Here is a 42,003-nt window from a genome sequence, read left to right as displayed (position 1 = left end):
CTAAGAGAACTTAGTGATTCTTTTTCTTCATCAGTCACAAATTTTCTTGACGTACTTTCTTCGATCATTGATGCCGGATGTGTATTCGGATGAACGTAGTTATTCGCTCCTGCTGCAATTCCGTTTAACTTGGTACGTTCTGCATCAGTCATAAACCGATGTGTAGTATCTTCATTTATTTCTGACGCTCCGTGCTTATGCGAAGCTGGCGCATAATTGCCTGCCGGTTGATACTTGTCATCGTGGTTATGGTTTCCTGCTGCTTTTCCATTCCAATTTGTTTTATCAGAATCCGTTACAAATCGGTGGGTAACATCTTCGGTCACGTCTGTTGCTGCATGTTTATGTGAAGCAGGTGCATAACTGCCAGCCGGCTGATATTTGCCGTCATGGTTATGGTTTCCTGCTGCCTTACTATCCCATCCGGTTTTTTCCGCATCAGTCACAAACCGGTGTGTAGTATCTTCATTTACCTGCGTTGCCGGATGTGTATGTGAAGCGGGTGCATAACTGCCTACCGGTTGATATACTCCTGCATGGTTATGATTTCCTGCTGCCTTACCATTCCATTCGGCCTTTTCCGCATCAGTCACAAACCGGTGTGTAGCATCTTCGGTCACATCTGTTGCTCCGTGCTTATGTGAAGCTGGCGCATAACTGCCTACCGGTTGATATACCCCTGCATGGTTATGATCTCCTGCTGCCTTACCGTTCCATCCGGCCTTTTCTGCATCAGTCACAAACCGGTGTGTAGCATCTTCGGTCACATCAGTTGCTCCGTGCTTATGTGAAGCTGGCGCATAACTGCCTACCGGTTGATATACCCCTGCATGGTTATGATCTCCTGCTGCCTTACCATTCCATCCGGCCTTTTCTGCATCAGTCACAAACCGGTGTGTAGCATCTTCGGTCACATCAGTTGCTCCGTGCTTATGTGAAGCTGGCGCATAACTGCCTACCGGTTGATATACCCCTACATGGTTATGATCTCCTGCTGCCTTACCATTCCATCCGGTTTTTTCCGCATCAGTCACAAACCGGTGTGTAGCATCTTCGGTCACATCTGTTGCTCCGTGCTTATGTGAAGCTGGCGCATAACTGCCTACCGGTTGATATACTCCTGCATGGTTATGATCTCCTGCTGCCTTACCATTCCATCCGGCCTTTTCAGTGTCAGTTACGAATCGGTGTGTAGTATCTTCAGTAATCACACTTGCCGGATGATTGTTAGGATGAACATAATTGTTTGCTCCTGCTGCAATCCCGTTTAACTTGGTACGTTCTGCATCAGTCATAAACTTATGTGTAGCATCTTCAGTAATCATGCTGGCCGGATGACTGCCCGGATGAACATAGTTGTTTGCTCCTTCAGCAATCCCGTTTAATTTGGTACGTTCTACATCAGTCATAAATCGGTGTGCAGCATCTTCAGTAATCACACTTGCCGGATGATTGTTAGGATGAACATAGTTGTTCGCCCCTGCTGCAATCCCGTTTAACTTGGCACGTTCTACATCAGTCATAAATCGGTGTGCAGCATCTTCAGTAATCACACTTGCCGGATGATTGGTAGGATGAACATAGTTGTTCGCTCCTGCTGCAATCCCGTTTAACTTGGTACGTTCTGCATCAGTCATAAACCGGTGTGCAGCATCTTCAGTAATCATACTGGCCGGATGACTGCCAGGATGAACATACTTGTTTGCTCCTTCAGCAATCCCGTTCAATTTGGTACGTTCTGTATCTGTCATAAACCGGTGTGCCGTATCCTGCATCACATCCACAAAGCGCAATACCTTTTCAGATAATTCAAGATATGATACACTTTCCGGTTTGACAGCAGCAACCGCCGCTTTATATTCGTATGCTATCGGCTTTACCTTGTTATCCATGTATGCCCGTTCAATTATTGAGCATGTAAGTGTGAGATACACCGGTAATGTCGTTTTTCCCAGTGCGGCAAAGGGCACAACTTTAAATGTATCATTGCCATCAACATCTTTTCCTGATAATGCGGCCAAACCTGAAGAAACAGAAAATGTTCCGTTCCCGCTACTGGTTACATGCCCGCCCTGAATAATACAAGGCCCGTATTCTTTAAAAAATCCTTCAATGGCTTTTAACGGTTCGGATTGCAAATCAATAAAATCCTCACCGGCCCACTGTCTAATACCTGTTTTTTGTACATGTTCTTTCATTGCTGTACTATTTTGTAAGTCGTTAATACCTGTTTATATTTCTGAATCTCTGCATCAATGAGATTTATATTAATACCGGCGGGGATATATACAATGAAATCAACCCCGTCAAATTTATCCCGAATCTCATTTTCAAGGGGTACGGCCTTCATGCTTTCCGTCTCCAAACCGATTTCCGGCCACATGGTCTTACCTTCAATCCCCAGCCCAACGAGTAACAGCCCATTATTATAAGTTATAATTTTGATGCTTATAGGCTCATTGTATTTCTTTCTTAGGTATCCTTCAAATACTTTAATTTGTGAGTTCACATTAACCATCATCCGAGAATCACTACGCCATTGATCGAAAGTCTCAAAAAGGCTATGTAACGGGGCAAAGAATCCCTGTAATAATTTCATGCGCACCGGTTGTCTTTTGTGTGGTGGTAGTAGTTGCCGCGCAAGGTTCAGAAAGTTCATTTTGATGTTCATGTTTCCAAGTCTTTAAGTGTTTTAAGTGTGATTATACTATCGTCAGAATATTCAAAGTACCCGGATTCCAATTCAGAAAAGATTCCTACCTGTATGAAATTCGTATCCGTAGCCCCTTTTCTTTCAAGTGATATGAGATTGCACGTTATTACTCCCTGTGCCCCCATAACAGCATCAATAAAACGCTGCTTATAAATCATAGAATCGAACCCTAAAGAAGATTTAAAAGCATCCAACGCCTTAACAACATTCTCATTTACAAGCGTGGACGGGATAGAAGTTTCAAAAAAGACTTCAATGTTATACCGCAACTTATCTTCACTTGTAGATATGACATTTGTATCAACCCCGGCAAACTTAACGGCATCTATGTAAGAAGCAAAATTGTATTTTTCATCAACATCAAGCGGCACAATTTTTCCAGAGCTGTTTTTCTTCGCCGCTTTTATAGTCAGCATGTTTTTATTTTCCCGTATGGCAACAACTTTGATGATCTGTGCGTCCGGGTCGTTTGTCTGATAATAAAGCATTGCTGTATTTTCATCAAATAATAGCTCATGCCCGTTTTGAAAACGGTAACACATTTCAGCATACCAGCGTACAGTTCCCGGCGTGATCTTGTTTGTCAGCGTATCAATTTCCGATTTGAACACATCAAGAATCAGTTCAAAGGAATGTATTGCAACAGCGATAATGTAAGTCCATAACCGCCATTCTGCCACCTTACTGGTAGAAAGTGAAATATCTTTCTTCCCATTAAGAGAAGTAATAATCTCATTCTGTATTTCATTTATTGTCCGTGCCATAATTCTGTATATCAAATGTTGTAATTGGCTTATCCAGTTCTTTAACTATGTTCTTCTTTAAAACACTATCCATATCAATTAAAACCGTACTTCCCGGCAGTAACGGAAGGTCTAAATAAAGACCTTTATCATTAATCGGGTCAATACCGCATAGAACTTTAGAACTATCATCATTAGCCAAATCCGGATTGTCATTGATGATTTTAGCGACTGCTTCACATGTGCCATATTCTGACAGTACAATATCATATATAGTCTGATTTGGTTTAATCGTTACTTTCTTCATATCTTGCTATTGTATTATCCATGCTTACTTTTGTCACTTTCATGCCGTCACGGGTCAGTTCTTTGCGGACAGCACGGTAGAAGTTTTCCGGGTCGGTATCATTGATATAATTAACTGCACCTACACCCGTTTCAGGGCTTTCCTTATAATGGCCCTTATCGGCAAGCAATATATCTTTTTGGTGCTGGCTTGTAGATTCACTATAAAGAATATCACCTGACATTATATCTATATCTCCATCTTCGGTATGTTGTATATCTATCATGTTATAGTACAATTAAAAGTTCCTGTTACCGGGCCGCCCATTGCCGGGGCAACCAATCCGGCAGAATATGTTATCTGTGCACTTTTGATCGCATTAATAACGGCATCTGCAATCTTATCCGCCACTTTATCCAGTGCATCTTCCCGTCCTTCTTCCTGATTCATCACTTGTGTAAATGCTGATTTTATACCAGCTTTAACCGTTGCTTTTACCAATGCCATATTTTAACCCTCCAAATAATTAGATAAATCCTTTTGCACTTTTATAAAATCAGCCATATTAATAGGCGGCCCGCTTGGGCCTAAACTTGTCGTTACTGTCAATTTCTGAATGGCCGCTAAAAGGTCGTTCAGCGTTTTTTTAAGACCGGAAGAACCTTTCGTTAGTGTTAGTCCGCCGGTCGTGGTTTTTATTGTTGCTTGCCCGGCTTGTATAGTCATGCTTTCCGAATTGATAAGTATAGAAAATTTGCTACCCTTCAATACTTCAATCTTATCCGCATCAACTGTCAGGGAATTGTCCGCGCTGGTAAAAATAACCTTGTCTATTTCCGTGAACTGGCAGACAAACAACTCATTGCTTTTACCAATGCGGCAAACCAATACAGTACTTTGCATTTTAGGGATAAAGGCAAATCCTTGTAAATCTCCCTTTACCAGCCCGCGCAAACGTACATCGAAATAGTCCACTGCATCATCACGGCGCACTTCACAGGTGAAGTCACTTTCATCTACCTTTGTCACGATTGCAGGAAAAACCAAACTATCCCCGCTTTCGCCCATAATTTTACGCCGTATTTCTTCTATATCTTTACTCATGCCTTAATACCTAATTCAACCGTTCTGCGCGCTCCTTGCGTACTGAATGATACTTCTGTACTTTCGATAAAATAAGTCCCGTTACGTTCCTGATAAACCGGGTCGTCCAGCTCTGCCACCATGCCGGGCAGAGAGAACGGGAAAAGGAATGTTTCAATCTTTCCCCTATACCCGTCAAAAGAGTATCGTTTGAGTTCTTCCCCGGCCAGCGTTTTCAGTTCCTTTGCATCCTTTACGTCGTAATAGTATAATGTTTTTGTTTCACCGCCTTCTTCCCCGATTTCGCCTTCTATCTTTGTCCCGTCTTTATAATAGCAGATAGCCTTTACTTTCAGTTTCACATCATTAGCGAGTTGATATTTTAAATCATCATCCTTTACGACATTATACCGAAGCCGGTATTTAACAGTTTCCCCCTTTACATCATGCGCCTTTCCTGCATACAGATTTCCGTTTATATCAAAGAAAACCGTCAAACCATATTCTTTTTTCAGATAGCCGAGCACCCAGCTTCCGGGCTTGTTGTTAACCACAAAGTTCTTTAATGTAAGGTCTACACAGGAAGCCACTTTTATTCCCAGTAGAATGGCATTCAAACACTGTTTTAATGTCGTCTCTTTCTTTGAAAACACACAATTAACATAGCGCGTCATGTAATATTCATCCTCACATTCTATTTCTAAAGGAACTTTATAATTTAATCGTTTCACATACCCGACAAATTCCGTATTGAAACTGTTATCATATCCCAGGCGGATTTCTACCTTGTCACCGGCTTTTATTGTGCTGGCTGTCTCAATATGTGCCGGTGGTTCTCCGGTATGTTTAAGCACGGCAGTAACCGGTATTTTTATTATTGCCGTTGCCGCAAGGTTGTAAATGCTTCTTTTTATCTGTACTTCATGTACCGACTTAAAAGAAACGCTTCCTATCTTTATTTCACTGCAAAGTACAAACATGGTTATTCAATTATTAGCTCAAAATTTCGATCTGTGATTAACGACATTTTAATAATGACAAAACTGTCAGTACCTTTCATATCCGACACATCAAGGCCCTTTATAACTACTTTATCATCTTCTTCAAGAAATACGTTAGTTAATGCGCATTTTAGTATAACGGATTCATTGATATTATATAGTTCGTTGAGTGCAACCAGTTCCGCTTCAGGGAAATCATCTGATTGCGCAACGCCCTGAATACTGATTTCGTAATCATCTATATTTATAAGTTCTTTCACACTACCTTTGCGCCCGATCATTGCAGTTTCTACAATGTTCTTTTTCCCTGTGAAGCTGATAACAGAGTTCGGTATTTCATATTCCTTGCCCTTGTGTTCCAATACGACAGGCATAAAATAATATCGTCCCTGTGCGTCCTGTTTACGTAATACAGAACCTAAATCAGAATGTGTCTTAACATCTTTTTCCTGTCCTTCGTATTGGTATTCCGGTTCTTCGCCGGTGATTTTACCTGAAGGAAACCACACACCGGGATATGGTAAACCTTTATATCCCAATGCAGAAACTAAAACTTTTGCAATATTAAATTCCATATTACCTATACTTCGTAAATTTCATTAAATACCTTAATCACAGCATTACGGATTTCACTTTCACCTTTTTTGTCTGTATTTTCAACATGTATGACAATTTGGTCGCAAACCCTGTCTATCTGAATAGTCTTTCCCGTATCCCGCACTGTTTCTTTTTCACTGAATACACTTGTGCGTTCATTAACTCTTTCGTTTTTATCGTTGCCTATATTGTACACATTTGTATCAGGTACAGCCATTTCAGGAATAAGAATATCATTCTTGATTTGTGGTATCCTATTCATATAGTCAGCCCCTCTTTCCTGAATCATATTTGCCCCCAGTTGACCGACAGGAAATGCACTGGCTATCGGTGTAGCTTCGGAGAGTAACGATAAATTACGGACACTATCTGCCAACTCTTGAAAACCGTCTTTCTTTGTATTAACCGGCTCTTTAATATATATCCCCGGAACTTCAGTACTTTGTTCCGGCTGGATAGAAAACGAATTATCAGGAATTGTTTTTGCTTTCTCCTGTACCGGCGGAACATTAACGGCCAAAACCGGCGCGGGAATATCCGTTGTTATGGGCGGCAGAACAGGCTGTATTAAAGCCGGTGTTTCCTGTTTGTTTACCGGTTGTATTTTCTCCTGTACTGGTGACACATTAACGGCCAAAGCTGGCGCGGGAATATCCGTTGTTATGATCGGCGGAACAGGCTGTGTCAAAGCCGGTGTTTCCTGTTTGTTTACCGGTTGTATTTTCTCCTGTACTGGTGACACATTAACGGCCAAAGCTGGCGCGGGAATATCCATTGTTATGATCGGTGGAACAGGCTGTGTCAAAGCCGGTGTTTCCTGCTTGTTTACCGGTTGCATTTTCTCCTGTACCGGTGGTACATTAACGGCCAAAACCGGCGCGGGAATATCTGCTGTTATATCCGGTTGTACTAACTGCGTAAAGGCTAGTTTGTCATTCGCCTGTGCCGGTTGTGCTGGTGCAGCAATATTTACCGCCAAAGGAATAGCAGCCACGGCCGCGATCTTGCGAACATTGCGCATTATATCAGCCAGATAGTTTTCCTTTTCCGGTTCATACTGTTGCCGTGAATCATCCGCTTTTGCAAAACGTGATCGCCCGTCTATGACTTTACCGGAAGTGTCTGCCTTTGTCATCGTTTGGGATACGGGTGACAGGTTGACTTTCACCGATTCAAGTTTCTTTGTAACGGCCGTATAATCGGAAGTCTCTTTATAATCCTGTGCCGTTTTTGACGTTTCGTTCAGGTTTATAACCTTCTTCCCTTTGTTGCCGGCTTTTTTTGTTTTGGCTAGTTTCTTCATCAGGTCGTCATAATTGACGGCAGGTGTTTCAGGCTGAATGGCTGATGGAATAAGACTATCTATGCCATTATTCTTTTCATCCTTTTTATTTTGGGATGCCTGCCAGCTTTTTGCACCTTCCTGCTGTCCCTTTTCCCATGCTTCAGACCAGTTCCCATTCTTGACGACTTTTGCACCGACCATAACCGGGCTAGCATTTAACATGCCTTCCCCGATGTCTTTAAACCCTTCTTTGGCAGCGGCCGCCGCTTCTTTGAAATCTCCTTTAACAAGGGAAACCAATGCTGAACCAACTCCGCCAAGCCCTTTTAGAATCTGTTTAAATGGGGAAACAATGGCATCAAGTAACACGCGCCCAAACTCCTTTATAGTCTCCCACATACTCATTATAAATTTGCGGAAGCCTTCAAAATGATTCCAGCAATACACTACGGCCGCCGTGACTGCTCCGATTGCTAATGCAATCCAACCCAAAGGCGAAGCATAGAAAGCAGCGTTTAACGCCCATTGCGCAGTAGTTAGTAACCATGTAGCACCGGTTTGCAAGCCGTCCCAAATCAACTTTGCTTTAGTTGCCAGTAGAACGGCATTCATCCGTACACAATTTACAAGAAGTGCGGCAGATAATGCACTGGCAGCCCCGGTTATACCCCAAATAAGCGGATTCCCGGTTGCTAGTTGTTCCCACCACCAAGAAAACAGGTTATTGATAAGGTTGACAGCATACCCCAATCCGCTTAATACCGTGCTGGCTACATCAAGCCCCGCGTTAATAAGAGGAAGAATAAATGTACCGACTTCAACACCTACATTCTTGAATGATTCCCATACTTCCGTCGCCTTTTGCATTGAGTTTTTGGAATATTGCAACGCCTTATCCGTTTCCCCGCTAGAATTAGCAACATCATTCATTGAACCTTTCAGTTTATCAACGTCAGAGGAAAGAACGGCAAATGCGTTCTTTGCTTCCTTATCGACAATCCCGAATTTCTCAAGCAATGAGGACTTTTGTTCATCGTTAAGTTGTGACAATACACCTTGTAAGTCTCCGAATATATCAATGACAGAACGAATTTTTCCGGTGTCATCGAAAACACTGATACCAGCCTTTTCCATTTTGCCCCGCACATCAGCACGACCAAGTACGGAGAAAGCATTTTCCATGAGGACGGCCGCGCGTTCTGCACTTTGTCCCTTTCCTGTCATATAAGCAAATGTTCCGGCAACTTCTTTATAGCCGATTCCAAGATTTGAAGCACCGGCGATCAAATTCGGCATATAACGTGCAAAGTCAGCAAATTCGCCAGCACCTACACGTTTAGCGGCAAAGAATGTATCTAAAACTTCCTGTGCACTTGCATTTTCTTTACCAACAATAGAAAGTGTTTGGGCTAGTGCTCCGGACACAGTATCAAGTTCTGTAAATCCCCCTTTGCTACCTTTAAGGGAAGCATCAAGAATCGACATAGATAAATCCACGTCGTTGAGTTGGGAATTGATCTTCTCAAATCCGACAGGCGCAACAAGTATATCCGTCTTATTATCTTTTGCAATCTTTTTGAGTTTAGTTTTCAGATCGGCAAGGCCGGTTTCATCCAGTTGCGCGGTGATATTCACCTGTGCCATTCCTTCATCAAAGTTCATTGCAGATTTCCCGGAAAACCCCAATGCAGCAACACCGGCAACAAGCGGATTACTTATCAGGTTACTGCCCGGAATTGCTGCAAATGCTTCTTTACTCCACTTCTTAAATTTACCACCGTTCAGAGATTCCAATTTAGTGATCTCCTTTGTCAGTTTCTTCATTTCCCGGTTATATGCCCGGATACCTTCGATATTTTCAGCCGGTATCCATTCCCGTTCAGCCTGAAGGAGTGCTATTTTTTCACGTAAAGAACCCAACGTGCGCCCGGTTTCATTGAATGTCCGGTTTACAGATACCGTTTTCTTCTCTAAATCGGCAAATTTCTCCAACATCTTTTCGGAAGTTACGGTAATATTGCCTATCTTAGCAGAAACTTTATCTTGTAAACTAAATATATATTCAAGTGTATTAGCCATGTTAGGAATTATCTTTATTATTTATATTGTTGCATTCTTCAGCTATTGGGGTGTTCAGGTATTAAAAAACATTCCAACGTTTATCCGATGGGGACTGCTCATTTTATCGCTTCCGGTGCTTCTGCCTTATGGTGCTGTTACATCACTTCCGATGTATCTGAAGAAAGGCGGAAAGATGTACCGTTACCGTTATATAGTTTACTTTGCCCTTTTGATGATAATAGTTGATATTATCTTATTTTGCCTTCCTGAATAACCGATAAAGCCCATTCCGCCATGAAAGTTTGATGCGCCCATTCTTCATCGGTCAGTTCATCGGGATTCATGTGCAGGACTGCGCGGATAAGAGTATCAGCCATTGACAGCCAGCCTTTCTTATCCGCTATATTCGTCCCTGCTAGAGCTTTTTTAGTGTCGCCTCCTTGATTTCAATAATTTCGGCCAGTTGTGCAGAAACGCCCAAAAACATGGCATCATTAGTTCTGATTTCTTCGTCCCCTTCCAGCCAACAGTTATTCAAAATAACTTCATTGTATTTCATTGGGTCACTTTTGCCTGTAACGGCTGCTGCTCCAAGCACTTTTCTATCGGGTCTTTTCAGGTAGGCAACATGGCCATCAACTTCAACCTGAAACACATCTCCGTGTTTTGCTTTCCATTCACTAATTTTCTGTTCAATTGTTTTTTCTACTTTTGTTTCCATATTCATTTTTTCTAATTGGTTTGCACGTAATTCACAATATTCCGGTACATTCCTTGTATTCATATTCTGTTTTATAATACATTTGATTCAACATCCAGTGCAATAAACGGAAGGGCAACTTCCATTTGCAGATCACCTTCTTTCAAGTTTCTTGGTATTTCTGAAATGGATGCGTTGACTACTTTATCAGTAGTAATAACACCATTATCCGGCAGATAGCAGACAATGACATCAAAGTCAATATCTGTAATATCCTCATATCCCTTTTCTTGTGCAGCACGATCTAAAGCGATTATTTCACTTTGCAGAAGTGTGATAGTACCTTCATACTCTTTTTTGCCCTTTTGAATACCACGGGCTTTCTTTCCTGCTGCGTACAACGCTTCTTTTTGATGCTTTACTTTGTACTCAATGCCCCGTAAGCCTACGACTTCACGGCCAAGCATGACGACCTTCAGGTCTACCCATGCGTATTCATTTGAATTAAAATTTAGTAATCCCATTATGCAGTCGGATTTTTAAGTGATAGATTTACTTTTATATTTCTCAATACCCCGGTCGGTACAATATCACATTCAACGTCCATTTGTCCGCTTGAAAGAATATTTTGTGACGGGTTGATATAAGCGGTGAAAGAACTGATTTCACCTGCCATTTGTGTTGTGACAGCCCGGACAATGCTTGCTTCGAAGGATTTACATAAAGGTGTGGAAATTGCACCACTATCGGCATCTACTTCAATGTTGTCAAGTATATCGTCAATATACGTCTCATAAGCAATTACCACCGCTTTGTCAATAACACGCCCGTTGGCAAGAAAACAGTAATCGTCAGAAGTAGCCGTAGCAGTTGCATCACCGTTCAGATAGTACCCGTTTTTACCTATGAATGTGCGGTAAAAGATATACCCTGCATCATCAAGTATTCCCCATACGCTGTAATGTTCTTCCGGCGTTTTTCCGTCCATCAAATAACCTTTTGCAGCAATAGCCCCACTACGTACACGCCCAATATTCTGATTAACGGCTATTTTGGCAGCACGTCCAAGCACTTGACCGATAGCGGCAGAGTAAGAAGAGCTTTCACCAAACTTTCCATCAGAGGACATAACAACACATACACGGTTATAACTTCCTTCGCGGGGCTGGAACATATCACTTGTTTCACCCGTCCATCCCAAAGCAGGGATAAATAACCGGAAAGGGGCTATACTTTCGAGAAAGCCTTCCGCAACATTATGCGCTGACGTAATAGCTGTTATTACATCCGCATCCAAACACCTGTCTACGGTGGGACTGTATTCTTTCGGTGTATTCCGGTTTACACCTACCAAGCGGATACGGCCTGCTGCCGAATTAATCAGTTTTTTAAGCGGTGAACCTGCGTCAGATGCACATATCTGTGTGAGTGTAGTTGCTTCACTGACAACAAGCAAATGAAGTTCCGCGCCATCTCCTGACGTTTCATAGAAGGCTTTAACATCTTTATAGGCAAGCGGGTTTGTTTCCGGTTTAATGCCTAATTTATCAAGATCGGAAACTGCCCCCAATACATATACTTTATTGAGTTCCAGTTTCTCGGAAACGGCTGTACCTGTGAGAATCAGCCCGGCAACTCCATCATCGGAAGAAGAAACAATTCCCATGTTTCCGTTTCCGATTGATATTTTTACATTTGGTAAACTCATATTTTTAATTTTAATAGGTTTTTAATTCGCCTTTTCCTACCTTAGTTTGGTGGGATATGGCATTTTGATAGTCTTTGTCAAGAAAGACCAAATTATCACCGGTTACATGGAATTTCTTAACACCCGGATAACATGCCCGGTATTGCTTCAAAAACTCCGGTTCTGTTACTACCGGTTTCTCTTGTAGTTCTGTATCTTTATTTTTCATTTTAAATGCGTTTAAATCTTATTTAAACCTCTTTATAAGCAAACGTACAAGCAGGTACAAGGTAATACCGGAAGAAAGTGTCTTTCCTAATTTTATCCATAATTGTTGCCACCATGAAAGAACGTTCGTTTCAGGGCCCGGAACTTCAACAGGTACATAGATCAGTGAATCTTTACCGGGTATATAGAGCGTGTCATGTAAGAACACAACATGAAAATCCAATTTCCCATTATCCAACTTTAACGAACTACTAATACCTTTCCCTTTTTGTTCCTCAAAAGCCTGCATGATTACCTGATTATTACTGTCACATGCCAAATAAGCCCGTAACCAAGCCGAATCCGGTGGTATTTGTACCGGTATAAGTTTCGGTATCTCTATCGGTTTAGGAAGGAGAAGCCCGGTCGCGTTCCTCGGAGCTTTGCAACTCACGACGCACAGGACAATCAGCAGAATGGGGACAAACACTAACCTTTTCAACGGCTCTACGAAGCCGCGCCATTTCTTTTCTAATTGCATTGATTTCTTTTTTTAAAGGTTCTACAACTTCTTCCATCAGGATAGCCATTGCTTTTTTTACATTTTCAAGTTCATTACTCCGGGTATTTGTTTTTGCTGATTCAACCTCGGCGCGTAATTTTTCTACTTCCTGACGGTATTTCTTTGTATCAGTCCAGTTCTTGAAGCCCCCGGCCGCCACAACAGCAAGGATAATTTCTGCAACAAGCCGGAGAATTTCAAGAGTGCTCATTTTATTTATTTATACCTATTGATTTCAACCACTTTTGTACATCAAAACTAGGACAAGCCTTTGCCGCGATCTGATTGTGTCCTATGATCTTCACTTCAGGAAAACGGTTATGGAAGTCTTTTACATATTCTTCCAATGCTTTCAGTTGTCCGGGTGTCCGGGTGTCTTTCGGTGTTTTACCGTCCTTACCTACACCACCGGCATATACTATATGCCTGCTGATTCCATTATAACCGGTAGCACCGTTTGTAATCTCCCACGGGTCAACATTGGCATCTTCATTATTCTGTACCAGTCTTTCAACCGTCCCGTCCAATTTGAACAGGTCTGTATATCCTACCTGCTTCCAGCCACGCCCACCCTTTGCGGTCGGGTTCGTGTGCCACGCCTTAATATCGGCGGCTGTGACCTCACGACCTTCAGGCGTGGCGGTGCAGTGGATAACTAAATATTGTAGCTTTGCCATTTTTTTATTAATTGCCGTCTGTTTCGTTGATATGCTGTGTCACATCATCCGCCTTTGATTGCGTCTTGGGTGCTACTTTTGCCTTTGCAGGGGCAACAGGGGCGACAGGCTGGCTTAATGTGATAGTGGCTGTCTTTGTTATATCTTCGGCAAGGGTAAGCGTGATAGTCCCTTCTTTGGCTGCTTCACCGGTGGAATTATCCAACGCCGTAACCAATAGAACTTTACCCTGCTTTATGATCTTAAAGCCTTCCGGTTCTGTATAGGCATAATCAGAAGATGCACTGACCGCGATCTGTTTTGTACCGCCACCGGCCGGGAATGTAATTGTTTCCGGTGTTGCGGAAATTTCAGGTACATAAGATGCGCTGACTATTGCGCCTATTGCTTCCTGTTTTTTAGGTAGTACAATGTAATAATGGCGGAAATTGACTAGGTTCTCTTGTGTTTGAGGACTGGTCGCCGCTTCTGAATAGTACATCTTAGTAGAACCGGATGCCTTAAACATGCGTTTTGTGTAGAAAGCAACAGAAGCCTGATAAGTTCCTTCCGTGGCAGCTTCACCGAACTTCTTCTTTAACCCGTTTGTAGTGAAGAAAGGACAACTAACATATTCATATACTTCAAAACCGTATAAGTTTGCAATCTTGCCTGAAGTGTAGTTGTAATACTGTTCTTTGAATTTCTGATCTACCAGCAACAGATCATTCACATGATCGGTACACAATACCAGCCGGCGGCCATCGGTCGGAACTTCCATTTTATCAAATTTATCCTTCAGGGCAATAATATCTTTTAATGTAATTCTACGGCGACCGTTATCATTTTCACCAGTTGTCAGTATTACCGGTGTCAGCAATGTATGTTTTTGCGGTGCAAGCGCATGGATAGCCTTTTTGAACTTGTTTACAAGAATCGAATCTCCGTGACGTTCTTTATGACTTTCAATCTTATCGTATGAACATGCGTACAGTTCATCATCTTTCACACGGGTTGCCTTTGTCTGGTATTTATCCAAGCTAATCGCAATATCTTTATCATCTAAATCCTGAATAGGAATAGGATAAGTAGTGTTGTTAATTAGGACATCAGGGTCACCGCCTACGTCAATCAAATGGATAATATCGTTCTCGGCCTTATCAGAGTAATCGGGAATGCCATCCAGCCAAGTAGCCGTAATACCTGCCCGTAGTTTTTTTACCAGTTCGCCCGTCCAAATCTCTGTAAATACTCCGGCATAGGCAGAACCGACCGGCATAAAGTTCCCCGATAATACGGACACACCTACTACAGTGGCCGCGCCGACAGAAGCGGGAATACCCACTGCAACGGCAAGAATAAGACCCAGCATTGCATTAATCAGCAAGCGGGAAAATAGATTTAATCCTGTTTTCATTTGTTATTTGATTATTATTAGTATTTAGGACAATCAACGCCATATTCAGCCTTATATAGCTTCATATAGGTGGTCTTGTCGTTATTTCTTAGTTCTTCCATCTTGTCAACCGGAACATCTGACAACTTTTTCCAGTCCAATGACATAGAACTACCCCCGCCGGTGGTATTAATCAGATTCAACGGCTTTTGAATCGGTGTCATAGAATCAAAAGTAAGTTGTAGGCTTTCAATGCCTACCTTTTTCCCTAATTCAATAAAATGCGTTTCTTTTTCCGCTAGAATAAGATGCTTTGCGGTGGCTTCTTTGACCGTTTGTGTAATGGCGGATAACTGCAACTGTTCTTTTTCCTGTTGTAACTGCTGATTGGCCGTTTTATAGCCAAGAAGCAGGTCAATGGAAGAAAGAATCTCGTTTTCTCCGGCTGTTTCCAGCAGCCCCAATTTCAGGGCAATAGTTTTGTAATCCATTTTTTCTTCATTTTTTTGATTATTGTTATTATTGAGCAACGGCAGACTGTCATTTTCTTCGCCAACCGATAACTTTAATTCCTCGCCTTTAAAACTCAACATCAATGGCAGGGCATTATCATTCCCGCCAATGTCAACCATGCTGACTTCTATTAATTTGGAGCGTGTGGCAGTGGCGCGGTATTGACCCGGTTTTATCAGTTCTGCTGCATCGCTTGTTTCCAATACTTCAAAATGTGCGGAAGCCATTTTAAGCGTACCTTTTTCCCATTGTTGTTTTGCCAGTTTGCTTTCTTCACGTACTTCATCAAAGTAAGGTTCACCGGTGATCTTGTCACCTTCTTTGCGAACATCCTTTATACATCCGATTATTATGCCCCGCCAGTGCATCCACAGAAGAACCGGGTTTCTTTCGTACTGCGAAATATCCGCCCCTTCAGTTTTCACCCATGTACCATAACAGTTCACGGATTCATCACTTATTACTATTCGCTTTGCCATTTACTACATATTAATTGTTTTTTGTTTCTGCACTTTTGCGCCTTAATTCACTGCAAACATACCGACCGAAAATAGCCCCGGCAAAAAAGTGTGTAAGCCTTGCGCACTTGTATGAAAGCATTTCGCAATAGTTGGAAAGCGTTTCACACTTAATTGCCCCGCCCGGTTTTGCTTGACAATTTTGCCAAAAAGTAAAGCAGAATTATGTCTAAAAATGAAGTAGAAAAAAGCAAGGAATTGGCACGCATGTACTACCTGAATGGTGATACACAAAAACTCGTTGCGGAAAAGGTAGGTAAAAGCCGTGTCACAATTAATAAGTGGGTAGCTGAAGGCGGGTGGGATGCCATGAGAGTTGCAAAAACTATCACCCGAAAGGAGATTGTTACCAAAATGATGCAGGAAGCCAATAAAAAGTTGGAAGAAGGCAAACTGACATTTGATGAAATGTCAAAGCTGGCGGCATCAATAGACAAAATAGACAGGCAGACAAATGCGATCACAATATATGAAGTAATGACAGCCTACAATGAATGGCTGGTGGTACGTATGGGGGTAGACAAAGAACTGACGGCAGAACTGGTTAGGGCAATGAATTACTATCAGGATGTATTTCTTTCCGAACATGTGAGTAAAAACAGTTTTGTGTAATGGCTTCAATTACTCTTAAACAGGCACGGGAAAGGTGGAAACAGTTATCGGAAACGATACAAACAATGTCCGCCGTCAATGTGGCGGAAACGAAAGCCGCCCAAATTGAACGTATTGAACGTGTCCGGAAAGACTATGCCTATTTCGTTGAGTATTATTTCCCGCATTATTGTAAAGACAAGGTAACAGGCAAAGTTACACCGTCAGCTAAATTCCATATCGAAGCGGCTAAAAAGATACTTCAGAACCGCGATTTAATTGCGGTGTTTAAATGGGCGCGCGGACATGCGAAATCTACCCATATGGACGTAATGATTCCTATGTGGCTAATGTGCCAAAAACAGCGACAGATTAATGTCATGGCACTTATCGGCAAATCCGAAGATAACGCCAAAACACTGTTAGGGGACATTCAGGCGGAATTACAGTTTAACAAACGGTATATACATGATTTCGGGCCGCAATACAACGCCGGCAGTTGGGAAGAAGGCGAATTTGTCACAACTTCCGGTGTTGCCTTCTTTGCACGTGGACGCGGCCAGTCACCGCGTGGAATGCGATACCGTGACCGTCGGCCCGACTATATTGTGATCGACGACTTGGACGATGACGAACTATGTGAAAACGATGCCCGTGTACGCAAATTGACCGAATGGGTAAAAGAAGCCCTGTTCGGGTCTTTTGGGGCAGAAGGCGGACGTTTTATCATGGTGGGTAATCTTATAAGCAAATGTAGTGTACTGGCTAATATAGCGGCTGCAAAGGGCGTTTTTGTTAGTCAGGTGAATGTAGTAGATAAATACGGTAAACCTTCTTGGCCGGAATACTGGACACCTGAACGCATAAAGACAAAGCGCGAATTTATGGGATACCGGGCCTTTGAAAAAGAGTACATGAATAATCCGATTAAGGAAGGCACTGTGTACCGTAAAGATTGGATTCGCTGGAAAAAGATGCTACCCCTTGAACACTATGATAAGATTGTGGCCTATTGTGACCCTTCATTCAAAGGTAGTACACAAAACGACTATAAGGCAATAAAGGTGTGGGGTAAAATCGGAACTGAACTGCATCACTTGTCTGCATTTGTCCGCCAATGTTCAGTTAGTGAAATGGTACGCTGGTTCTATGATCTGCATGAACGAATCCCGGAAGGGGTGATATGCGAATACTACATGGAAGCGAATTTCTTACAGGACATCATACTGGATGAATTTACCACTGAAGGGAATTTACGTGGATACCAGTTACCCATTCAGGGAGACAAACGCAAAAAGCCGGAAAAGTTTGGCCGTATTGAAGCTGTTTCCCCACTTTGGGAACGTGGATTTGTCTACTACAATGAAAAACTGCAAAATGACCCTGATATGTTGACCGGTATAGAACAAACACTGTCAATCGAAAAAGGAAGCCGCACGCACGATGATGCGCCCGACGCCGACGAAGGAGCAATTTACATTTTACAAAAATATACAAGAGTACAAGAGTATCAACCTAGCTTCGGTATGCGCCGAAGCCCTAAAAATTCATGGTAATATGATTAAAATGATTAAAGAAATTATTCTGAATTACAGAATTAAAAGAGCTGTAAAAATGGCTCGTGAATTGTCGCTGACAAGTAAAAGAAAGTACATGGTTCTAATGGTGTCCGGTGTTCCGAAAGTCTATTCCAAACAGGAATTAAAAAGCCTTATTCAAAGGCATACTTTTAAAAAGGGCACTACTATTCAGGATTTGGAAAGACGTGCAATCATTGTAACGGGATGATTATGTTCTTAACAGAAAATGATTATATCGTAGCTTCAGCCGATTCTTTGAACATCTTCCAACAAAGTACATCACAAAAGCGTGAACAGGCTGAAAAAATGGCTATTGAAGAAATAGCCGGCTACTTGCGAAGCCGTTATGATACTGACCTTATTTTTTCTGCAACAGGTGATAACAGGAATGATATTATTGTCATGTACACCTGTGATATTGCCCTGTATCACCTTGTGTCATGGTTGCCTAATAAAATGGGTCGTGATATAAGGAAAGAACGGTATGACCGCGCGGTTAAATGGCTGGAAGAAGTACAGGCAGGCAAGGTTACACCCAACCTTCCGACCTGTACCGGCGAGAATGGAGAAGATGATGTGAACAACCCTATTAAATGGGGTTCAGGAAAAAGTAACACTTACATTTGGTAATAATGAGTAAAAGACAACGTACAACAATAACTAAAGACCTGAATATCGGCGGGTTTAACCTTGCAAGGGAAAGCGACCGGAAAAGGCTTCGTTCTATGATGGTAGAATTGAAGCAGCAAGCGGACGCCCTGACACAAAAGGATTTGAAAAACTGGCGGCAGGCGTGGCAAATGGCTTTAAACATAGATAATCCCCGGCGTGGCCCGCTATATGATATTTATTCCGACATCGACGCTGATTTACACCTGACTGGCTGTGTAGGTCAGCGCAAAGGTTTCGTGACGAAAAAAAGTTTCAAACTGGTAGATGTGAAAGGACAGGAAAACGAAGATGCTACACGATTGTTTGAAACAAGGTGGTTTAAAGATCTTATAGACTATATACTTGACAGTCGCTTTTGGGGGCATTCACTTATCCAGTTGGGTGATGTAGTAACCGTTGACGGGATAATGCGTTATCAGAATGTAGAATTAATCCCTAGAAAACATGTAATACCCGAATATGGCGTTATTGTCAGGGAACAGGCCGACGAATGGAAGCAAGGCTATGATTACAGGAATACCCCTTTATCGGATTGGGTGATTGAAGCCGGTAAACCTAAAGACCTCGGTTTATTCCTCAAAGCAGCGCATCAGGCAATCCCTAAAAAAAACATGCTGGCTTTTTGGGATCAGTTCGGGGAAATATTCGGTATGCCTATACGAATAGCAAAGTCAACGACCCGCGACCCTAAAGATCGTAATCAGATTGAAAATATGCTTTCAAGCATGGGCGCGGCTGCATGGGGCTTATTTCCTGAAGGTACTGAAATAGATATTAAAGAAACGACCAGAGGGGACGCATTTAATGTCTATGATAAGCGTGTTGATCGTGCTAACAGTGAAATAAGCAAGGGATTATTAAACCAAACAATGACTATTGACAACGGCAGTTCACTGTCACAGTCAGAAGTGCATCTTGAAGTCTTTGAAAATGTGATCGACAGTGACGCTGATCTAGTGAAAGACATTGTTAACGATCAGCTTATCCCGCGCATGATTAAGCATGGCTTTCCACTTAAAGGCTTGTACTACGTGTATGATGAAAGTATAGATTATACCCCGGAACAACAGGTCGCATTTGAAACGATGTTATTAGAGCACTTTGATTGTGATTCTAAATCATTTGAAGATAAATACCATATCAAAATACTTGGCCCTAAAAAAGTAACCCTGTCAAAACCTTTTTTCGATTAAGCCCCACTGATTACGTGGGGCTGCACAAAAGGGCGGCGGAGCTTTACGGAGACAGTGAACTGGTATTATCATCCGGGGACTATCCTGATACTTCAGGCATTGAAGCAGCGTTCGACGATGCAGTAAAGTGGCTGCATGGCAAACGTGTATTCGGTGCGGGTATGCTTCGGGAAAAAGTAATTGATTCTTTAGTGAAAGAAACTACCGCTTTCCTTTCTAAAGGTATCCAGCAAGGATTAGAAGAAAGTACAATATCCGACACTATGGTAGACAGCCTTCGCGAAAGTGTAGGTGTTTTTTCCGGTTTTAAGACCTTTCACGAAATGAAGGAAGCCGCTAGCATGTTATTGGATGAAGCCGGGAATATAAAGCCGTTTGAACAGTATTATAAAGACATTCAAACACTGAATGACACTTATAACAAATTCTACCTGAAAGCAGAATATGATTTCACCGTTTCAAGTAGCACAATGGCGGCACGGTGGGAAGAACAACAGGACGACGGAGACGGACGGTATCTGCTTCAATACAGGACAGCAGGAGACAATAAAGTCAGAAAGGCACACCGGGAACTGGAAGGCATTACGTTACCAAGCAGTGACCCGTTTTGGGATAAATACTACCCGCCGAATGGCTGGCGTTGTCGGTGTACTGTCGCTAAAGTCAGGGCCGCGAAATATCCGGCGACAGATAGCAAACAGGCTGTTGATGCGGCAGAAAAAGCAACGGCCGGAAAACATGCCGAAATGTTCCGATTTAACCCCGGAAAACAAAGGGCTGTTTATCCGGCTTATAACTCGTACACTATTTCAGAATGTAATGTGTGTCCTAAATCTGATTTAAAGCAGGCGAAGAAGCTAAATAACGAACTTTGTACTGCTTGTCAGATCATACGGAAACAGGCTAAAAAGAAAGACTAATTATTTATTTACATACTAATGGATGCAGATTTTAAAAAAGAAGTCATTGACCGTTCACTGGATGATATACAAGTCGAACTGGATGAAGAATTTGACCGTAATTTCCAAAGAAAATCCTTTTTTAATGAAAAGGCATGGCCGGAACGGCAGTTTGATGATGGCGGCGGAACGCTTATGCAGCGAACCGGCGGATTAAGGGGAAGTATCCGTTCCCGGAAACGTGGGCTTACACTTGCTTATACCTCAAATAAACCATACGGACGCATACACAATGAAGGTGGAGAAATCAAAGTGACACGGAAGATGAAAGGCTATTTCTATGCAAAATATAAAGAAGCATCTGGCGGGTATAGTTACAATAAGAATGGAGAAAAACGAAATAATAAACGTAACCGCCAGCTTTCGGATAAAGCAGAATTTTACCGGGCTATGTCATTAAAGAAAGTCGGTTCTACAATCACCATGCCGGAACGCCGGTTCATCGGACACGGAAAGACTACTGATAAGATAATCCGGCAGATTGTAGAAGAAAACATGAAAGATTATTTGGAAAAACTTAATATTATCAAACCATGAGAAAAGAAGCATATCAGATTCTCAAAAAACGCCTTCAGCAATTAATAATAGATGAACAGGAAAACATCTGTTTCATCACTGCCGAACAGTTGGAAGAAATCATCGAAAGCGGAATAATACCCAACTACGCAATAAAACATATAGGATTATGGAATAGACAAGTTGAGTTCATAGAAAGTGAATCCGCATTTTCTATGCCGGCAATATTTATAGAGTTTGGGAAAATCCTGTGGAGAAGCCAGGGAAAAGGAATACAGGATGCAGAACTTACAATCGGGTTGCATGTTCTTACAAATGCCATTCCTGAAGGATATGACGGAGAACTGTTTCACCTTGATTTACTAGATAAAATAAACTACTGTCTGCATGGTTTTAATAGTGGATGTTTGGGAACATTGGAACGTACAACATCAATTCCCTGCCACGATCACGAAGAAATACTGGATGAAACAGAAGTCTTCAGGTGTGTAATGAAGGATGATTCGGCAGTGAAAAAGCAAATCAAAATAAAAGCAAATCCGAATATTGCTGTCAGCTAAAAGAAGGATAGTTGCAAAGTTTCCTGTTTGGCAATAACCGAAGCATCTGCACCGGCATTTATGTAGTTGTAGAATGTCTTTTCCGAAATGCCATACACCGGCCAGATATAACGACGCCAAATAGCCCGGTTTGACAAGCCGGACTTTGAATATTCGTCATATATTTCGTTAACTTCTTTAACGCGTTTTATGTATGAGCAACCTTTTAAAGCCATTGATTAATCGGGATTTAGAACGAATACAAAAGTATCAAAAAAATACTTTGTTGCAAAGAAAAAGCGGGATAAATTTACTTATCCCGCTTTTTGTAAAGTAACCATTACTCAATATAATAAGTTTGTAGAACCTTATTGTTACGTTTGATGAATAACACAGTCTTACCGGTATCTGTGCGAATCTCTGTGCTTATTACGCTTCGGGAAATGGCTCTTGTTTTACTTAGATCGCTTATTGCAACATCTATGAAGTACTGCAAAGCGTCAAATTCACTTCTTTCGTTCCGAAGTGGTAGCCCTTTGTATTGCTGATTTATCCAATTTTGAATAGTTAATAACCAGTAAGGCTTATTATTGGGGATGATTGATTTATATTTCAGTTCTGCCATTACTATTGTTTTGGGGTTTTCATTAATTTCAGAATCCTGTTAAACTCTCTTTTACTCATGTTCACAGGCACAAAAGATTTTTCTACCTGTGCAAATGGTTGAAGTGAAGATTGCAAGGTTCTCACGGCTTCTTCTCTCGCTTTCCGGGCGCACATTTCAATATATTCTTCATCTGTCATGTTATAATCAGTAACAGTATCTGTTACCGTTGAGAATCGGCATAGAAGCCCATTGGGTTGTCTTGATATAAAACTCATAGCTGTTTTTAATGATGTGCATTAAGTTTGTTTATGCACGCAAGTTTGACATCTTTATATTAAACATATTAATAAAGTTCTCATTGTGATATATCATCTTTTCACTATATTTGCGGCAGATACCAAATAGGTATCATTGTACGTTCAATTTTTCCTTTGTAGAAAGCGGCAATTTTCAACAAAGTAAGGAAATAGATTGAGCGGTGAGCGTGTTTTGTTTTATCACAAATATGCGTGCCCGTTATATCTATGCTTCCTTACTTGGGTTGTTTGCCGCACCTCTACGAAGGGTATATTTATTTTCGGGCACGTTCTATTTAAACAATACAAAACATGAGCAACTTTAGAACTTTCAGAGATTTCTTCCATTCCAATAAAGAAGTAGTGTATTTAATCGCTTTGGGTTATATAGCACTTATCTTTATAATCATTGTATTAAGTATGACTATCAGTGAGCAAAACCGGACAATCAATCTTTTACAGAACGGAATAATCAGAAAACAAACGGATTCATACATTCGGAAACCGCGTATAAACGGGATATTAGAATGTGAGTACAGGATGATGATAAAAATAGATCATAGATAGACCTCATTATTCATTTTGGGGCTGATCTGCATTTTTGATAGGCTTCCTCTAGTTCAGCACAGTCATACACCGGTTCTTCGCTTTCTCCCATTACAATAGTCCAACACATAGACGAGTATCGCGTGTATGTGTTATCCTGTGTTTCAACCCTATGGGCTGTAAATTCTCGTATTTCTGTTATTTTAATCATATCTTTCTTTTCTTGTTTATATCCTAGAACCCGCAACTTAAAAAAACAATACTTGCATTATTGCTGATAATATGCTTTTTAAATGCGCTGAAGGAACGCCATAGGAAACTGTTCATTTCAAAATACTTTTGCTTGCTTTCCTTGCTTCTTTTCCCGTATAACTGCGCCCGTGTCGTTAACTCTTTAGGAGAATAAAGTGATCTCTTTATTCTCTGCCAAAAACGGTTTCCGATCTCGTTATCTGTATTTGAGTATTTACCGCATATCATTCCATCAATATAAACCATAACAGAAAGCGTCATTTTCTCTTTATCTGCATAATTATGAAGGCTGATTGAATAGCCGTCTATCTCCATGCTAACATGACCTAAACCAGTTCCCCACCATTCTTCTACTTGTTTCCATTCTTCTTTCGTCATATTGAATCATTTATTAAAGTTTCTACCGATTATAGCTAACTTCTTTAATGTGTCTGCTAATGCTTTATCTCTCACTTCTTGGGGCTTTTTTTCCCAACAAGCGGGGCAATAAACGCCGTTAGGAGTATTGTAAAAACCGCCTTTTATTTCTTTTTTACACTGTTTACAATGTATTACTTTCATAATATACCTTTCTGTTTTACGCCAAATCACTTTGATATTAGCTTGTTGTATTCAACATTGGTTATTTCCTCGCAATCTTTAGGTAATTTACATTTCCAACCACTTTCCACAATGAAAACATAGATATCAGGAATAGAAAAATCAAATCCAGCATGAGTAAAAACACCTTCGTTGCCTATAATTGAGTCCAATTCGTCACGTCTTATTGTATTCTTATTTATGTCGGTGAAGTCCTGCAATATCTCCTTATTTTTGCAACGAGCACGCGGATAATAGCCATTATGCACATCTTTTATTCTTTTCCAATTAGCCATGTCCGGTTCTTCTGTAAATTCAACGATATCCAAACTTCTGTAATAAAATGAAGAAGTCCATGTCTTACCAAATCCGTATTTTTTACGGAGAACTGCTACCTGCTTGTCAAACTCATCAGCCTTATCTAATAAAGCCTTAATCTTTAATCCAGTTTTGGAACTTCTGATTGTTTTATAATATCTTTCCATAATTCCTTTTTTGCTTGTTAGTAATACATTAACTCTTTATTTTTAGGTTCATAGTCTACGAACCGTGACAACCGGGGGGAAAACCATTTCTCCGTATAATTATTCACACACTCGTTTAGATCATGTAAAGCATTATATACAAAGTGTGTTCGTGGGGTTTTGGTGTCGTCACAATGCCGTAAAAATCCTTTAATTCCTTTCAAAGTGCGCATTGTTTCACGATGTTTAGGTAACGCTTTAAAGTCGGATTCCAAACCGTTTTCAAACATTTCTTTTAGTTCGTCGTCGCCAGCCATAGCCTTTTTAATGGCTTGCATAACTTCCTCTGTTAGTTGCTGATATTCTTCTTTTTTCATAATTATATTTTTGTTATTTACCTTCATCTGCCGACCAGTTTATTGTAACAGTGGCCTTCAGTTTTTTATATCCTTTACACACCGGACAATCTTTTCTAATAGTGTCACGGGTATCTTCTTCTATTCCTATAAACCAGCCATTGCCGTGGCAGTATTCGCAAGGAATCCCGCCAAACTCTTCCTCTTCTGTTCCTACCGAAGGGTAAGGCGGGGTTATTAATAACATCTGTTGCTTGTTACTCACGATTCAGTCATACCTAAAGGAATACAAACCCATTTCCCATTCTCATTTTTCATTTCAGCACGAACGAACTGTTTACTGATAGCTGGCTGGTAGGCTTCTTCAATGATCTGCACACCTTCCATGAAACGTTCGCTTTCGGTTTCTTCTGCAATTTTTCGTAGTTGAACTACCCGGCTGGCTTTTAATGTGCCTTTTGCGTCACGCGCCAACAGGCGAAGCACCATTTTTACAAGGGCCTTCGTTTTTTCATCACTGGCAAGCCCTTCGATGTATTCTTTCACAATTGCAATACCATCTTCCACGGTATCAAGATAGCCGTCTGTTGTATATACACCTACGGTAATACGTTTGTCTGATTTGGAATTGGTAAAAGTATCACTACGCTGCCCGTCCTTTTTGAGTTTAAGTACATCAGACTTCATTTCAATCGCATCTTTAAAGTTATCCAAAACGGCTTGTTTGGTTGCCTTGATACTTTTACTAAGACATACTAGGGCAGGGATTGTTTTTTCTATCGTTTCGTCCACTAAATCGCGGTAGGCTTCACGATCTTTTTTAGCTTGTTCTTTGGCATCCTTTTTTGCTTGTTCAGCCTTAAACGCATTGTACTGTTCGAGTTCTTCGCCAATCAATTCAATAACTTTCTTTTCTACATTTTCCATAATTGTTTTTTAATTTAAAAGTGATTTATCTGTATTATTATCTTTCCGAATTATCATTCTTAATTTGATGCACAACAGGTCTAGTTCATCAATAGTGAGTTTGCCAAAAGGCTTTCCAGCAATACGCGGATTTACGCAATATTGATTAATACGATTCCAGTCTGTTGTATCAATTCCATTCTTTTGCAGAAGGTGAAGGGCTGCCGACCGTCTACGCCTTAATTCTTCACGGGCTATTTCGCGGGCTTTGTAACCTTTATCCTGTTCCTGCATGGCGTCACACATTGCGTCATATTCCTTATTCGTCATTTCTTTAAGTGAATCTGTTCGCCCGTTAGTGTATTGGCTTACTAGATTTGCCTTTAGTTCTTCCCTGTCAGTTGTAGGTAAACGATTGAGAAGAACGTAAAAACGTGCGTATGTCCGTCTCATGGTTCGTCCTCCTCTTTCATTCCAAATTCCGCCATTATAGCATCGTGCGAAAGGCGTGTGAAGTGTTCCGATAGCTCGGTATAAACAAATGATTGTTCTGTAAGTGATAGCCTGTTAGCTTTCTTTGTTGCTTCACTCAAAATTGCTTCAATAATTTCATCCATGACTATAAATTTATTAGTGGTTATTTCTCATTCCAATATTGTATAGCACCTTCCGCCCAAATAGTGAAGTGATTGCCCGGTTTAGTTATAAAACGACCTTTGCAGATTGCCCGAAAACCTTGAACAAATATTTTCACGTCTGCATCATAAGCTACTTTTTTAGCTGCACGGCCTTCAGGTTTCACCCCTTCGGCGTGGCTGATAAAGATCAGTAGCTTGTTGCGATGCTTTTCTTTCATGGCTTTGTAGCTGGCGTATGTAAGACCGGAGTACTGGAAACTGTCTACAATAGCAATTCCGGGGCTTCTACGCTTCGAAAGTCTTTTAGATAACTCATCCATCGGCTCGCGATCAAGTATCTGAAAACGGCCGTTAACTTCGTCCATGCGGCAACGGTTAATACTGTTCTGAAGTGAAAGCCCTGTACTTTCTTCCAAACTGTCATAAATAACTTTATCAAACTGACATAAATACTTTGCCAACTGCATGACAAAACTACTTTTCCCGTTTCCGCTATCACCCCATACAATCCAAGTTCCTGTTCTGTCAGGTGTTCCGAAAGCCGCTTCCCATTCGTCGGTAAATGGGAAGCTAGGAATATTCATTGACTGTATTTCTTTAGGAGAATAGGCACGCTTCATTTCTTTTCAATTTTTCGATTTCAGTATATACACGGCGAAGGCTGCCGCCTGTCTGATTTACTACCTTCATCACTTCTGTACCTGCCGGGGCATTTAGTTTTATAACCATTGCTGCTTGTGCTTTCAGGAAGGCTTCACGTTCTTCGCCACTATCCGGTGTTACTTTACTATACTTATCACCATAGCGGGAAAACATTTCTGTATAACCTACCTTTTTACATTGGATAGATCGGTTCATTTTTTCTTTCAGCCCATCAGCACCCATCATGTACCAAGCACAACAGCGTTCCGTTGCGTTCCAAAGGGCTTTCAGTTCCAAAAAGGCTTCATATTGCAGATCACCCGCTTCATCAAGAATTATTAAAGGGTGTTCCAGCGTTTTAAGATAGAAACATAAGTCGTCATACACATCGCAATATCTACCATTGTAATTCACTCCAAATTCTTTCGCAATGAAGCGAATAAGGCGTTGTTTGCTTTTAACTTGTGAACAGTCTACATATATAGCGTTCTTATGATTCTTCACATAAATACGGGCTGTGAACGTCTTACCGATATTTGCAAGGTCACACAAAACAGCAGAAATACCACTTTCTTGACACATGGCTAACTGCTCCGTTATATATGTAAATGTAGGGGTTTGGGCTGCCTGCCACTGAGTTTCATTTGCTAAAGAGACGTTTAAACGGCGGGCAATGCAAATCCAGTTTGTATCACTAACCTGTTTGTCTGTCTTTCCCTTCTTCAGTACATTATAGACACTTGGAGAAATACCAAGTGCAACCGCATGTTTGTTATCTGATGTATAGTTTTCCCGATTTGCCTTTATAGCTTCAAGAATACGCTGTTTAATTTCATTCGTTACTTCCATGTTATAATGATGTTTTAATGTTATTCTAATGCTGTTATGTATCTGCCAGTCCCCGGCCTTTGTAGTTGCTGAATCGTGATATTAATGTATCGGCATCCATTTCTGTACTTTTTACCTGTACAGGCTTCGCCACTGCTGCTTCAACTTTCTTCACGGTTTCAGTTTTCATCACTACGACAGGCGGAATCGCTTGTTTTTTAGTCATTGAATCAAACTGGCTTATCTTTTTTAATTGTTCGGTCATAATTTGTTCATCTACTTCGGTCTGCTCGGCATCGGCTGTATTGTAAGTTCCGACATTGCTTAACTTATCAAGTAGTATCCCATTTTGGTAGATATACACATCACCCATGTTGCCTTCATCATCAGGCAAATAATAGGCATCCACCGTTCTGTTATTTGGTGCTAATCGGTCAAGAACTTCCGGGCTACTTAACCAAAGATTTGTGTAGTTTACACGGCAGTAACTGTTACGGCGGATACTTGTTTCTACATGTTCACCGATGTAGCGGTATAAAATAGCCTTGTCAACCTGTTGCAGTGTAGGATTCATATTGCTTTCAAGAACCTGCCAGCGCGTCATTTTAGGGTATTTCTTTTGATTGGGATGCAATGAGTTGTTAAACTCCATAACGTCCGCTACATCGTCCGCAATCAGTTCTTCCCACGTGTAATATTGCTTATCTTCATAGTTGTCGTTATATTGGTCACTAATCTTCTTGCTTTCAGCCCTGTATTTCTCATTCTTTGCATAGAAACGCCCGATGCCTAAATGGTTTTTGTGTTCAATACTACGTTTCTTTGCGCCATTTAAAGGTTCAGCATATTTTTCCTGTGAGTTTAAAGGAGCACAAAAACGGACGAAAGGAAACATCGTTCCGGCTTTCAGAAAACTGTCTTTCCACTGGCTCATTAAGTGGTTTTCTACTTCAACCTGTGCCGGGCAGTTCCATCCGTTGCGCTCTATACGCTGAAACATGTCACGGAAACAGTCAACAACCAAATCCACATTCTTATTGCGGTTATAGGCAAAACCAACAACGCACTGACTTGTCACGTCATAAGCGTAATAAGCCTTTGGCCGTTGTTTGGTGTCTTTCAGTTTGCGCGGGAGATCGCGGTCGTCAAATGAAATCTTACTGAAAGAAAATTCCGGGGCGTGGCGGTGTACATGCGGACGTTCATTGTGCATGAACGTGCTCCATGTCATAAGTTTACTGTTTATTAAAACTTGATTCTTCGGCTGGTTCAGGTAGCTGTTTATTGTAGACTGACTAAGTTTGATCGGATTGCCTTTTTTATCTACAAAGTCCGAAGCGTTAAAGATTTCACCAGTTTCAGGGTCGCACACTTGTAATTCTCCGTCAATGAACTTGTTATACATGTCACCTACGTTAGTGTTCCACGGCTTATTCGGAAGCGTTGCCAAACCTAGTACAAGACGTTCAATGTTTACATCAACCTTTCTTGTGTTCTGATTGCCAAATTTCTTGCTTATCAAACTGTCGTATCCATTTTCCTGAAAGTCTTTAACCTTCTTCTTGAAACGGTTCACAGAAAGCGGCAGATTGTGCCCGAACTCTTCCTGAAAGAAGCTGATAGCACCGGTCATTTCTTCCCAGCGAATTTTGTTATTCTGCATAACCGCCCGTTTCATCTTAACATCATTCATCAAACGAATAACAGACTGCAAGGCAGAAGCATTTAATGTGTATTCCTGCTGTTGTTCCGGTTCTAAAGGTTTACCGGATGCAAGACGATAACGAGAATAAAAACTGCGCGCGTTGGCATCAACTTCCCAATGAGAAGCAAACCAATTTCTTAATATTTCGACATCCATACTACCGTATTTTTGTTCAACTAACTTTTTATATTTGTCTGGCAGACTATCCACGGAAACCAAAGCAGTGACCCCACGGCCTACGCCTTTACGAACAACCTTCATTTTTTTGCGGAAAACTAACTGGTCGTAACAGCTAACAGTCATTATCGGGGCTTTCTCTATATCAATTTTATATGTCCCCAAAAGTGCCCGATCATCGCGTGTCAGATCGTCTTTTGATATACATAATATTTTTCCGTAGTACTCCATAATTTAAAGTTGAAGTTCAGAAGCTATTCTAGCCACTTCTTTTTGAAGGTTCATAAATTCAGGGATTGATAAATCGCTCACTGTTTGCTTAACTTCTCCGTCAATCAATACGGCAGTCTTATTTATATTCTTGTATGCAATAATTTTAACACGGTTACTGAAGGTCTGTGTCATTGTCGTTGTATCATGTATGGTTTCAAAGCCTGAATAAACACCGTCACCCATTAATACACCGCCGAACTCCTTCGTAGCTGTATAACGTATTTTGCGAGCTAAATCACTGTCGCTTTCAAATGTCAAAGCCTTCCACACCATTACATCAGTACATCCAAATACTTGACGTAATTTACCTTTTCCGGCTTTATCTAAATAAATATGCTTTTTCATCACTATATCGTTTTATTGTTAATAATCTGTTTAAATTATCTTCCGCTATTCTCACGAACTACGGAAGATTTGCTACATTTGTAGCATGTCTAACTAAAAAAAATAATTATTATGACACAATCAGAAAAAATTAGCCAATTAGAAAAGGCTGTAGACTTCTTGCGCCTTTATATTGAGATACTTAGCTCCAAACAATCAGCTATAAATTATTCGATCTTGGATACATTGGAAAAGAAATATCCGGAAATCTATTCAGAATTTTATTCCAAGTATGTAGATGCGCTTGAACTTTCATTTAATGATAAAATGGATGGCATTGAAAATCAGCTGTTCAATATGTCTAATCCACTTGTATCTGAACTCCAATCCAAAATGGCTAAAGAATTGAAGGGCATGAAGAAATCAAATTCCTATCGTCAATCCGAAGTTTAGAGAAATTATAATCGGGAAACTTTCTTCTTCGAATGTCAGCCAGTTTACAATTATGTACACTGGCTTTTCTTTTACTTTTGCTTTGCATAACCTTTAGGTTTTTAAAATTTGTTCTCATTCCTATGTCTGTTATTTGTAAGTAAATTCACCGTGGCTGCCTTCAGGCGGGTAGAAATATTCTTTCTTATACAATAGAATGCCGAAAAAGCGGTATTCTATTGTTGAACTGATAATGTAGCCGTTACATTTGACTTCACACTTTAATGTTTTCTTAATCATGGCTGTTTCTCCTTATTTTTAGATTAGTATTATATTCTTTTCGGGTACGCCTATCATAGTCCAAACTTTACCGTCCTTCAGATAGTCAATGGCATATTCCTTTTCAAACGTACAGTAATTGTAATCCCAGTCTTTTACAGTACCTTCAATACTTTTACCGCTTTTGGTTGTTACTTTCACTTTCTGTCCTTTTTCAAACCTAGCTTCCATAATTCACTGCTTTAATTGTTGAACTTTCAGGCGTTTTTCTTATATTTACCGCCCGTTAATATCTTTAACACGGTGCAAATATAAACAATTTGAGAATTAAACACCAAACAAAATGAGTATTATTTTCTCATTTTGTTTAATTATGTAGTAATATGGATAAAAAAGAAATGCTAAATGCCCTCATTAATCATTATGAAAGGGGCAATAAATCACAGTTTGCAAAGCGTTTAGGCGTCTCTGCACAAGGATTAAGCACATGGTTAAGCAGAAACACATTCGATACAGAATTAATATACTCAAAATGCGAAAACATAAATCCGGAATGGCTTTTAACAGGTAAAGGAAATATGTTAAAGGAACAGGAACGGCAAAATTCTTCTATTTATTCTTCATCTATAAATACAGAAAGAACACCAACTATAAAACAGCTTCCAATAGGTGAAATACCACACACACCTGAAGCAATACCATTTGCAGAAGCCGCACGTAATGGCTTAAATCCTATTCCTTTAGTGACTACAAGGGTAGCGGCAGGATTCGGATGTGCTGATTTTACCATAGAAGAAGCCGATATAAAGGATTATTATGTAATACCTAAGTTCAAAAATTGCCATGTTGATTTTATGATCGAAATTACTGGATTATCTATGTATCCGCATTTTAATTCAGGTGATGTTATAGCTTGTTCCATACTTCGAAACACACAGTTTCTACAATGGAATAAATGCCATGTAATCGCTACTCGTGAACAAGGTATGTTAGTGAAACGTATCATGCCGGGTGATGATAAAGAACATTTGCGCGCTATATCTGATAATAAAGACTATCCACCCTTTGAAATACCAGTTGACGAAATCACCGGTATTGCTGTTGTTATTGGTGCGGTATGCCTTGAATAGCCCCAAATTGGATACACGCACGCAATTATAAGGCAATTAAAGAAATAAATTAGACTTAATATTCTGAATAACAATCTACTAAGTTAGTATTGAGAACTATAATAGACGTCTCTTAAATGGCATTTTCTACCCATTTAAGAGACTTTTTTTGCCAAAATAGGCGTTTTTATGCTGATTTGTATGTTTGTTCATAGCTTCCCAAACATATTTTTGTAAGTCTTTTGTAAGTGTTTTAACTTCTTTTTACGTAAGTGTTTTACGTAAGTGTTTTTGTAAGTAGAAAGATATAAAAAAGCCGTTAGAATACTAAACTACAAGTATTCTAACGGCTTTTAAAATGCTATATATCTGACACTTACCTTCTATTTCTTATAAGAGGTAATTGTTGAATGATGGCCCGTGAAGTAGCTCTAGGGTTTCCGTCAGATAGTCCGGCGTGCAATAGTGTGTTTTTTGTTATACCTATTGTCTTTTCGTCCAATCCTTCCGGGCTATCAAAGATCGCGGAAATACTTCCGAAGGTATAATTGCGCTTTTCAAAAATCAGGTGAACAAGTATCACTTTTGTATCAGTTTTCTTCATGCTTTTTAGAATTTTTATTTATGCAAAAGTACCAAATAATAAGTATATGGAAGTATTTACAGTGTTAAACTACTAAAATAGGTGCGACAAAAAGAGGAAATAAATAAGACTGTTTAACTGCCCCATTTGGGGACGCTCTAGCAGCCTTATATATATTCAAAGGTAAATGATAAGCAAAGTAAAGAGAAAAGCAAAGGGCGGGCCGCATTTGCTTATATCGAACCGTTATTTGATTAAAGCAATAGTAAAGCAAGTGTAAAGCAAAAAACCTTTCGTTTTAAATCGGCGTCCGTGCCATATCCTTCTGAAACGCCCATCAATAAAGAGTTTGCGCCCAGTTTATCAATATTCAAAGTTTAACCGGTTCGTTCTGTGCCCCCTATAACAACTAATTAGTTACAAATCTTCTCCATCTATTGCAGTTACTTTCTGTACCGTAATTTCTGCAATGGCCCCCAAATGGGATGCTCCATGTCCGCTAGTACATATAATCTTTAAATAGCGTCCTTTCACCTGTTTTTCCAAAGTACTGGTTATGACTTCACTCCATTGCATTCCATTTTGTTTTAACAGTTCAATCTCACCAATATAGGTCCAATGGTTTCCGTCCGGATTTCCAGCAGTAAACTCGTCATCGTCAGAGATATAATAACTGATACCTTTCGTATAATAATTATTCTCACGAGACATGGCACCCAATTTTCCTACCATAAGTTCGTCCTTCATGTCTATAACAAAGGTGAAAGGATAGGGCTTCTGCTGGCCGTCTCGATAATTAGAATGCCAATATGAAGAAGGATTATTATCCAAAATATACTCGGGCTTTCCTTCTTCCGGGTCCGTATTATCATAGTACAACAGTTCCCAATTTTGCCTATCGGCTTCTTCCATTGTATAGACATGCGGAAATATCATTCCCAACTCATCCGAACGTACCCATGCGGTATAAAAAGTATCCACACATGCTTCCTCCGGTATATATGCCGAACGAAACTCCACAAATCCACCAGGTTTTGCGCCTGGACAGAGAAGCGAGCTTTTCTCCGCATCCATTTTCAGAAATACTTCCTCCCCGTCTGCATTGGTATATTTTATTTCATTACGTACCAGATCTTCTGATGCGATATTCCATTCGATAATGCCTCCATCATCACTCGTCGTCATCCTGCTAATGCGTCGCTCGGACAAACTTGCCTGATAATTGTCGCCATAAGAAGAACCGATACCAGTTGTTTTCAACGACTTATGTCCATAAGAGTCCTGCAATTCCACAGTAAAAGTGTATGATTTCTCTTCCAGGTTATTTATGTAAATCTTTCCTTTCTCCGTACCGGATGAGAGTTCCAAAGGTTCAATCAAAGAACCATTGCCATTATTCCAATACACATTAATAAACTTCACATTCGGAGCTTTCGAAATCTCATAATTCAATTCGATCCGATTTTTACCGGCCACAAAAAAGATAGTATCCGGCTTAGGAGCATATATAATTTCTCCTCCTTCTATAAAGGCTTTATGTGTATCCATTACATCATCACAAGCCGAAAAGCCGGACAAACATATCAGCAACAGCAAAAAATTATTATATATTCGTTTCATATTATCAGCTATATTTTATTCTACATTAGGATCTCCATAAAATGTAAGTTCGGCAGGATGACAGAAAGTCGAACTAGTCCACACTTTCGTGAATTTAAACCTGAGGTATCGTAAAGGTTTCTGGTCGATATCAAAACTAAAATCATGTCCTTCTTTGGCGGCTTCAATATCTTCGTCCGTATTTGTTCCGGAAGGCATTCCCGAAGGTTTTATTACTTCACAATCCAACAACTTAGACCATTGCCCCCAGTCTCCACTTCGATCCGGCTCATTCTCCGAATAATAAACTTCAAATGTCCGGGGATTTCCCCAACCGTAATATTCATTATTACGCTGATGAATGACTACACGACTCAATTTCACATACTCTCCCAAATCAATAGTAACCGAGGCTGGCATCGTACCATTACTGCTATGTCCAAAAGTATCCAAGTTATCATCTATCAGATTCTCATTGTTGGCACCAAAGTCATTGAAAGCTGCATCGTTATTCAGTATCACTACTCTCATTGGCGACTTGTCCAGTTTTTGTTCGTACAGAGGAACTATCTGAATCTTCTCCCCTAACTCATTACGCGGATAAATAGTATCGGAAACATTCCCATAATTATCACGTACTACAGCTGCAAACCAACGCGGATTGACATTATAACCCCTCAAAGCATAAGTACCCGTTTTGGAAGCTGTTGTCATAATTTTCATGGCTTCCATATTACCCAATTCGTTATTAGTCAGCATTTCCATGGTGATTGACTCCCGATCTTCATTGTTCCAACTGTATTGAGCCCCACCGAAGTCACGAACAATTCTCATACTTTTCGATACCTTACTGATAGAAGATTCCAAAGGAGTAAACTCTACTGTTACGGGATCTGATAGTTCCATTGCACGGTTCACAGTATATAACACCGCTTTATGCTCTTCCATGTCATCATATCCCACAATCCGAACCCGGTCATTATAATATGACGAAATCACTTCACGCTGTTTTCCGTCAGCCAAGGAATACATTGCCTTTACCCCTAAAATATCCTCAACATCAGGAACGCGATACGATATGATCACTCCTCCGGAAATCGGTTCGACACTAATTTCTGTCGGCACAGTCGGTTTCCCCAAACTTTCCGTTATTGGCTCCAACTGCTTCTCTCCGCAAGACGCCAATATTATTAAAGAACAAATGATTAATATATATACCTTTTTCATAATATTCATAGTTTAATAATTACCATTCCGGATTCTGTACTAATTGCGGATTTCTGATAATATCAGCATCCGGTATCGGAGCAAAATAATCTCTAAGAGTAAATTGTTGATTGTATAAGTTAGTAGGAATATAATATTCCTCCGCCGTTTCTCCATTCAAGACATTCCAACCTTGCACTATCCGGTTCAGCTCCTTCTCGGCTGTTTTCCAGCGGCGGCTATCCCAGTAATAAGATCCTTCACATGAAAGTTCTATCTGGCGCTCACGATGAATAATTTCCCGCATTCGAGACTTATTCGAAGGATAATCCTTATACTGGACACTCGCATACTTGGTATATGTTTCTTTTATTCCTTCCAGCCCTGCACGGTTTCTCACCTGGTTCAAATAACCATATACTTTTTCATTAGGAGATTCTTCCGCTTCATTCCATGCTTCTGCTGCCATTAACAATAAGTCTGCATAACGCATATCCGGGAAAGGAATAGAATAATAAGACACATTATCGCTTCCCGTAAAATTAGAGCGTAAAGCAACCAGCTTCTTCGGCCAATAACCGGTAGCATTATACCAAGTCGAGTTCCAAACCGACGAAAATTCTCCAAAACGATTCTTCGGATATCGGTAAGCAGCCTGAGTCGTACCTTGGTCACCGGCAGGATCACTATATGAATTGCCATACCAGACTCCTCTATCAAAGCCTACCGAAGCATAAAAACGGGGTTCACGGTCAAAATTCATACCAGCAGTAGTTTCATTCTCAATTACATAACGATAGTTATAGTCGAAATCATAATGCTCTGTAAATTCTGAATTGTCCTTAGAATATTTCACCGGAAAATACATTCCATCTTTATAATAGCTTGCATCCTGTTCAATAGGCAAACCATTTTTGGTGTAAAACGCATTGACCGTGCTAAACGGAAGACTGATAGTGGCTACCGTTACAGCCGTGCCGCCATTCTCCAGTCTGGGAAGGCAAGAACTTTGAAAACCGGGATCAAGCATTGAACGGGTACATCCCCAAATCAACTCGCAATTCCACGGCTCAAGAACCGAATTTCTGATCGCATTAACCATTTGAGTTTCATCTGTCAGCAAATGTGATGTTACATAATCTTCCCTCTGATAAAGACGAATGCCTGCTTGTGCACAAGCATTGATCGCATCCTCACAAGCTTCCGCAGCCAATTTCCAACGTCCCTTATCCTCAACCTGATTAAAGAAAGGCGTTTGATTGTGATCTAAAAAATCATTGTAGTCTGTATTTCCGTTAAATAAAGGACTCGCCCAATACAACAAAACTTTAGCTTTCAATGTATATGCTGCCGCTTGAGTGAAACGCCCCAATTCGGTCGCCCTATTAGTAATAATCACCGGAAGAGCCTGACTATCAATCACCTCTTGCAATAGTTCAAGTACGTAAGCAAAACAGTCATCGACCTTCTCACGATATACACGTGATCCTTGAGTAGACTCGTTCACCGCAACATTTGTACGCATTGGACATATAGGTCCATAAAACTTGATCAGGAAAAAATGTAAATAGGCTTTTATCAACTTAACTTCCGCCTTCATTCTTTCACGCTGATATTGTTGCAAATCAGTCACCTGATCAATGCCTTCTAAAAAGTCGTTACAAACACGAATGGAGGAATAACAACCATCGGTTCCCTGCCAATATTCAATAACATTAGCCGAAGCACTATTCTGTCCTAACGCTAACTTCATACAACCATTATTTAGCATATCAGTTGTCTTATTATAGACCATTTCCATAGCACCTACCAATCCCGGATTCCGGTTAGTCTCTCCTAAACGCGGTAATCCTCGATAACAAGTTGCCAAATAACGTTCAGCAGTATAACGATCGGCAAACATACTGTTTACAGTCACAACATCATCAGGCATTATATCCAGATAATTACATGAAGAGACGGATAATGCCATACATATACCGGCTATATATTTATAAAGTGATTTCATTTCTATAGTACTTTTTAATTAAAACCCAAGATTCAATCCAACATTAAATACTCTTTGGAGAGGATAGTTTAATCCACTACCAGCCAACTCCGGATCCCACAATTTGAATTTGCTCCAACACAACAGATTAGTACCGCTGACATACAACCGCAAATTACTCATTCCTAACTTTTTCAGCACTTTCTGAGGAAGGGTATAACCTATTTCCACTGATTTCAAACGTAGGAAACTTGCATCTTGCAACCACCATGTACTTGGCTGATTATTGTTTTCATTAACCCCATTCTGTAAACGAGGCCAGAAAGCATACGGATTGGGATTGGTTTCCGACCAATAACTATTAGCAATATCCTGAAGCACAACATTCGCACCAATCAATCCATCACCACGGATATTGTGGAACGGGGTTATTTCCGGAATATTGAGCAAAAACGACTGACGTGCCGATCCCTGAAAGAAACAGGAAACATCTACTCCCTTATACCCTGCCGACACACCAAAACCGTAATTTATCTGCGGAGTATTAGGAAAACCGATCGTTACCTTATCCAACTCATTAATCTTACCATCATTATTCACATCCCGATATTTGATATCACCAGCCGTATAATTACCAAATTGTGTCGGTGAGTTTTTAACTTCATCTTCGTCAATAAAAAGACGTTCCGCAATATAACCTCCGATTCGGCCAATCGACTGACCTACCGCAGACACCCAAGGAGTATCAGTATAATCCGGTTCCTCCCATACCCGAACTTCACTGGCAGCATATGTGAACGTACCACGGGCTTGTATCCACAAGTCTTTATTAAAGATCTTCTCATAGTTTATCTCCATATCAACACCACTACCTCTGGCTTCACCAAGATTGGCCTTTACTTCCTGCGTAATACCTGTCGTTGACGGAATTGTACGACCTAATAATATATTTTCACGTTTTTCACGGAAATATTCCACAGTACCTCCCAACCCGAATGTTGTGACAAATTCAATACCTGCATTTAGTTTATAAGATTTTTCCCAACCAATCTGATCGTTAGCATAACGATTTACATAAAATCCGCCACCCAGATTATAGTCTAACCTTTCTCCCCAATTTACTGTGTTATCGGCCCCGTTATTCACATCCGACATATAATAAAAGCGGTCTTTATTGTCACCGATTTGATCATTTCCAGCCATACCATAAGTCGCTTTTATTTTAAATTGATCGAACACGCCGCGCAAAGGCTCAAAGAACTTCTCGTTAGACAGCATCCAACCGGCACCGACAGAAGGGAAAAATCCCCAACGGTTGTTCTCCGCAAAACGTTCCGAACCATTATAACCAAAATTTAGTTCCACCATATAACGATAATCATAGTTATAAGCCATACGTCCTGCGAAACCGATATTGCGATTAGGTAAAGATAGCTGCAAATTAGTAATATAAGGATTGGATTGCTTTGATTCACGCATCGTATAAACAAATAATCCATTTACATTATGCTTGTCTTTGAACTGACGTGAATACTCTAATGCACCCTCCAAATAAAAAGCTGTATTAATATATCTATCTCCTGATGAATAATTCAAACCGTCACTTCCACTCTTTAATCTTTTCAACGTGTAGCTTCCGTCCAACAATTTATAATTTGAAATACCATAATAGAATGGAGTCCATTCACGCTTTGCCGAGAATTCAGCGTAACGATCTATATTCACAAATGCCCGTGCCGAGAGCCCCTCTGTTATCATATCCAACTTTTGTTTAAAACCTAACTGCGCAAGCATCGTATTCTTACTGTACTCACGATACCCTCTCTGCACTTGTGCATATGGATTTACATAATTGCCGTCTCCGTAATTACCATATAATATATGTCTTACGTTCGAATACTGCTCATCGGCCTCATAATAAGGTTGAAATAGCACGGGATTGGCTTGCATAGCCATGCGATACACTTCCGTACCTCCGTCAATCGGACCGTTATAATCATCGAATGAAGCGCTTAATTTCAAATATAATTCCGTTGATTTAGTCAGATTCAGATTGATATTTGAACGGAAAGCATATTTTATCAGACTAATATTATTATTGTAGTTATTCCTCTTATCCACTTTTATATTACCATTGTCATGAGATATATTAGCTGCAACATAATAGCGTGCCAATGGACCACCACCACTCAAACTGACGTTTGCACGTTGATTAGAGGTCACATCCTTCAACATTGTATCGTACCAGTTGATAGCAGGAAACAAATGAGGATAACGTCCGGCAGCAGTCATACCTATTTTTTCTTCCGAATACATAGCTAATCCCATTGGATCACGAGTCTTAATAGCTTCATTTTGCATACGCATATAAGTGACCGGATCTGCAATCTTCACACGTTCTGTCGGAGATGAAAAAGAAGTCTCTACACGAGCATTGACGGAAACCTTTCCTTCTTTTCCCTCTTTAGTGGTCACTAAAATAACTCCATTTGCTCCACGTGCTCCGTAAAGAGCTGTTGCCGTCGCATCCTTCATTATAGAAAAAGATGCAATATCATCTGTATTCAAACGTGCCAAATCATCTGTAGTTAGTTCTATTCCATCAATTAAAATTAAAGGATCTTTTTTGGCATCTGCTCCGAAAGTTGTAATACCGCGAATAAAGAAATTTGCATTATCCTGTCCAGGCTCTCCACTAGGCTGAAAAGATATTAAACCTGCAACACGACCGGCAAGAGCAGTAGTAAGATTACTACTTGGAACCCTTAACTCCGCAGGTTTTATCGTAGTGATAGAAGCTACCACACTTTCCTTTTTTTGCTTTGCAAAAGCAACGACAGTAACTTCGTCCAACTCGTCTGTTTTAGGTTTCAATGTAATTTTCAGAAAGTCCTCTCCATTGTATTTAACCTCCTTCGTCTCCATTCCAACAAAAGACACAATTAAAATACTACCTACCGAACAATTACTGAATTCAAAATTACCGTCCATATCAGATATTACTCCTTTAGTACTACCTTTTAACTGAACTGTAGCTCCTGGAAGTGGTTCTCCCATTGCATCAACAATTTTACCCTTTAAGTTCTGTAATGTAGCCTGAACAACACTTTTAGGCATTTTTGCATTTGCAAAAGCAACAGAATGCGGTAATGTAGAGATTAAGATTAACAGGAGAACGCCGACTATTCGCAGAAATAGAAACTTCTTCTCCTTCATTTGTTGTTTTTCATGAGACAATCCATTGTATTTATTGCCTCGTTTCATTTGTAAATTTACCATTGCATTAGTTTTAAGAAACGTTATTTCATTCATATTAAATTATGGTCTCTTACTAGAGTAATGGCAAATGTATAGAGTTTATTTATCGCAAGCCTTCTATGGATAAAGAAAAAAATAAGACTTTTACACCAAAAAGATTGTAGCAATACGTAAAAGACACAAATATTTCATTTTTTGGCGCATTTACGCTAAAACAGAGAAATGCCATCATCACTTACAACGAATAGCGTTAGCAATATAGAACTTTAACTCACCATAAGAAGTAGCTATCCATGCAGCCTAAGGCACAATTAAAAAGAAGTTTGCCATCACCCATATAAATTAAAGTGATTGCAAACTTCTTTTTAATAATCAAACACTAGTTTTATTAAGTATTGTTTATCAGTTTAACGTAAAGGTCTGTGAACCAATCAGATTTCCGCCTTCAAAAATATCCACCCGGTAATTTCCGGCATATAAAAACTCTTCTACATCCCAAAACACATTGATGTTCTGTTCTTCTCCGTTATATTCAATATACTTCTTAATTGAATAAACCAATGTACGGTTTTCATAAAGGAAAGTATTGGATGCACTCTTGGTCAGTACATCATTATCCGGTTTGGTTATACGTATATAGATGGTACGTTCACCGTTTTCAGCGGTTATATTCTTCACGACCGTGAAACTGATAGCCAGCTTCACCACGTCTTTCACTTTCTTTGCAGCTTTACCACGTTTATTGCGTGGTTCGATACGAATATTAGTTGCATCGAGTTGTGCGGCTAACGTCACCTTCTTATTCAGATTCTTCTTTTCTTCAGAAAGGTTATCGATCTGTCGTGAAGCCTGATTATACTTTTGAGTCACTTCAGCTATGACCTGTTTCTGCTGTTTAT

Annotated in this window: 50 protein-coding genes and 2 pseudogenes (1 of these 52 cut by a window edge); 10 read left to right on the top strand and 42 right to left on the bottom strand. The window is 40.3% G+C overall.

Going from position 1 to position 42,003, the window contains the following annotated elements:
* The 20 genes and pseudogenes from DXB58_RS28235 to DXB58_RS20105 form a co-directional block, all read right to left on the bottom strand.
* Positions 1–2,198, bottom strand: a pseudogene (locus tag DXB58_RS28235) (hypothetical protein); the annotation flags it as partial.
* Positions 2,195–2,671: a hypothetical protein gene (locus DXB58_RS20195; RefSeq protein ID WP_122138057.1), complete on the bottom strand. Its 477-nt coding sequence runs from the start codon at positions 2,669–2,671 to the stop codon at positions 2,195–2,197. The gene DXB58_RS20195 and the pseudogene DXB58_RS28235, both read right to left, overlap by 4 nt.
* Entirely contained in the window at positions 2,668–3,477 is an 810-nt protein-coding gene (locus DXB58_RS20190) for a hypothetical protein (protein ID WP_122138056.1), read from the bottom strand. The genes DXB58_RS20195 and DXB58_RS20190 overlap by 4 nt, the downstream gene beginning before the upstream one ends.
* Positions 3,458–3,763, bottom strand: a complete 306-nt coding sequence (locus tag DXB58_RS20185; RefSeq protein ID WP_122138055.1) for a hypothetical protein — start codon at positions 3,761–3,763, stop codon at positions 3,458–3,460. Before DXB58_RS20185 ends, DXB58_RS20190 begins: the two co-directional genes overlap by 20 nt.
* Positions 3,744–4,028, bottom strand: a complete 285-nt coding sequence (locus DXB58_RS20180) for a hypothetical protein (protein WP_122138054.1) — start codon at positions 4,026–4,028, stop codon at positions 3,744–3,746. Before DXB58_RS20180 ends, DXB58_RS20185 begins: the two co-directional genes overlap by 20 nt.
* On the bottom strand, positions 4,025–4,249 hold the full coding sequence (locus DXB58_RS20175) for a hypothetical protein (RefSeq protein WP_122138053.1): 225 nt from the start codon (positions 4,247–4,249) through the stop codon (positions 4,025–4,027). The genes DXB58_RS20180 and DXB58_RS20175 overlap by 4 nt, the downstream gene beginning before the upstream one ends.
* Positions 4,250–4,252: 3 nt before the next feature.
* The gene (locus tag DXB58_RS20170; protein ID WP_122138052.1) at positions 4,253–4,846 is read right to left on the bottom strand and encodes a hypothetical protein; all 594 of its coding nucleotides are present in this window, start codon (positions 4,844–4,846) and stop codon (positions 4,253–4,255) included.
* Positions 4,843–5,805, bottom strand: coding sequence for a hypothetical protein (locus DXB58_RS20165; protein WP_122138051.1), 963 nt, complete (start codon positions 5,803–5,805; stop codon positions 4,843–4,845). The genes DXB58_RS20170 and DXB58_RS20165 overlap by 4 nt, the downstream gene beginning before the upstream one ends.
* 2 nt (positions 5,806–5,807) lie before the next feature.
* A complete protein-coding gene (locus DXB58_RS20160; protein WP_233527333.1) occupies positions 5,808–6,401 on the bottom strand; it encodes a DUF6046 domain-containing protein in 594 nt (197 codons plus the stop codon).
* Between the two features lie 5 nt (positions 6,402–6,406).
* Positions 6,407–9,787 (bottom strand): phage tail tape measure protein, encoded by a 3,381-nt coding sequence (locus DXB58_RS20155; RefSeq protein ID WP_233527332.1) that lies wholly within the window; start codon positions 9,785–9,787, stop codon positions 6,407–6,409.
* A 230-nt stretch (positions 9,788–10,017) separates the two neighbouring features.
* On the bottom strand, positions 10,018–10,146 hold the full coding sequence (locus DXB58_RS28375) for a hypothetical protein (RefSeq protein WP_255421183.1): 129 nt from the start codon (positions 10,144–10,146) through the stop codon (positions 10,018–10,020).
* Positions 10,147–10,184: 38 nt separating this feature from the next.
* A complete protein-coding gene (locus tag DXB58_RS20145; RefSeq protein ID WP_233527331.1) occupies positions 10,185–10,553 on the bottom strand; it encodes a hypothetical protein in 369 nt (122 codons plus the stop codon).
* An 8-nt stretch (positions 10,554–10,561) separates the two neighbouring features.
* A complete protein-coding gene (locus tag DXB58_RS20140; protein WP_122138048.1) occupies positions 10,562–10,993 on the bottom strand; it encodes a hypothetical protein in 432 nt (143 codons plus the stop codon).
* Complete coding sequence (locus DXB58_RS20135) at positions 10,993–12,177, bottom strand: DUF2586 family protein (protein ID WP_122138047.1); 1,185 nt, start codon at positions 12,175–12,177, stop codon at positions 10,993–10,995. The genes DXB58_RS20140 and DXB58_RS20135 overlap by 1 nt, the downstream gene beginning before the upstream one ends.
* 10 nt (positions 12,178–12,187) lie before the next feature.
* The gene (locus DXB58_RS20130; RefSeq protein WP_109114660.1) at positions 12,188–12,385 is read right to left on the bottom strand and encodes a hypothetical protein; all 198 of its coding nucleotides are present in this window, start codon (positions 12,383–12,385) and stop codon (positions 12,188–12,190) included.
* Between the two features lie 18 nt (positions 12,386–12,403).
* The gene (locus tag DXB58_RS20125; RefSeq protein ID WP_147338741.1) at positions 12,404–12,817 is read right to left on the bottom strand and encodes a hypothetical protein; all 414 of its coding nucleotides are present in this window, start codon (positions 12,815–12,817) and stop codon (positions 12,404–12,406) included.
* Entirely contained in the window at positions 12,771–13,136 is a 366-nt protein-coding gene (locus DXB58_RS20120; RefSeq protein ID WP_122138045.1) for a hypothetical protein, read from the bottom strand. The genes DXB58_RS20125 and DXB58_RS20120 overlap by 47 nt, the downstream gene beginning before the upstream one ends.
* Before the next feature lies 1 nt (position 13,137).
* Entirely contained in the window at positions 13,138–13,602 is a 465-nt protein-coding gene (locus DXB58_RS20115) for an N-acetylmuramoyl-L-alanine amidase (RefSeq protein ID WP_122138044.1), read from the bottom strand.
* Between the two features lie 358 nt (positions 13,603–13,960).
* A pseudogene (locus DXB58_RS20110) lies at positions 13,961–14,998 on the bottom strand (hypothetical protein); the annotation flags it as partial.
* A gap of 17 nt (positions 14,999–15,015) precedes the next feature.
* Positions 15,016–15,969, bottom strand: a complete 954-nt coding sequence (locus tag DXB58_RS20105; protein WP_122138043.1) for a hypothetical protein — start codon at positions 15,967–15,969, stop codon at positions 15,016–15,018.
* Between the two features lie 204 nt (positions 15,970–16,173).
* Between DXB58_RS20105 and DXB58_RS20100 the strand changes: the two genes are divergently transcribed.
* From DXB58_RS20100 to DXB58_RS20065, 8 genes are read left to right on the top strand one after another with little or no spacing between them, the layout of a single operon-like run.
* The gene (locus DXB58_RS20100; RefSeq protein WP_122138042.1) at positions 16,174–16,620 is read left to right on the top strand and encodes a terminase; all 447 of its coding nucleotides are present in this window, start codon (positions 16,174–16,176) and stop codon (positions 16,618–16,620) included.
* A complete protein-coding gene (locus DXB58_RS20095; RefSeq protein WP_122138041.1) occupies positions 16,620–18,155 on the top strand; it encodes a hypothetical protein in 1,536 nt (511 codons plus the stop codon). Before DXB58_RS20100 ends, DXB58_RS20095 begins: the two co-directional genes overlap by 1 nt.
* A 1-nt stretch (position 18,156) precedes the next feature.
* On the top strand, positions 18,157–18,387 hold the full coding sequence (locus DXB58_RS20090; protein ID WP_122138040.1) for a hypothetical protein: 231 nt from the start codon (positions 18,157–18,159) through the stop codon (positions 18,385–18,387).
* A 2-nt stretch (positions 18,388–18,389) separates the two neighbouring features.
* On the top strand, positions 18,390–18,809 hold the full coding sequence (locus DXB58_RS20085; RefSeq protein WP_122138065.1) for a phage protein Gp36 family protein: 420 nt from the start codon (positions 18,390–18,392) through the stop codon (positions 18,807–18,809).
* A gap of 2 nt (positions 18,810–18,811) precedes the next feature.
* On the top strand, positions 18,812–20,044 hold the full coding sequence (locus tag DXB58_RS20080; protein ID WP_122138039.1) for a DUF935 family protein: 1,233 nt from the start codon (positions 18,812–18,814) through the stop codon (positions 20,042–20,044).
* A gap of 14 nt (positions 20,045–20,058) precedes the next feature.
* Positions 20,059–20,964, top strand: coding sequence for a phage minor head protein (locus DXB58_RS20075; RefSeq protein WP_122138038.1), 906 nt, complete (start codon positions 20,059–20,061; stop codon positions 20,962–20,964).
* 18 nt (positions 20,965–20,982) lie between these two features.
* On the top strand, positions 20,983–21,540 hold the full coding sequence (locus DXB58_RS20070) for a phage virion morphogenesis protein (RefSeq protein ID WP_122138037.1): 558 nt from the start codon (positions 20,983–20,985) through the stop codon (positions 21,538–21,540).
* Positions 21,537–22,079 carry a hypothetical protein gene (locus DXB58_RS20065; RefSeq protein WP_122138036.1) on the top strand — a complete coding sequence of 181 codons (543 nt, stop codon included), beginning with the start codon at positions 21,537–21,539 and terminating at the stop codon, positions 22,077–22,079. The genes DXB58_RS20070 and DXB58_RS20065 overlap by 4 nt, the downstream gene beginning before the upstream one ends.
* Here DXB58_RS20065 and DXB58_RS20060 read toward each other — a convergent pair.
* From DXB58_RS20060 to DXB58_RS19990, 15 genes are all read right to left on the bottom strand, one after another.
* A complete protein-coding gene (locus DXB58_RS20060) occupies positions 22,076–22,294 on the bottom strand; it encodes a hypothetical protein (RefSeq protein WP_122138035.1) in 219 nt (72 codons plus the stop codon). The two genes, DXB58_RS20065 and DXB58_RS20060, sit on opposite strands and share 4 nt — an antisense overlap.
* 104 nt (positions 22,295–22,398) lie before the next feature.
* The gene (locus tag DXB58_RS20055; protein ID WP_122138034.1) at positions 22,399–22,683 is read right to left on the bottom strand and encodes a hypothetical protein; all 285 of its coding nucleotides are present in this window, start codon (positions 22,681–22,683) and stop codon (positions 22,399–22,401) included.
* Between the two features lie 2 nt (positions 22,684–22,685).
* Positions 22,686–22,940: a hypothetical protein gene (locus DXB58_RS20050; RefSeq protein ID WP_122138033.1), complete on the bottom strand. Its 255-nt coding sequence runs from the start codon at positions 22,938–22,940 to the stop codon at positions 22,686–22,688.
* Positions 22,941–23,741: 801 nt separating this feature from the next.
* Entirely contained in the window at positions 23,742–24,137 is a 396-nt protein-coding gene (locus DXB58_RS20035; RefSeq protein WP_122138030.1) for a hypothetical protein, read from the bottom strand.
* 6 nt (positions 24,138–24,143) lie between these two features.
* Positions 24,144–24,320 carry a hypothetical protein gene (locus DXB58_RS27735; RefSeq protein WP_158571574.1) on the bottom strand — a complete coding sequence of 59 codons (177 nt, stop codon included), beginning with the start codon at positions 24,318–24,320 and terminating at the stop codon, positions 24,144–24,146.
* 26 nt (positions 24,321–24,346) lie between these two features.
* Positions 24,347–24,823 (bottom strand): hypothetical protein, encoded by a 477-nt coding sequence (locus DXB58_RS20030; protein ID WP_122138029.1) that lies wholly within the window; start codon positions 24,821–24,823, stop codon positions 24,347–24,349.
* A 17-nt stretch (positions 24,824–24,840) separates the two neighbouring features.
* Entirely contained in the window at positions 24,841–25,179 is a 339-nt protein-coding gene (locus DXB58_RS20025; RefSeq protein ID WP_147338740.1) for a hypothetical protein, read from the bottom strand.
* A 13-nt stretch (positions 25,180–25,192) separates the two neighbouring features.
* Positions 25,193–25,405: a hypothetical protein gene (locus tag DXB58_RS20020; RefSeq protein WP_233527330.1), complete on the bottom strand. Its 213-nt coding sequence runs from the start codon at positions 25,403–25,405 to the stop codon at positions 25,193–25,195.
* A 14-nt stretch (positions 25,406–25,419) separates the two neighbouring features.
* A complete protein-coding gene (locus tag DXB58_RS20015) occupies positions 25,420–26,085 on the bottom strand; it encodes a DUF3164 family protein (RefSeq protein WP_122138026.1) in 666 nt (221 codons plus the stop codon).
* Positions 26,086–26,094: 9 nt separating this feature from the next.
* Complete coding sequence (locus tag DXB58_RS20010) at positions 26,095–26,517, bottom strand: hypothetical protein (RefSeq protein WP_109115673.1); 423 nt, start codon at positions 26,515–26,517, stop codon at positions 26,095–26,097.
* Complete coding sequence (locus DXB58_RS27980) at positions 26,514–26,681, bottom strand: hypothetical protein (protein ID WP_199487993.1); 168 nt, start codon at positions 26,679–26,681, stop codon at positions 26,514–26,516. Before DXB58_RS27980 ends, DXB58_RS20010 begins: the two co-directional genes overlap by 4 nt.
* A gap of 20 nt (positions 26,682–26,701) precedes the next feature.
* Positions 26,702–27,286: an ATP-binding protein gene (locus DXB58_RS20005; protein WP_199487994.1), complete on the bottom strand. Its 585-nt coding sequence runs from the start codon at positions 27,284–27,286 to the stop codon at positions 26,702–26,704.
* A 13-nt stretch (positions 27,287–27,299) separates the two neighbouring features.
* On the bottom strand, positions 27,300–28,193 hold the full coding sequence (locus DXB58_RS20000) for an AAA family ATPase (protein WP_122138024.1): 894 nt from the start codon (positions 28,191–28,193) through the stop codon (positions 27,300–27,302).
* 34 nt (positions 28,194–28,227) lie between these two features.
* Positions 28,228–30,285: a hypothetical protein gene (locus DXB58_RS19995; RefSeq protein ID WP_122138023.1), complete on the bottom strand. Its 2,058-nt coding sequence runs from the start codon at positions 30,283–30,285 to the stop codon at positions 28,228–28,230.
* A gap of 3 nt (positions 30,286–30,288) precedes the next feature.
* The gene (locus tag DXB58_RS19990) at positions 30,289–30,672 is read right to left on the bottom strand and encodes a hypothetical protein (RefSeq protein ID WP_122138022.1); all 384 of its coding nucleotides are present in this window, start codon (positions 30,670–30,672) and stop codon (positions 30,289–30,291) included.
* Positions 30,673–30,783: 111 nt separating this feature from the next.
* On the opposite strand from DXB58_RS19990, the gene DXB58_RS19985 reads away from it, so the two are divergent.
* Entirely contained in the window at positions 30,784–31,104 is a 321-nt protein-coding gene (locus DXB58_RS19985) for a hypothetical protein (RefSeq protein WP_122138021.1), read from the top strand.
* Between the two features lie 297 nt (positions 31,105–31,401).
* Here the strand turns inward: DXB58_RS19985 and DXB58_RS19980 are convergent, their stop codons facing one another.
* Positions 31,402–31,593, bottom strand: coding sequence for a hypothetical protein (locus tag DXB58_RS19980; RefSeq protein WP_122138020.1), 192 nt, complete (start codon positions 31,591–31,593; stop codon positions 31,402–31,404).
* 152 nt (positions 31,594–31,745) lie between these two features.
* Here DXB58_RS19980 and DXB58_RS19975 point away from each other — a divergent pair, with 152 nt between their 5' ends.
* On the top strand, positions 31,746–32,492 hold the full coding sequence (locus DXB58_RS19975; protein ID WP_233527329.1) for a LexA family transcriptional regulator: 747 nt from the start codon (positions 31,746–31,748) through the stop codon (positions 32,490–32,492).
* A 355-nt stretch (positions 32,493–32,847) separates the two neighbouring features.
* On the opposite strand, the gene DXB58_RS19970 is transcribed toward DXB58_RS19975, so the two are convergent.
* From DXB58_RS19970 to DXB58_RS19945, 6 genes are all read right to left on the bottom strand, one after another.
* Positions 32,848–33,075 carry a hypothetical protein gene (locus tag DXB58_RS19970; protein WP_122138018.1) on the bottom strand — a complete coding sequence of 76 codons (228 nt, stop codon included), beginning with the start codon at positions 33,073–33,075 and terminating at the stop codon, positions 32,848–32,850.
* A 396-nt stretch (positions 33,076–33,471) separates the two neighbouring features.
* Positions 33,472–34,674, bottom strand: a complete 1,203-nt coding sequence (locus DXB58_RS19965; RefSeq protein WP_122138017.1) for a DUF4998 domain-containing protein — start codon at positions 34,672–34,674, stop codon at positions 33,472–33,474.
* A 15-nt stretch (positions 34,675–34,689) separates the two neighbouring features.
* The gene (locus DXB58_RS19960) at positions 34,690–35,880 is read right to left on the bottom strand and encodes a DUF5000 domain-containing lipoprotein (RefSeq protein ID WP_122138064.1); all 1,191 of its coding nucleotides are present in this window, start codon (positions 35,878–35,880) and stop codon (positions 34,690–34,692) included.
* Between the two features lie 19 nt (positions 35,881–35,899).
* On the bottom strand, positions 35,900–37,867 hold the full coding sequence (locus tag DXB58_RS19955) for a RagB/SusD family nutrient uptake outer membrane protein (protein WP_122138016.1): 1,968 nt from the start codon (positions 37,865–37,867) through the stop codon (positions 35,900–35,902).
* An 18-nt stretch (positions 37,868–37,885) separates the two neighbouring features.
* The gene (locus DXB58_RS19950) at positions 37,886–40,963 is read right to left on the bottom strand and encodes a SusC/RagA family TonB-linked outer membrane protein (protein WP_369907183.1); all 3,078 of its coding nucleotides are present in this window, start codon (positions 40,961–40,963) and stop codon (positions 37,886–37,888) included.
* Positions 40,964–41,506: 543 nt separating this feature from the next.
* Positions 41,507–42,003, bottom strand: the 3' portion of a protein-coding gene (locus DXB58_RS19945; RefSeq protein ID WP_122138015.1) for a hypothetical protein. 376 nt of this gene lie beyond the right edge of the window; the window shows 497 of its 873 coding nt (coding positions 377–873); the start codon falls outside the window, past its right edge; it ends in the stop codon at positions 41,507–41,509.

The organism is Bacteroides sp. OM05-10AA, from assembly GCF_003439055.1.
In the GTDB taxonomy this organism is placed as follows: Bacteria; Bacteroidota; Bacteroidia; order Bacteroidales; family Bacteroidaceae; genus Bacteroides; species Bacteroides intestinigallinarum.
This window is presented reverse-complemented; position numbering and strand designations above follow the sequence as displayed.

Bases quoted from the DNA above. Each gene is read 5' to 3' on its own strand.
- DXB58_RS20195 (WP_122138057.1), bottom strand. From the start codon at position 2,671: ATGAACATCAAAATGAACTTTCTGAACCTTGCGCGGCAACTACTACCA.
- DXB58_RS20190 (WP_122138056.1), bottom strand. From the start codon at position 3,477: ATGGCACGGACAATAAATGAAATACAGAATGAGATTATTACTTCTCTT.
- DXB58_RS20185 (WP_122138055.1), bottom strand. From the start codon at position 3,763: ATGAAGAAAGTAACGATTAAACCAAATCAGACTATATATGATATTGTA.
- DXB58_RS20180 (WP_122138054.1), bottom strand. From the start codon at position 4,028: ATGATAGATATACAACATACCGAAGATGGAGATATAGATATAATGTCA.
- DXB58_RS20175 (WP_122138053.1), bottom strand. From the start codon at position 4,249: ATGGCATTGGTAAAAGCAACGGTTAAAGCTGGTATAAAATCAGCATTT.
- DXB58_RS20170 (WP_122138052.1), bottom strand. From the start codon at position 4,846: ATGAGTAAAGATATAGAAGAAATACGGCGTAAAATTATGGGCGAAAGC.
- DXB58_RS20165 (WP_122138051.1), bottom strand. From the start codon at position 5,805: ATGTTTGTACTTTGCAGTGAAATAAAGATAGGAAGCGTTTCTTTTAAG.
- DXB58_RS20160 (WP_233527333.1), bottom strand. From the start codon at position 6,401: ATGGAATTTAATATTGCAAAAGTTTTAGTTTCTGCATTGGGATATAAA.
- DXB58_RS20155 (WP_233527332.1), bottom strand. From the start codon at position 9,787: ATGGCTAATACACTTGAATATATATTTAGTTTACAAGATAAAGTTTCT.
- DXB58_RS28375 (WP_255421183.1), bottom strand. From the start codon at position 10,146: ATGGCTGATACTCTTATCCGCGCAGTCCTGCACATGAATCCCGATGAA.
- DXB58_RS20145 (WP_233527331.1), bottom strand. From the start codon at position 10,553: ATGAATACAAGGAATGTACCGGAATATTGTGAATTACGTGCAAACCAA.
- DXB58_RS20140 (WP_122138048.1), bottom strand. From the start codon at position 10,993: ATGGGATTACTAAATTTTAATTCAAATGAATACGCATGGGTAGACCTG.
- DXB58_RS20135 (WP_122138047.1), bottom strand. From the start codon at position 12,177: ATGAGTTTACCAAATGTAAAAATATCAATCGGAAACGGAAACATGGGA.
- DXB58_RS20130 (WP_109114660.1), bottom strand. From the start codon at position 12,385: ATGAAAAATAAAGATACAGAACTACAAGAGAAACCGGTAGTAACAGAA.
- DXB58_RS20120 (WP_122138045.1), bottom strand. From the start codon at position 13,136: ATGAGCACTCTTGAAATTCTCCGGCTTGTTGCAGAAATTATCCTTGCT.
- DXB58_RS20115 (WP_122138044.1), bottom strand. From the start codon at position 13,602: ATGGCAAAGCTACAATATTTAGTTATCCACTGCACCGCCACGCCTGAA.
- DXB58_RS20105 (WP_122138043.1), bottom strand. From the start codon at position 15,969: ATGGCAAAGCGAATAGTAATAAGTGATGAATCCGTGAACTGTTATGGT.
- DXB58_RS20100 (WP_122138042.1), top strand. From the start codon at position 16,174: ATGTCTAAAAATGAAGTAGAAAAAAGCAAGGAATTGGCACGCATGTAC.
- DXB58_RS20095 (WP_122138041.1), top strand. From the start codon at position 16,620: ATGGCTTCAATTACTCTTAAACAGGCACGGGAAAGGTGGAAACAGTTA.
- DXB58_RS20090 (WP_122138040.1), top strand. From the start codon at position 18,157: ATGATTAAAATGATTAAAGAAATTATTCTGAATTACAGAATTAAAAGA.
- DXB58_RS20085 (WP_122138065.1), top strand. From the start codon at position 18,390: ATGTTCTTAACAGAAAATGATTATATCGTAGCTTCAGCCGATTCTTTG.
- DXB58_RS20080 (WP_122138039.1), top strand. From the start codon at position 18,812: ATGAGTAAAAGACAACGTACAACAATAACTAAAGACCTGAATATCGGC.
- DXB58_RS20070 (WP_122138037.1), top strand. From the start codon at position 20,983: ATGGATGCAGATTTTAAAAAAGAAGTCATTGACCGTTCACTGGATGAT.
- DXB58_RS20065 (WP_122138036.1), top strand. From the start codon at position 21,537: ATGAGAAAAGAAGCATATCAGATTCTCAAAAAACGCCTTCAGCAATTA.
- DXB58_RS20060 (WP_122138035.1), bottom strand. From the start codon at position 22,294: ATGGCTTTAAAAGGTTGCTCATACATAAAACGCGTTAAAGAAGTTAAC.
- DXB58_RS20055 (WP_122138034.1), bottom strand. From the start codon at position 22,683: ATGGCAGAACTGAAATATAAATCAATCATCCCCAATAATAAGCCTTAC.
- DXB58_RS20050 (WP_122138033.1), bottom strand. From the start codon at position 22,940: ATGAGTTTTATATCAAGACAACCCAATGGGCTTCTATGCCGATTCTCA.
- DXB58_RS20035 (WP_122138030.1), bottom strand. From the start codon at position 24,137: ATGACGAAAGAAGAATGGAAACAAGTAGAAGAATGGTGGGGAACTGGT.
- DXB58_RS27735 (WP_158571574.1), bottom strand. From the start codon at position 24,320: ATGAAAGTAATACATTGTAAACAGTGTAAAAAAGAAATAAAAGGCGGT.
- DXB58_RS20030 (WP_122138029.1), bottom strand. From the start codon at position 24,823: ATGGAAAGATATTATAAAACAATCAGAAGTTCCAAAACTGGATTAAAG.
- DXB58_RS20025 (WP_147338740.1), bottom strand. From the start codon at position 25,179: ATGAAAAAAGAAGAATATCAGCAACTAACAGAGGAAGTTATGCAAGCC.
- DXB58_RS20020 (WP_233527330.1), bottom strand. From the start codon at position 25,405: ATGTTATTAATAACCCCGCCTTACCCTTCGGTAGGAACAGAAGAGGAA.
- DXB58_RS20015 (WP_122138026.1), bottom strand. From the start codon at position 26,085: ATGGAAAATGTAGAAAAGAAAGTTATTGAATTGATTGGCGAAGAACTC.
- DXB58_RS20010 (WP_109115673.1), bottom strand. From the start codon at position 26,517: ATGAGACGGACATACGCACGTTTTTACGTTCTTCTCAATCGTTTACCT.
- DXB58_RS27980 (WP_199487993.1), bottom strand. From the start codon at position 26,681: ATGGATGAAATTATTGAAGCAATTTTGAGTGAAGCAACAAAGAAAGCT.
- DXB58_RS20005 (WP_199487994.1), bottom strand. From the start codon at position 27,286: ATGAATATTCCTAGCTTCCCATTTACCGACGAATGGGAAGCGGCTTTC.
- DXB58_RS20000 (WP_122138024.1), bottom strand. From the start codon at position 28,193: ATGGAAGTAACGAATGAAATTAAACAGCGTATTCTTGAAGCTATAAAG.
- DXB58_RS19995 (WP_122138023.1), bottom strand. From the start codon at position 30,285: ATGGAGTACTACGGAAAAATATTATGTATATCAAAAGACGATCTGACA.
- DXB58_RS19990 (WP_122138022.1), bottom strand. From the start codon at position 30,672: ATGAAAAAGCATATTTATTTAGATAAAGCCGGAAAAGGTAAATTACGT.
- DXB58_RS19985 (WP_122138021.1), top strand. From the start codon at position 30,784: ATGACACAATCAGAAAAAATTAGCCAATTAGAAAAGGCTGTAGACTTC.
- DXB58_RS19980 (WP_122138020.1), bottom strand. From the start codon at position 31,593: ATGGAAGCTAGGTTTGAAAAAGGACAGAAAGTGAAAGTAACAACCAAA.
- DXB58_RS19975 (WP_233527329.1), top strand. From the start codon at position 31,746: ATGGATAAAAAAGAAATGCTAAATGCCCTCATTAATCATTATGAAAGG.
- DXB58_RS19970 (WP_122138018.1), bottom strand. From the start codon at position 33,075: ATGAAGAAAACTGATACAAAAGTGATACTTGTTCACCTGATTTTTGAA.
- DXB58_RS19965 (WP_122138017.1), bottom strand. From the start codon at position 34,674: ATGAAACGAATATATAATAATTTTTTGCTGTTGCTGATATGTTTGTCC.
- DXB58_RS19960 (WP_122138064.1), bottom strand. From the start codon at position 35,880: ATGAAAAAGGTATATATATTAATCATTTGTTCTTTAATAATATTGGCG.
- DXB58_RS19955 (WP_122138016.1), bottom strand. From the start codon at position 37,867: ATGAAATCACTTTATAAATATATAGCCGGTATATGTATGGCATTATCC.
- DXB58_RS19950 (WP_369907183.1), bottom strand. From the start codon at position 40,963: ATGCCTAAAAGTGTTGTTCAGGCTACATTACAGAACTTAAAGGGTAAA.